At 48.5% G+C, this 57,671-nt stretch carries 56 protein-coding genes, 2 tRNA genes and 2 rRNA genes (1 of these 60 running past the window's edge); 19 read left to right on the top strand and 41 right to left on the bottom strand.

The genetic code is table 11. From position 1 onward, the window contains the following. From EDC45_RS09370 to EDC45_RS09265, 22 genes are all read right to left on the bottom strand, one after another. Nucleotides 1–796 carry the 5' portion of a histidine-type phosphatase gene (locus tag EDC45_RS09370; RefSeq protein WP_133545737.1) on the bottom strand. 494 nt of this gene lie to the left of the window's left edge, so only the first 796 of its 1,290 coding nucleotides appear in the window; its start codon is at nt 794–796; the stop codon falls past the left edge of the window. A 189-nt stretch (nt 797–985) separates the two neighbouring features. Continuing rightward, nucleotides 986–2,167 (bottom strand): murein hydrolase activator NlpD, encoded by a 1,182-nt coding sequence (gene nlpD / locus EDC45_RS09365; protein ID WP_133545735.1) that lies wholly within the window; start codon nt 2,165–2,167, stop codon nt 986–988. Between the two features lie 14 nt (nt 2,168–2,181). Beyond that, a complete protein-coding gene (locus tag EDC45_RS09360; RefSeq protein ID WP_133545733.1) occupies nt 2,182–2,370 on the bottom strand; it encodes a membrane lipoprotein lipid attachment site-containing protein in 189 nt (62 codons plus the stop codon). 9 nt (nt 2,371–2,379) lie between these two features. Next, nucleotides 2,380–2,955: a YqaA family protein gene (locus EDC45_RS09355; RefSeq protein ID WP_133545731.1), complete on the bottom strand. Its 576-nt coding sequence runs from the start codon at nt 2,953–2,955 to the stop codon at nt 2,380–2,382. Nucleotides 2,956–2,993: 38 nt separating this feature from the next. Continuing rightward, nucleotides 2,994–3,734 (bottom strand): 5'/3'-nucleotidase SurE, encoded by a 741-nt coding sequence (gene surE / locus EDC45_RS09350; protein ID WP_133545729.1) that lies wholly within the window; start codon nt 3,732–3,734, stop codon nt 2,994–2,996. Between the two features lie 12 nt (nt 3,735–3,746). Continuing rightward, nucleotides 3,747–4,793: a tRNA pseudouridine(13) synthase TruD gene (truD, locus tag EDC45_RS09345; RefSeq protein ID WP_133545727.1), complete on the bottom strand. Its 1,047-nt coding sequence runs from the start codon at nt 4,791–4,793 to the stop codon at nt 3,747–3,749. A 7-nt stretch (nt 4,794–4,800) separates the two neighbouring features. Further along, nucleotides 4,801–5,277, bottom strand: a complete 477-nt coding sequence (ispF, locus tag EDC45_RS09340) for a 2-C-methyl-D-erythritol 2,4-cyclodiphosphate synthase (RefSeq protein ID WP_133545725.1) — start codon at nt 5,275–5,277, stop codon at nt 4,801–4,803. Then, nucleotides 5,274–5,978, bottom strand: coding sequence for a 2-C-methyl-D-erythritol 4-phosphate cytidylyltransferase (gene ispD / locus EDC45_RS09335; RefSeq protein WP_133545723.1), 705 nt, complete (start codon nt 5,976–5,978; stop codon nt 5,274–5,276). The genes ispF and ispD overlap by 4 nt, the downstream gene beginning before the upstream one ends. After that, entirely contained in the window at nt 5,978–6,256 is a 279-nt protein-coding gene (ftsB, locus tag EDC45_RS09330) for a cell division protein FtsB (RefSeq protein WP_133545722.1), read from the bottom strand. Before ftsB ends, ispD begins: the two co-directional genes overlap by 1 nt. Nucleotides 6,257–6,424: 168 nt before the next feature. Continuing rightward, a complete protein-coding gene (locus tag EDC45_RS09325; protein WP_133545757.1) occupies nt 6,425–7,027 on the bottom strand; it encodes a cytochrome c3 family protein in 603 nt (200 codons plus the stop codon). An 11-nt stretch (nt 7,028–7,038) separates the two neighbouring features. After that, nucleotides 7,039–7,482, bottom strand: a complete 444-nt coding sequence (locus EDC45_RS09320; RefSeq protein WP_133545720.1) for a nitrate reductase cytochrome c-type subunit — start codon at nt 7,480–7,482, stop codon at nt 7,039–7,041. Nucleotides 7,483–7,503: 21 nt separating this feature from the next. Further along, the gene (gene napH, locus EDC45_RS09315) at nt 7,504–8,349 is read right to left on the bottom strand and encodes a quinol dehydrogenase ferredoxin subunit NapH (RefSeq protein ID WP_133545718.1); all 846 of its coding nucleotides are present in this window, start codon (nt 8,347–8,349) and stop codon (nt 7,504–7,506) included. Beyond that, nucleotides 8,346–9,101, bottom strand: a complete 756-nt coding sequence (gene napG, locus EDC45_RS09310; RefSeq protein ID WP_133545716.1) for a ferredoxin-type protein NapG — start codon at nt 9,099–9,101, stop codon at nt 8,346–8,348. Before napG ends, napH begins: the two co-directional genes overlap by 4 nt. A 90-nt stretch (nt 9,102–9,191) precedes the next feature. Then, on the bottom strand, nt 9,192–11,672 hold the full coding sequence (napA, locus tag EDC45_RS09305) for a nitrate reductase catalytic subunit NapA (RefSeq protein WP_133545714.1): 2,481 nt from the start codon (nt 11,670–11,672) through the stop codon (nt 9,192–9,194). A gap of 21 nt (nt 11,673–11,693) precedes the next feature. Further along, nucleotides 11,694–11,996: a chaperone NapD gene (locus EDC45_RS09300; RefSeq protein WP_133545712.1), complete on the bottom strand. Its 303-nt coding sequence runs from the start codon at nt 11,994–11,996 to the stop codon at nt 11,694–11,696. Between the two features lie 32 nt (nt 11,997–12,028). Next, a complete protein-coding gene (gene napF / locus EDC45_RS09295) occupies nt 12,029–12,559 on the bottom strand; it encodes a ferredoxin-type protein NapF (RefSeq protein ID WP_133545710.1) in 531 nt (176 codons plus the stop codon). Nucleotides 12,560–12,766: 207 nt separating this feature from the next. Further along, complete coding sequence (gene napF, locus EDC45_RS09290) at nt 12,767–13,291, bottom strand: ferredoxin-type protein NapF (protein ID WP_133545708.1); 525 nt, start codon at nt 13,289–13,291, stop codon at nt 12,767–12,769. A 32-nt stretch (nt 13,292–13,323) separates the two neighbouring features. Beyond that, on the bottom strand, nt 13,324–13,923 hold the full coding sequence (gene dmsD, locus EDC45_RS09285) for a Tat proofreading chaperone DmsD (protein WP_133545706.1): 600 nt from the start codon (nt 13,921–13,923) through the stop codon (nt 13,324–13,326). Nucleotides 13,924–13,996: 73 nt separating this feature from the next. Continuing rightward, entirely contained in the window at nt 13,997–14,821 is an 825-nt protein-coding gene (locus EDC45_RS09280) for a DmsC/YnfH family molybdoenzyme membrane anchor subunit (RefSeq protein WP_133545704.1), read from the bottom strand. A 1-nt stretch (nt 14,822) separates the two neighbouring features. Then, on the bottom strand, nt 14,823–15,443 hold the full coding sequence (locus EDC45_RS09275) for a DMSO/selenate family reductase complex B subunit (RefSeq protein ID WP_133545702.1): 621 nt from the start codon (nt 15,441–15,443) through the stop codon (nt 14,823–14,825). A gap of 10 nt (nt 15,444–15,453) precedes the next feature. Continuing rightward, nucleotides 15,454–17,883 carry a DMSO/selenate family reductase complex A subunit gene (locus EDC45_RS09270; RefSeq protein ID WP_133545700.1) on the bottom strand — a complete coding sequence of 810 codons (2,430 nt, stop codon included), beginning with the start codon at nt 17,881–17,883 and terminating at the stop codon, nt 15,454–15,456. Nucleotides 17,884–18,235: 352 nt separating this feature from the next. Then, on the bottom strand, nt 18,236–20,671 hold the full coding sequence (locus EDC45_RS09265) for a DmsA/YnfE/YnfF family dimethyl sulfoxide reductase (RefSeq protein ID WP_133545698.1): 2,436 nt from the start codon (nt 20,669–20,671) through the stop codon (nt 18,236–18,238). 276 nt (nt 20,672–20,947) lie between these two features. Between EDC45_RS09265 and narQ the strand changes: the two genes are divergently transcribed. Together narQ and EDC45_RS09255 are read left to right on the top strand one after the other, a co-directional pair. Then, nucleotides 20,948–22,651 (top strand): nitrate/nitrite two-component system sensor histidine kinase NarQ, encoded by a 1,704-nt coding sequence (gene narQ, locus EDC45_RS09260; protein WP_133545696.1) that lies wholly within the window; start codon nt 20,948–20,950, stop codon nt 22,649–22,651. 6 nt (nt 22,652–22,657) lie between these two features. Continuing rightward, entirely contained in the window at nt 22,658–23,215 is a 558-nt protein-coding gene (locus EDC45_RS09255) for a GNAT family N-acetyltransferase (protein WP_133545694.1), read from the top strand. Here the strand turns inward: EDC45_RS09255 and recX are convergent. Further along, nucleotides 23,212–23,670, bottom strand: a complete 459-nt coding sequence (gene recX, locus EDC45_RS09250; RefSeq protein WP_133545689.1) for a recombination regulator RecX — start codon at nt 23,668–23,670, stop codon at nt 23,212–23,214. The two genes, EDC45_RS09255 and recX, sit on opposite strands and share 4 nt — an antisense overlap. A gap of 126 nt (nt 23,671–23,796) precedes the next feature. Continuing rightward, nucleotides 23,797–24,864: a recombinase RecA gene (gene recA / locus EDC45_RS09245; RefSeq protein WP_133545687.1), complete on the bottom strand. Its 1,068-nt coding sequence runs from the start codon at nt 24,862–24,864 to the stop codon at nt 23,797–23,799. Between the two features lie 209 nt (nt 24,865–25,073). Here recA and mutS point away from each other — a divergent pair, with 209 nt between their 5' ends. Both mutS and EDC45_RS09235 read left to right on the top strand, forming a co-directional pair. Then, nucleotides 25,074–27,650, top strand: coding sequence for a DNA mismatch repair protein MutS (gene mutS, locus EDC45_RS09240; RefSeq protein ID WP_133545685.1), 2,577 nt, complete (start codon nt 25,074–25,076; stop codon nt 27,648–27,650). 351 nt (nt 27,651–28,001) lie between these two features. Then, a complete protein-coding gene (locus EDC45_RS09235; RefSeq protein WP_424960670.1) occupies nt 28,002–28,727 on the top strand; it encodes an MgtC/SapB family protein in 726 nt (241 codons plus the stop codon). A 54-nt stretch (nt 28,728–28,781) separates the two neighbouring features. On the opposite strand, the gene EDC45_RS09230 is transcribed toward EDC45_RS09235, so the two are convergent. Then, nucleotides 28,782–29,333, bottom strand: coding sequence for a TIGR00645 family protein (locus EDC45_RS09230; protein WP_133545683.1), 552 nt, complete (start codon nt 29,331–29,333; stop codon nt 28,782–28,784). A gap of 298 nt (nt 29,334–29,631) precedes the next feature. On the opposite strand from EDC45_RS09230, the gene EDC45_RS09225 reads away from it, so the two are divergent. Next, nucleotides 29,632–31,614: a YadA family autotransporter adhesin gene (locus EDC45_RS09225; RefSeq protein ID WP_133545681.1), complete on the top strand. Its 1,983-nt coding sequence runs from the start codon at nt 29,632–29,634 to the stop codon at nt 31,612–31,614. Nucleotides 31,615–31,781: 167 nt separating this feature from the next. Here the strand turns inward: EDC45_RS09225 and EDC45_RS09220 are convergent, their stop codons facing one another. Beyond that, nucleotides 31,782–33,392 (bottom strand): DNA recombination protein RmuC, encoded by a 1,611-nt coding sequence (locus EDC45_RS09220; RefSeq protein ID WP_133545679.1) that lies wholly within the window; start codon nt 33,390–33,392, stop codon nt 31,782–31,784. A 109-nt stretch (nt 33,393–33,501) separates the two neighbouring features. On the opposite strand from EDC45_RS09220, the gene EDC45_RS09215 reads away from it, so the two are divergent. The 9 genes from EDC45_RS09215 to nfuA all read left to right on the top strand — a co-directional run bounded on the left by EDC45_RS09215 (nt 33,502) and on the right by nfuA (nt 42,145). Continuing rightward, a complete protein-coding gene (locus EDC45_RS09215; RefSeq protein ID WP_133545677.1) occupies nt 33,502–34,053 on the top strand; it encodes a DNA topoisomerase family protein in 552 nt (183 codons plus the stop codon). Nucleotides 34,054–34,059: 6 nt separating this feature from the next. Beyond that, nucleotides 34,060–34,611 carry an L-threonylcarbamoyladenylate synthase type 1 TsaC gene (gene tsaC, locus EDC45_RS09210; protein WP_133545675.1) on the top strand — a complete coding sequence of 184 codons (552 nt, stop codon included), beginning with the start codon at nt 34,060–34,062 and terminating at the stop codon, nt 34,609–34,611. Nucleotides 34,612–34,617: 6 nt separating this feature from the next. After that, complete coding sequence (gene aroE, locus EDC45_RS09205) at nt 34,618–35,427, top strand: shikimate dehydrogenase (protein ID WP_133545673.1); 810 nt, start codon at nt 34,618–34,620, stop codon at nt 35,425–35,427. Nucleotides 35,428–35,637: 210 nt separating this feature from the next. Beyond that, nucleotides 35,638–36,540, top strand: a complete 903-nt coding sequence (locus EDC45_RS09200) for a glycyl-radical enzyme activating protein (protein WP_133545671.1) — start codon at nt 35,638–35,640, stop codon at nt 36,538–36,540. 5 nt (nt 36,541–36,545) lie between these two features. After that, nucleotides 36,546–38,978: a formate C-acetyltransferase/glycerol dehydratase family glycyl radical enzyme gene (locus EDC45_RS09195; RefSeq protein ID WP_133545669.1), complete on the top strand. Its 2,433-nt coding sequence runs from the start codon at nt 36,546–36,548 to the stop codon at nt 38,976–38,978. Next, nucleotides 38,953–39,783 carry a DeoR/GlpR family DNA-binding transcription regulator gene (locus EDC45_RS09190; protein ID WP_133545667.1) on the top strand — a complete coding sequence of 277 codons (831 nt, stop codon included), beginning with the start codon at nt 38,953–38,955 and terminating at the stop codon, nt 39,781–39,783. The genes EDC45_RS09195 and EDC45_RS09190 overlap by 26 nt, the downstream gene beginning before the upstream one ends. A gap of 25 nt (nt 39,784–39,808) precedes the next feature. Continuing rightward, complete coding sequence (fsa, locus tag EDC45_RS09185; protein WP_133545665.1) at nt 39,809–40,471, top strand: fructose-6-phosphate aldolase; 663 nt, start codon at nt 39,809–39,811, stop codon at nt 40,469–40,471. A 313-nt stretch (nt 40,472–40,784) separates the two neighbouring features. Next, entirely contained in the window at nt 40,785–41,471 is a 687-nt protein-coding gene (locus EDC45_RS09180) for an amidophosphoribosyltransferase (RefSeq protein ID WP_133545663.1), read from the top strand. Between the two features lie 92 nt (nt 41,472–41,563). Further along, entirely contained in the window at nt 41,564–42,145 is a 582-nt protein-coding gene (gene nfuA, locus EDC45_RS09175) for a Fe-S biogenesis protein NfuA (RefSeq protein ID WP_133545661.1), read from the top strand. Nucleotides 42,146–42,173: 28 nt separating this feature from the next. Here the strand turns inward: nfuA and EDC45_RS09170 are convergent, their stop codons facing one another. The 7 genes from EDC45_RS09170 to EDC45_RS09140 form a co-directional block, all read right to left on the bottom strand. Beyond that, on the bottom strand, nt 42,174–42,608 hold the full coding sequence (locus EDC45_RS09170; protein ID WP_133545659.1) for a SoxR reducing system RseC family protein: 435 nt from the start codon (nt 42,606–42,608) through the stop codon (nt 42,174–42,176). A gap of 8 nt (nt 42,609–42,616) precedes the next feature. After that, on the bottom strand, nt 42,617–43,570 hold the full coding sequence (gene rseB, locus EDC45_RS09165) for a sigma-E factor regulatory protein RseB (protein WP_133545657.1): 954 nt from the start codon (nt 43,568–43,570) through the stop codon (nt 42,617–42,619). A gap of 66 nt (nt 43,571–43,636) precedes the next feature. Beyond that, entirely contained in the window at nt 43,637–44,200 is a 564-nt protein-coding gene (locus EDC45_RS09160) for a sigma-E factor negative regulatory protein (RefSeq protein WP_133545655.1), read from the bottom strand. A 37-nt stretch (nt 44,201–44,237) separates the two neighbouring features. Continuing rightward, nucleotides 44,238–44,813, bottom strand: coding sequence for an RNA polymerase sigma factor RpoE (rpoE, locus tag EDC45_RS09155; protein WP_133545653.1), 576 nt, complete (start codon nt 44,811–44,813; stop codon nt 44,238–44,240). Between the two features lie 106 nt (nt 44,814–44,919). Next, nucleotides 44,920–45,168: an FAD assembly factor SdhE gene (locus EDC45_RS09150; RefSeq protein WP_133545651.1), complete on the bottom strand. Its 249-nt coding sequence runs from the start codon at nt 45,166–45,168 to the stop codon at nt 44,920–44,922. Nucleotides 45,169–45,226: 58 nt separating this feature from the next. Beyond that, entirely contained in the window at nt 45,227–45,619 is a 393-nt protein-coding gene (crcB, locus tag EDC45_RS09145; RefSeq protein ID WP_133545649.1) for a fluoride efflux transporter CrcB, read from the bottom strand. Nucleotides 45,620–45,632: 13 nt separating this feature from the next. Beyond that, complete coding sequence (locus EDC45_RS09140; protein ID WP_133545647.1) at nt 45,633–46,451, bottom strand: Cof-type HAD-IIB family hydrolase; 819 nt, start codon at nt 46,449–46,451, stop codon at nt 45,633–45,635. 362 nt (nt 46,452–46,813) lie between these two features. On the opposite strand from EDC45_RS09140, the gene ilvG reads away from it, so the two are divergent. The 4 genes from ilvG (at nt 46,814) to ilvA (ending at nt 52,260) form a co-directional block, all read left to right on the top strand. Then, nucleotides 46,814–48,466 carry an acetolactate synthase 2 catalytic subunit gene (ilvG, locus tag EDC45_RS09135; protein ID WP_133545644.1) on the top strand — a complete coding sequence of 551 codons (1,653 nt, stop codon included), beginning with the start codon at nt 46,814–46,816 and terminating at the stop codon, nt 48,464–48,466. A gap of 33 nt (nt 48,467–48,499) precedes the next feature. Continuing rightward, nucleotides 48,500–48,736: an acetolactate synthase 2 small subunit gene (ilvM, locus tag EDC45_RS09130; protein WP_133545642.1), complete on the top strand. Its 237-nt coding sequence runs from the start codon at nt 48,500–48,502 to the stop codon at nt 48,734–48,736. 79 nt (nt 48,737–48,815) lie between these two features. After that, a complete protein-coding gene (ilvD, locus tag EDC45_RS09125; RefSeq protein ID WP_133545640.1) occupies nt 48,816–50,651 on the top strand; it encodes a dihydroxy-acid dehydratase in 1,836 nt (611 codons plus the stop codon). Nucleotides 50,652–50,718: 67 nt separating this feature from the next. Beyond that, nucleotides 50,719–52,260: a threonine ammonia-lyase, biosynthetic gene (gene ilvA / locus EDC45_RS09120; protein WP_133545638.1), complete on the top strand. Its 1,542-nt coding sequence runs from the start codon at nt 50,719–50,721 to the stop codon at nt 52,258–52,260. Between the two features lie 52 nt (nt 52,261–52,312). Here the strand turns inward: ilvA and EDC45_RS09115 are convergent, their stop codons facing one another. From EDC45_RS09115 to EDC45_RS09100, 4 genes are all read right to left on the bottom strand, one after another. Beyond that, nucleotides 52,313–52,702 carry a RidA family protein gene (locus EDC45_RS09115; RefSeq protein ID WP_133545636.1) on the bottom strand — a complete coding sequence of 130 codons (390 nt, stop codon included), beginning with the start codon at nt 52,700–52,702 and terminating at the stop codon, nt 52,313–52,315. 167 nt (nt 52,703–52,869) lie between these two features. After that, nucleotides 52,870–53,421 (bottom strand): NADPH-dependent FMN reductase, encoded by a 552-nt coding sequence (locus EDC45_RS09110; protein ID WP_133545633.1) that lies wholly within the window; start codon nt 53,419–53,421, stop codon nt 52,870–52,872. Nucleotides 53,422–53,575: 154 nt separating this feature from the next. Beyond that, nucleotides 53,576–54,058, bottom strand: a complete 483-nt coding sequence (locus EDC45_RS09105; RefSeq protein ID WP_133545631.1) for a Dps family protein — start codon at nt 54,056–54,058, stop codon at nt 53,576–53,578. Nucleotides 54,059–54,303: 245 nt separating this feature from the next. Then, nucleotides 54,304–56,616: a Tex family protein gene (locus tag EDC45_RS09100; RefSeq protein WP_133545629.1), complete on the bottom strand. Its 2,313-nt coding sequence runs from the start codon at nt 56,614–56,616 to the stop codon at nt 54,304–54,306. Between the two features lie 119 nt (nt 56,617–56,735). On the opposite strand from EDC45_RS09100, the gene greB reads away from it, so the two are divergent. Beyond that, nucleotides 56,736–57,215: a transcription elongation factor GreB gene (gene greB, locus EDC45_RS09095; protein ID WP_133545627.1), complete on the top strand. Its 480-nt coding sequence runs from the start codon at nt 56,736–56,738 to the stop codon at nt 57,213–57,215. Between the two features lie 19 nt (nt 57,216–57,234). Here the strand turns inward: greB and EDC45_RS09090 are convergent. The 4 genes from EDC45_RS09090 to rrf (EDC45_RS09075) all read right to left on the bottom strand — a co-directional run. Then, a tRNA-Trp gene (locus EDC45_RS09090) sits at nt 57,235–57,310 on the bottom strand. Nucleotides 57,311–57,326: 16 nt separating this feature from the next. After that, nucleotides 57,327–57,403 (bottom strand) — tRNA-Asp (locus tag EDC45_RS09085). A 9-nt stretch (nt 57,404–57,412) separates the two neighbouring features. After that, nucleotides 57,413–57,528 (bottom strand): 5S ribosomal RNA (gene rrf / locus EDC45_RS09080). Nucleotides 57,529–57,576: 48 nt separating this feature from the next. Further along, nucleotides 57,577–57,671: ribosomal RNA gene (gene rrf, locus EDC45_RS09075) — 5S ribosomal RNA — on the bottom strand; the annotation flags it as partial.

The raw sequence follows: 57,671 nt of genomic DNA, 5'->3' as shown, positions 1-57,671 counted from the left end.
GTTTTTCCCCAAAGGAGGCTATATTGTCGTCCGGCTGCTCAAAATACTGCAGAATTAACGCATCGGTAATTCGGGTGGCTAATTTCAGGGTGCCGGATAAGGCCGGTTCCCGATATAATTGGAATTTTACTTCCGTGGCCTCGTCCGTATTCAAGGTACAGCTTTGCTTATCTCGGCATAAGGACGAATCTTTCATATCCGTTACCTTTTCCAGCAACTCATAAGAAGGGGCGAGTTTGCGGTTAATGCCCTCCAGTCCGTTATCTCCCAGCATCTGGTTGATCTCCGTTAAGGCCTGTTGGGTAAATTTATCGTTGACCTTGGTTAAACGCGGGAAAAAAACCGGATCCATTTTACTCGGCGCAAAACGATGAATAACGTTTAGGCCGCACGTAGGCGCCAGTCCCGCCTGAAAATACTCTGCCGTCGCCACGGTGCGCTGCATACTATTGGCATAGATCAGAATTTCATCTTTATTCAGGCAAGCCCCCTCTTTAAATAATCCCTGCTGTTCCAGCATCTTACGGAAATACTGGCCCTGCATCACCTCCAGTACGCCGCCGCGCGATGTTAATTCGCTGGATTTGGCCGACCATTGATGCCAGCTATGGGGCGTAATTTTACCCAACTCGCTGTCGTTACCGGACAGCGGCGCACGGATATTATGCCGACTTAAAACCACAAGTTCCTTTAACTCGTAGTCCGTGCTTTCCGTTTCGTTTACGGCAAAAGCGGAAGCGGCAACCCCGAAACCGAGTGCCAAACAGCATAATTTGGTTAAAGACTTAAACTGCATTCCTTTCTCCTTGATGTAATAATTAAGAGGCCCGCCCTTATATATGCGGAGATTCAGACTATCATTAAATTCACCGACAGAATGTGAATCTGCTCGCAAAATAAGATTTTCTTCTGCTTATTCAGTGCCGCCCAGCGACTCAACCGCACTGATAAAAAAGCCGATACGGTATTCGTATCGGCCCACAAATTAACGTTTCGGTAAATAACGCATAGGATCGACGGATTTACCACGGTAACGGATTTCAAAATGAAGTTTCACACTGTTGGTGCCGGAATTACCCATTTTGGCAATTTGCTGTCCCGCCCGCACTTCCTGCTGATCTCTGACGGAGATACTATCATTATGCGCATAGGCACTGAGAAAATCATCGTCATGTTTAATAATAATCAGGTTACCATAACCGCGTAAGGCGTTACCGGCATATACCACCCGCCCCGCCGCTGCGGCGTAAACCGCTTGGCCTTTAGAGCCGCCGATATCAATCCCTTTGTTACCGCCGTCAGAATTGGAAAAGCCCTGAACGATACGTCCCTCCGCCGGCCATTGCCAACGAATATTGGAAACCGCCGCAACCGGAACAGTGCCGGCTGCCGTACCTGCGGTTACCGCCCCGCCAACCGCACCGACGGCGGCCGGAGCCGATCCGGTACCCGCTTTAATCGGGCCGGTAATGGTACCGTCAGAACCGTAACGGGTTCCGTTCGGGCCATTGGTATAGGTTACCTCAGGCTGAGCAGCAGGTTGAGTCGGCTGAACTGTTGCGCTTTTCGCAGTTTGGGTTGCCGCAGGTAAAGGCGCCGGAGTCGTCGCCGGCATATTCTGCGCCGATCCCTGGGATACCTTAATCACCTGACCCACATGTAAATTATAAGGCTCGGACATATTATTTAAGGCGGCCAGCGCTTTTACGTCCATACCGGAAATATAGGCGATAAGGAACATAGTATCGCCTTTACGCACGGTGTAGGTTTCCCCTTTATAGAAACCCTTATCGATTTTGCTGTAATCCGGCGCATTGGTCTGCGGATTACGCGGAATTTCAAAATTCTGGTTAACCGAGCGGCTGCTTGTAACCGCTTTCTGCGCCACCTGTTGCTGTACAGGCTGTGCTGCTGTTTGTAGCTGCGGCTGAACCGGTGCGGAAACATTATGATTAGGCAGGCTCACCGTATTATTCATCCCCGCCGGCATACTGCTCTGTTGCACCTGAGGTTCCCAGCTACCGCCGCTTGCGGAAGGATTATCCACCGGCTGCATAATTCCCGGGGTCAAATTGCCGTCCGCACTTTCCACCGGCGCAGGGGCAGACGAACTACAGGCGGATAACACCGCCACAGTAACAGGCAATAACAAAAACGATTTTTTCATGCTTTATTTTCCTTTTATCTCATACTTTCCGGCATACTCTGCCATTTTACATCCGGCAGCCAATTACCGTCATCTATGGCACCGGTTCCTTCAACCGGTTGCATTATTCCGTCCGGCAGGTCGTTTTCACTTCTTGGCGGCGGTTCGGCGCTACAGGCGGATAACAGCAAGATAACCACCGATAAGAACACTGATTTCTTCATAGGCTCCTCTTATCTCAGGATAAAGTACGCAACAACAGCCAGAACCACTACTCCCCAGCCGATATATTCAATGGATTTGCGCAGTTTGGCGGCAAAACGCTCGCCGCCCCAAGCCGCCAATTTAGCCACCAACAGAAAACGGGCGGCACGGGAAATAAATGCAGTCAGTACGAAGGGCAGAAATGCCATTTGCATTACCCCGGCGGCAATGGTGAAAACCTTATAGGGAATCGGCGAAAAACCGGCCACAAACACCACTAATACGCCCCAGGCCTTAAACCATTCGATGGCCTGTTGCCAATGCGCCTGATAACCCAGCTTGAGGATATATATCTGTACCAGGTCAAAGGCATAGTAGCCGATGGCATAACCGATCATACCGCCCAGCGTAGAGGCAAGGGCGGTATATAATGCCAATCTGAGCGCGCGCTTCGGCGCCGACATCGACATCGGAATCAGCATTACATCCGGCGGAATCGGGAAAAATATCGCCTCGATAAAGCTGACGAAAGAAAGCCAGAAAGCGGCAAAACGATGTTTCGACCATTCCATCGTTTTGTCATACATTGCGCCGAATATTTTCACAATAAATTACCTTTTAGGTCTTGGTGCAAAAAGCGTAATTATTCACTTTCCAGCCAGCTTTGTAAAGCGCCCAGCGAGGCATGAGAAGTCATATCCGTCTGAATCGGGGTCAGCGCTACATAACCGTTTTCCACCGCATGGAAATCCGTTCCCGCCTCCTTATCTTCCGGCAGGCCCGAAGTACCAATCCAGTAAATATGCTCGCCGCGCGGATCCTGCTGTTTCACAACTTCCGCTGCCGAAGCGCGATACCCTAAGCGACAGACCTTCGTCCCTTTAATTTGTTCATAGGGAATATCCGGCACATTAATATTGATAATTTCCCGTCGCGCCAACAAGTTTCCATGTAAACGCGGGATCAGATCACAAACCACCTGCGCGGCGCTTTCGTAATAACGACGACCGTCCAAAGAAACCGCAATGGCGGGCAGCCCCAAATGGCGTCCTTCCAATGCGGCCGCCACCGTACCGGAATAAATAACATCGTCGCCCAAATTTGCCCCGGCGTTAATGCCCGATACCACTAAATCCACCTGGCCGGATAAAAAACCGTTCAAAGCCAAATGTACGCAGTCCGCCGGGGTACCGTTAATACAATAATCGCCGTTATCCAGTCGATAAGGGCGCAAAGGTTCTACTAGGGTCAGCGAACTGGAAGCCGCACTGCGGTTACGATCCGGCGCCACCACGGTAACATCGGCGAAACGGCGCAAGGCGCGAGCCAGAATGCGGATACCCTCCGCATGGATACCGTCATCATTACTTAATAAAATATGCATAGATTTTCCTGTTTATCCGTTACTGTCGGCGCCCTTAACCATCGGCGCCGCTTCTTTCGTTTGTACCAACTCTCTGATCAGCGCCGTGGCATAACTGCCGGCCGGCAAATAAAAATTCAGCCGCAATCCCTCCGCTTCAAACCGCCATTCCAGTTGCTGCGGACGTATTATTAAGGGACGGCGTGCCGGGCTGACGCCTTCTCTGGCCATTAACCTATTCAAAGCAGCATAGTCTTCCAGCATATCGCGCTCGAAAGCCGAGGTACAATTTTCCCCGCCCTCGCCGATTAACGGGCCGGTCAGTAATAGATCATGCTTATCCAAACGTTGCTGCAGCCCTTCCAGTTCTTCTTCCCGTTCAACGCGGAACCAACTGTGGCTTCCCGCAAGTTGTAAAATATCGCCGTGCAGAACCTGTTGCGCCACGCCCTCCTTGATTCGTTCGGACAACAGGCGATTAAATACTTCGCTACGGGCGGCGGAGAGGTAAAAGCGACGCTTATTCCGATCCTTCACCTTAATTTCGCCGGTCGCCCAACGCATCGCCTGAGTCAGATTATGTCCGTCGCGGCCGAAACGCTGCTCGGTGAAATAATTGGGAAAACCGATCCGCACCATGGTGTGCAGACGATTTTCCAAGTCCTCGCTGTAGGACAGGTTACGCAACAAAATCTGAAAGGCATTCCCCTCCAGGCTGCCGATCCGGATTTTGCGCTGATGCCGGGTTACTTCCAGAATTTCCACCCCGGCTAAACAGAATTGAGAAAAATCCGGCGTAGCTTTACCCGGCATCTGCAAACAAAACCATTGTTCCGTTATTCCTTTGCGATCCTTTAATCCCGCATAGCTCATGTTACGTGCGGGAATACCGGCAAAGGCCGCTAATTTTTCGCCGACAAATAAGGTATTACAGTCGGTTTTGCGTACCCGCAGGGCAACAAATTCACCTTCGCCGGACAGGGAATAACCCAGATTTTCAATTACCCAGAAATCGGCGCATTCCTGTTTCAATATCGCCTGTTGCTGCGGTTCCGATTGTAAATAAGCCAGTTGTTCCATATTACCGCTACGCCTTTATCAGCAAAACCACCGCTTCGGCGGCAATACCTTCGCCCCGACCGGTAAATCCCAGTTTTTCAGTGGTGGTGGCTTTTACGTTAATCTGCGCCATATCGCAATCTAAATCCTGTGCGATAAGACGCCGCATATCATCAATATAGGGACGCATTTTCGGTGCCTGGGCAATTAGGGTAAGATCCCCGTTACCGATACGATAACCCAGCTCTTTTACCCGGGCATAGGCGATACGCAGCAGTTCGCGGCTGTCCGCCCCTTTATAACGCATATCCGTATCGGGAAACAGTTTCCCGATATCACCTAAGGCCGCAGCGCCGAGCAGTGCATCTGTCAACGCATGCAGCGCCACATCGCCGTCGGAATGAGCCAGCAATCCTCGGGCGTAAGGAATGGTTACGCCGCCGATAATCATCGGGCCTTCACCGCCAAAAGCATGCACGTCAAAACCATGACCGATTCGAATCATAGGACTTCCTTCTGTCTTTTTGATAAATAAAATTCCGCCAGGTCTAAATCTTCCGGACGGGTAATTTTCAGATTATCGCCGCGGCCGGCCACCAGATGCGGACGATATCCTGCCAACTCCATTGCCGAGGCTTCATCGGTTACCTCAAGCCCTTGCAATGCCGCCTGTTCCAGAGCGCTGCGTAGCAGCCCGCCCGGAAAAAACTGCGGCGTCTGCGCCTGCCACAGGCGACTGCGATCTTCGGTACGCAGAATCTGCCCTTGACCGTCGGCTAATTTAATCGTATCCGTGGCGGGGATCGCCAAAATCGCGCCGTTATCATCTTTAATTCGACAGAGTTTATCCAAATCTGCATGGGTCAGGCAGGGCCGAGCGGCATCATGCACCATCACCCAGGCCTGCGCGTCATCAACTTTCTTCAGGCAGTTAAGCACCGTTTGCGCCCGGGTTCGGCCGCCTTCAACCACAAGAATACGAGGGTTGTCATGCAGCGGCAGACGGGATAAATAGGGATCCCCGCTAGCAATCCCCAAAATAACACTTTCAATTTGCGGATAGGCGAGCAATAGGTTCAGCGTGTGTTCCAGAACGGTTTTGCCATTCAAGCGTAAATACTGTTTCGGACGATCCGCCCGCATACGGCTACCTATACCGGCGGCGGGCACAACGGCGATGATTTTACGGGGAGAAACTGAGGCCATTATCTGTTTTCTTTTACAATACGGTAGAAAGTTTCATTCGGTTTAACCAGTTCATACTGCAAACGAGCCCGTTCCTGAATGGCCTCTACACCGTCTTTTAAATCCCGAATTTCTGCCGCAATCACCTGATTGCGCTGCGAAAGCTTGGTATTTTCTTCTTTACGGGCGGCAATTTCCGCCGCCGTATCCTTGTAGTCGAAATAACCGTTCTTACCGAACCAGAAGTCATATTGGAACAGTAATAGCACGGCCAGCAGTACGAATATCAGTAAACGCATTTCTCTGTCTTATCGGTTGGGGGCGGATAAGAATTATCCGCGCCTTTGCTCAAATGGATACGCCTTAGTTTAGGGGAAAACCGATGCTAAAAAAAGACCGCAATCTAAAAGAGCGGTCTTTTTTTCATAGTTTTTCGGCGATTCGGCGGTGCTTATTCTCCGCACCTGTTATTTATTTTCGCCCTTTGCATCCTGCTCGCGACTGAAACCGGAAGCCACTCCTTTCATATCAGGTAAATGGTGCGCAATCCCTTTATGGCAATCAATACAAGTTTTACCCTCTTGCTGAGCCAGAGTATGCATATCGGCGGCCACCCGTTTTTGCTGGGTAAAGTCCATATCGTCGAAATTATGACAATTACGGCATTCTTGCGAATCATTGGCTTTCATACGCGCCCATTCCCGCTGTGCCATTTCCAGACGATGCGCTTCAAATTTTTCTTTTGTATCCACTTTGCCGGTAACATAGGCATAAACTTCATTTGCAGCTTGGATTTTACGCGTCCATTTAGGTACGAATTCATGAGGTAGGTGGCAGTCGGAACAGGCCGCTTTTACCCCGCTACGGTTAGAATAATGTACGGTCTGGCGATATTCCGGCACCACATCGTTCATATGGCAGCTGGAACAGAATTCTTCCGTACTGGTAGCTTCCAGCCCCTGATTAACACCGCCCCAGAACAGAATACCGCCGATGGCGGAAACCAGAATCAGGGTACCTACCGCGATTTTACTCGGAGTGCGAAACCAACGCCAAAACGATTTGATCAATTTAAACATAATTACTCCTTGAAGCCTTTGGTCGCTTTAATGGTCTGGAATTTATTATCGATAATCGGATTTACGTCCGCCTGCTGCACATGGCACTGCAAGCAGAAATAACGCCGCGGCGATTCCGTTTCGTGGGCAACCCCGCTGCGATCTTTAAAGTGGCTTTCCGGAACTCGCGGTGCGCCAGTGGTCTGATAGAAATCCAAACCATGGCAGGCCAAACATTGATTCACATTCTTGCTCACCTGTAAACCGCGGATACTGTGCGGCACCAGCGGCGGCTGGTGCGGAAAAGTCGGCGCGATATTTCCCGTTTCTTTCGGCATATTATGGAAAGCCGGCGCAACGTTTTCCGCCGCATTCATAATACTGTCGCCGATCGTTGCCGGTTGCTCCTGCGCTACCGCCCACATGCTGCAAATTGCGCTCGCCATCAGCAATATTTTCTTTAACATAAGTCGCTCTCCCCATAAGGACTAAATTTTTGTTTTAAATATAAATACTTTTTCCGGACAAACATCGATACAGCGTCCGCAATTGATACAATCTTTCGAAACCACAAACAGGCTTTCATTCTGTTTTCCCTGTAGCGGCGCCCGCAGTACCTGAGGTTCGGGACAGACGTGATAACAGTCCATACAGTTATCGCACTTGGCTCGATCCGTTACTTTAATATGCAGTAATCCCTTGGCGCCGATCAGTGCGTAGCAAGCCCCCATCGGGCAAATATGGCCGCACCAACCGTGTTCGGTAACCAACAGATCGAACAGGAATACCGCCGCCACTAACCAAGCGGTAGCGCCGAATCCGTAAATCAGCGCTCGCCCCAAAGCCGCTACCGGATTGAGCCATTCCCATAACAACATACCGCTGACAGCGCTGCCGAGCAGAATTACCAGCAGAAGCATATAACGCAGGTTACGCGGCAGTTTCGCCGACTGGCGGATTCCCAACTTACGCCGCAGCCAGGCGGCGCAATCGGTAACCAGGTTGAGCGGGCAAACCCAGGCGCAGAATAATCTGCCGCCAAGTAAGGCATAAATAAACACGACCAATAAGGCACCGAGCAACACCTTAGCTTCCGGCAGGTAACCCGTCGCCAGACTTTCGGCACTGATTAGCGGATCACTGAAAGGAATCAGATCAAACAGCACACTGCCGCTGTAGTTGCCTTTCAGAATCCAGAAACCGAACCAGGGACCGCTCAAAAACATGGCAAGTACGGCAAATTGGCTTACCCGTCGCCAGAATAAAAAACGATTGGCATGAGCGAAGCCGAGTTTTTGACGGGCTTCCCGCCCCGCATATTTAACCGGATTCATTCTTCAGCCTCCGGTCTGCGCACAGGCATATCAATCATCTCCTGCGGAGCCAGCGAACGCCCCGCTTTTTCCTTTTCCACCCAGCCCAAACGATAATGTTTACCCAACATTCCCTTCGCCAACGATAGCGGCAATACCTTAATCGCCGCTTCTTCCAGTACGCAGGCCTGTTCGCATTTACCGCAGCCGGTACAGGCGTCGGAATGCACGGTGGGAATAAAACGGGCGTGTTTACCGGTACGTTCGTTACGTTGCAGTTCCAAGGTGATCGCTTTATCAATCAGCGGACAGACCCGATAACAAACATCACAACGCAGCCCTTCCCAGTTCAGGCAGGTTTCATGGTCGAGCAGAACCGCCAATCCCATACGCGCCTCGGCAATATCTTGCGCATCGCTATCCAAGGCACCGCTCGGGCAAGCCTTGGCACAGGGAATATCGGGACACATCTCGCAGGGTTTATCACGGGCGACAAAATAAGGCGTACCCGCTTCCGAGGAAGAGAGTAAAGAGGCCAGATGCAACATATCGTAAGGACAGGCCTGCACACATTGCCCGCAACGAATACAGGCGGCGGCAAATTGCTGCTCGTTCTGTAACGCAAAGGGCGGACGCAGGGCAACGCCCTCCCGTGCCAAACTCTGTTTCTGCTGCAATCCTAACAATAAGCCCAATCCGGCTAAACCGCCGGCGGTACGGGTTGCATCTTTCAGAAATCGGCGTCGCTGCGGACTCAATGTCGGTGTTTTCATATGCTTTGCTTCAGCCTCGCTACGGCGGCGGTGCGGTAAAAAATATTTGATATTTCGACCGCACTTTTAGCTCCCCGCTCGCTTATCCGCTTATACCGCCTTCTCGACTTTCACCGCACATTTCTTAAAGTCGGTTTCTTTCGAGATAGGGTCCGTTGCGTCCAAGGTAAGCTTATTCACCAGCTGGCCCGCATCGAAGAAAGTGGTGAATATCAGCCCCGCAGGCACCTTATTACGACCGCGCGTATCTAAATAAGAGATCATTTCACCGCGGCGGGAAATCACTTTGATTTTGTCGCCATGGCGTAAACCGCGTTTTTTCGCATCGTCCGGGTGCATCCAAACCAAGTTGTTCGGGAAGGAACGGTGCAGTTCAGGAACACGGCGGGTCATGGTTCCCGTATGCCAGTGTTCAAGTACGCGACCGGTGGACAACCACAGATCATATTCGTCGTCCGGCGCTTCTGCAGGCGGCTCGTAAGGTACCGCCAAAATAATCGCCTTGCCGTCCGGATAGCCGTAGAAACGTACGCCTTCGCCCGCTTTCACATAAGGATCGAAGCCTTCGCGGTAACGCCATAAAGTTTCTTTGTTATCCACTACCGGCCAGCGTAAACCGCGCGCCTGATGATAAACATCGAAATGGGCCAGATCGTGCCCATGTCCGCGTCCGAACCCGGCATATTCTTCAAACAGCCCTTTCTGAATATAAAAACCGAAGTGTTCCGCTTCGTCGTTTAAACGACCCTGCAGTTCTTCATTGGAGAATTTGTCCACCTGTCCGTTGCGGTACAGCACTTCATATAAGGTTTTACCCTTGTATTGCGGATTGTCCGCCAGAATTTGCGCCGGCCAAACTTCATCGGTGGTAAAGTATTTGGAAAATTCCACCAGCTGCCAGGTATCGGATTTCGATTCGCCCGGCGCTTTTACTTGCTGGCGCCAGAATTGAGTACGACGTTCGGCGTTACCATAGGCACCTTCTTTTTCCACCCACATTGCAGTCGGCAGAATTAAATCCGCCGCCAGAGCGGAAACCGACGGATAAGGATCGGAAACCACGATAAAGTTATCCGGATTGCGCCAGCCCGGGAAGGTTTCTTCATTTATGTTCGGGCCGCCCTGCATATTATTAGTACACATTTGCCACAATACCCGCATCTTGCCGTCTTTCAACGCACGGCTTTGTGCCACCGCATGGAAGCCGAGCTTATCGGATAATAATCCCGCCGGCAGCTTCCAGATTTTTTCCGCTTTGGCGCGATGCTCCGCATTGGTTACCACTAAGTCCGCCGGCAAGCGGTGAATAAAGGTACCCACTTCACGTGCGGTTCCGCAGGCGGACGGCTGGCCGGTGAGCGACATCGGGCCGCATCCCGGTAAGGAGATTTTGCCGGTCAGTAAGTGAATGTTATAGATTAAATGGTTGGCCCAAACACCGCGCGTATGCTGGTTGAAGCCCATGGTCCAGAAGGACACCACTTTTTTATTCGGATCCGCATACAGTTTGGCTAAGGCTTCCAGCTGATCTTTAGGAACGCCGGACATTTGATGGGCTTTATCCAGCGTATATTCCGCTACCAGCGCTTTCAGCTCGTCGAAGCTACTGTCGTACATTTTGCCGCTGTTCGGATTTTTCGCCGCTTTCTGTAACGGATGATCATCGCGCAAACCGTAACCTATATCGGTTTCTCCGCGTTTGAACTTCGTATGTTTATTGACGAAATCCCAGTTAATCGCATCGTTCTGAATCAGATAATTAATAATGTAGTTCAGAATCACCAGATCCGAATGCGGTTTAAAAACCATGCCGTTATCGGCCAGTTCGAAACTGCGATGTTCAAAGGTGGATAGCACCGCTACCTGCACATTCGGCGCGGACAGACGTCTGTCGGTAATGCGCGACCATAGGATCGGGTGCATTTCCGCCATATTGGAACCCCATAACACAAAAGCTTCCGCTTCTTCGATATCGTTATAGCAGCCCATAGGTTCGTCCATACCGAAGGTACGCATAAAGGCGACGGCGGCGGAAGCCATACAATGGCGGGCATTAGGATCGATATTATTGGAACGGAAACCTGCTTTCCAAAGTTTGGCCTTGGCATAGCCTTCGAAAATAGTTGTCTGACCGGAAGTGAACATTCCAACGCCGTTCGGTCCCAGCTCTTTCATTGCGGCCTTAAATTTATCCGCCATCAGACTAAAGGCTTGATCCCATTCGATTGGAGTAAATTCACCGTTTTTGTCGTATTTACCATTTTTCATTCGCAGCATCGGGCGGGTTACACGATCCGCACCGTACATAATTTTCGGCAGGAAATAACCTTTAATACAGTTTAGGCCGCGGTTAACATCCGCATCGGGATCGCCCTGAGTCGCCACCACACGTCCGTCTTTGGTACCGATCAGAACCGCACAGCCGGTGCCGCAGAAACGGCACACGCCCTTATCCCATTTTATCTCGTTTTCCTGCGCACCGACCTGTTTGACCGGAATCATAATCCCGGCGGCAGCGGCAGCGGCGGTTGCCGCATTGGCTTTCATAAAGTCGCGACGACTCAATTTCATAGCGTTCCCCCACTATCTGTCTTAATTTTTAGGTTCTTGTTCAGGGCGGGCTGATAATTCGTCCTGCTCGTGATACACCAGGGATACCGCAATCACGCCCTTAATATTTCGCGCCCGTTCCATATTTTCCAGCAGAATCTGCTGGTCATGCGATTGCATGACAACGACAAGCTTGCCTTTATCCGCATCCGCACCGGGTATTTCGGTTCCTTCGATGGCTAAAAGTGCGGTCTGAATTTCGTTAATTTTCTGGATGCGGCACTGTACTACCAGACCGCAAACATGCCAATCGGTCCTTGGCTGTTGATTGTTAATAGCAGTCATTTTTTTACCGTTTTATTATTCCGCTTCTCGCCTCAGAATGCTTCCTTATCCACGCCGCCCATTGCAATGGCATCGGCCGGACAGGTACCCAAACAGGCGCCGCAACCGGTACATAATTCCGGATCCAGGCGTACCTGAGCAACCCCTTTCAATACCGGAACGAATCTTATCGCCCGTTGCCCGCAACTATCCTCGCAACTTCGGCATTCGATATTGTGCCGTGCCAAGCAGGTCGGCCGAATTTGCGCCTTATATTGCCAAGGCGCTTCCTCCGTGGAGCGGAAAACAGGCTGCTCGCAGGCTTGTACGCATTTCATACAGAAGGTGCATTCGCCGCGAGCAAAGTCAACCTGCGGAAAACCGCCTTGCGCCCGAATGAGAATCTGTGTTTCGCAGAACCGAATACAGTTATCGCAGCGGGTACAGGCGGCAGTGAATAATGCCTCTTCCTGCGCCCAGGGCGGACGAATCGCTTGTTGCCTCTGCCCTTTCAGTTTTGGGGACTGTAAGGACTGTAAAAACTCACCGCGTAAGAATTGACGGCGCGCTACCCTATGCTCCATCGGATTCCTCGAAACACTCTGCTTTCATTACCGCATTATGAATAATCAATGGTCAATTAATAACTCCCCGAACGGGGTATTTGCCGACGCAAAAAGACGCTTATTTGCGCTAAATCAAAGAAAATCTCTGCACTGCTAAAAAATCCGCCCGAAAGAACCGCACTTATATAGCCCGGTGCAAATATAAAGAAAAGTAAGGAACCCCGATCAATCGGGCAAATGCAGGCTGATTGCCTGCATAAAACAATGGAATTTACATTCGCCGCAACCGTTGCAACTGTTATTATTCACCTCCAGCTGCGGGGAAATCGCCTGTTGCGGACAAGACTGAAGGCAAGCATCGCAATGCTGCCCTCGCCGCTGCAAGCAATCCGGCCCGAAACGGGGGCGTAATTGAGTATCTGCGCTGAAGGCCGGATGCAGCGCCCGTTCGCGACATACTTGCGCACATTTACCGCAATGGTCGCAAGGAGAAAAATCCGGTTCAAGCACCGCTTTGCCGTCGCGAATAAAAATTAATCCGTAGGGACAAACGGCGCTACATTCGCCGCAGCCGTTACAAGCGGCCATAAACAAATGTTCCGCACAGGCAAAGGGCGGGCGCGCAACCTTACGCCGCTCGACGGGAAGGCAGGATTTTTCCGCCGCCCCGAAGACACCGCGCAATAAACCGCGCCGGGAAATACGGTGATGGGAGAGATAGGCGTTGTAATAACCTTCGTTTTTTTGCATATTCTTCACCGTGTCGGAGATTACCGCCCGAACTAACGGTACAGTCGTACTTTTTCCACTTCGATGTTCAGACGGCGACGCCAATCGCTCAGCGTCTGTTCCGTTAATAATGCCAATCCCTGATAAAACGGGCAGTCCTGCTGCTGCGCCAATAATTGCAGATAACGTTCCGACCAGGTCAATAAGTGCCCACCCAGAAATTCCGCCAGTAATTGGGAATGGTTCTCCGCTAAATAGGCGGCGAACATCAGCATGAGTCCGATATGATCCTCAGGTTCCCGTTCATCGTACTGAAAACGGATTTGATGGCGCTGCATAAAGGCACGCAGTTCCAACAGAGAATCACCGAAAATCACCGACTCCGGATCAAGGTAGACCGAACCCCAAGGCGGCGCCGCCAATGAGTTGGGGCCGATAAACAAGCGTTGATACTGTTCGTCGAGATTTTCCGTAACCCTAAATTTTGCTTTGAGCAGCTCGGCATCTTTCACTTCGCCCCAATTCTGCGGCCATTGCTCCTGTTGCAGGAAATCCAGTAACGGGCGCAACTGCGGGCTTTCCGGCGGATAATAAAACAATGCGCCCAAAAAGCGGGCGGCAGCGGAAATACGAGCAAGTAGCTCCTCGTTCATAACTAAAAACTCCGTTAATTATGACCGCACTTTTAGCCTATCGCCAAAAGTGCGGTTGTTTTTTATGATTTTTTTAACCGGCCACTGCGGTTCCAACCGTCATATGTAACGCATAGAACAGGGTTCTGCCTAACATTTCGCCGCCCAACACCAATACTACCGCCAAAAGGGATAAGGCTAAATTAGTGCGACGCAACAACAAGGCGCCTAAAGCCAGACAAATCAGGCGCAGGGCAGTCAGTACGGCGAAATCCGGAACCAGTGCCGCCGCCTGCTGCACGGAAGAATGAATCCCGCTTAAACGGAAGCCTTGATAGACCGCCACAATCGCCGCCAGCAGAATTCCTAAGCTTAATAGCTTAGGTACCCAGGCATAACCCGCCTGTCCGCGGCAAAACAGGGCATAGCCGAGGGCGCTACCGCCGATAAGCAGGGTCAGATAAAAATTCCAGGCGGTAAAGGCGTTGTCCCAGGTCGGTACCGTATCGATACGATAGACGCCCTGCATCATCACCATAAATACCAAACCGCAAACCGCGCCTATAAGCAACCAGACTTTGCCGAGCAACGGCGGCATTTTATTTAAAATCGCCAACAGCCAGTAAAGACCGGCAACGGCAAAAAACAAGGCGCCGCTGGCAATCTCATTACTAAGCATGGATTCACCCACCCGGTTCAGTGAGTTAAAGGCACGTAACGGCGAACCAAGGTGCATTACCGAGGCGATAAAACCGATGGCCAATAAAGCCAGTAGCAAAAACATTCCGCGATGTACGGAGCGAGCTTGCTCCGCACTTTCGCTGCGCCATAATACCAGGCTCATCAGTAAAAATGCGCCGACCGCCGATTGGGCTAGCACCGTAAATACCACTAAAGGCAATTCATGTAATCCGTTCATCTTATACCTCTCTCGGATTTGCTAAGAAACCGCTGGTATCTCCGCTCGGGCGGCTGTTTTTATTCGGTTTCACCACCAGATTTGGTTGGGTATATTCCTGCGGCGGCAGCGGCGCTACTGCAGCAATATCACCATATTTGGCGCGCAGCTCTTCGATTGGAGCGAAGTCCAACGCACGCAGCGGGCAGGCCTCCACACAAATCGGTTTTTGCCCCGCTTTTACGCGTGAGTAGCAACCGTCGCATTTGGTCATATGTCCTTTTGCCGCATCATATTGCGGTGCATCGTACGGACAGGCCATATGGCAATAGCGACAGCCGATACAGGTATCTTCATTAACAATAACGAAACCGTCTTCGTTCTTGTGCATGGCACCGGTCGGACAAACCTTGGTACAAGCCGGATTATCGCAATGGTTGCAGGAAATAGACAGGTAATAGGCGAAGACGTTCTGATTCCAGCAGCCGTTCGCCTGCTGTTGCCATTCGCCTCCCGCATATTCGTAAATCCGCCGGAAATTCACATCGGTACCCAGATCTTTATAATCTTTACAGGCCAGTTCACAGGTCTTACAGCCGGTGCAACGTTCCGAGTCAAAATAAAAGCCGTATTGTTCGCTCATCCCTTACTCCTTAAACTTTTTCAACCTGAACTAAATTCGAATGCTGCGGGTTACCCTTCGCCAGCGGTGAAGGACGCTGGGTGGTAAGGACGTTGATGCAGCCGGCATGATCCACCTGATTATTATCCGGTGCATGCCAAGCCCCTTCGCCCAAAGCAATCACATTCGGAATAATACGCGGGGTTACCTTGGCATGAATCCGTACTTCGCCGCGATCGTTAAAGATACGGATAAGATCGCCGTCTTCAATGCCGCGCGCTCGTGCATCTACCGGGTTGATCCAGAGTTCCTGCGGGTTGGCCGCTTTTAATACGTCCACATTACCATAGGTGGAATGGGTGCGGGCCTTGTAATGGAAACCGGTCAACTGCAACGGATATTTTTCCATCAGCGGATCGCCATAATGCTCGAAGCTGTCCGCATGTACCGGCAGAGGATGGATAACCTCATCTTGTTTCAGATCCCAGGTTTTGGCAATTTCCGCCAGTCGGGAAGAATAGATTTCGATTTTACCCGTCGGCGTATCCAGCGGATTAGCCTCAGGATTATCACGGAAATCCTTATAGGCGATATAGAAACCTTTCGGGCTGACTTTTTTGAAGATGCCCTGCTGTCTGAATTCCTCAAAACTCGGTAATTCCGGTAATTTCTCGCGAGATTGAGCATAAATATGGCGCAACCATTCTTCCTGAGTGCGTCCTTCGGTAAACTGCTGTTTAACCCCCATTTTCTCTGCCAACGCCGTTAACATATCGTAGATATTGCGGCATTCGAAAGAAGGTTTGATGACCTGATCGGCGAAAATCACATAGGCCATATTGGCGACAAAAGCATCAAGACAGAAGTCCATCTGTTCCGAAGCGGTACAATCCGGCAGGAGAATATCGCTGTATTTTGCCGTCGGCGTCATATGGTTATCAATGGTGATGATCATTTCGCACTGTGTTTCGTCCTGTAAAATCTGGTGCGTACGATTAATATCGGAATGTTGATTAATCAGACAGTTACTGGCGTAATTCCAGATCACCTTAATTGGTGAAGTTAAACGTTCTACCCCGCGGATACCGTCCGTTGTCGCCGTCATTTCATGGGCGCGGAAAATCGCATCCGTCCACATAAACATCGGGATACTGGCTTTTACCGGGTTACTCAGGGTCGGCATACGTACAAAAGGTACCGAATAGGTACTTTCGCGCGCACCTGTGTTACCGCCGCTAATACCTACGTTGCCGGTTAAAATCGGCAGCATGGCAATGGCGCGAGAAATCAGTTCGCCGTTACTGCGACGCTGCGGTCCCCAGCCCTGGGAAATATATACCGGTTTGGTCTGGCCGATTTCACGCGCCAGTTTAATAATACGCTCTTGCGGAATCCCCGTGATTTTTTCCGCCCATTCCGGTGTTTTCGCAATACCGTCTTCGCCCTGACCTAAAATATAGGCTTTATAATGGCCGTTTTTCGGCGCATCGGCCGGCAGGGTTTTCTCGTCGTAACCCACACAGTATTTATCTAAGAAAGGCTGATCCACCATATTTTCGGTAATTAGCACATAGGCCAGAGCGGAACAAAGAGCCGCATCCGTACCCGGACGAATCGGAATCCATTCGTCTTCCCGTCCCGCACCTGTATCGGTATAACGCGGATCGATAATAATCATTCTGGCATTGGAACGTTCTCTGGCCTGCTCGATACAATAGGTCAGACCGCCGCCGCTCATGCGGGTTTCCGCCGGATTATTACCGAATAACACCACTAATTTGGTATTCTGAATATCCGCCATGCCGTTACCCATCGCCCAGCCGCCGCCATAGGTATAATCCAGACCCACGGCAATCTGTGCGGTACTGTAGTCGCCGTAGTGATTCAAATAACCGCCGATGCAGTTCATAAAGCGAGCCAACATGGTAGATGCCGGCGGCCAGGATTTGGTCATGGTGCCGCCCAACGTACCTGTACCGTAATTCAGATAAATACTTTCATTACCGTATGCGGCGATATTTTTACGCAGAGATTCGGCGATTTCGCTTAAGGCCTCATCCCAGCTGATGCGTTTAAATTTACCTTCGCCGCGTTTACCCACCCGTTTCATCGGGTATTTGAGGCGATCCGGGTTATACACTCGGCGTCGCATAGAACGTCCGCGCAAGCAGGCGCGAACCTGATGATCGAGATTATAAGTATCGCTGCCGGTATTGTCCGTTTCCACATACAGGATCTTATTATCCTTAACGTGCATTCTTAACGGACAGCGGCTGCCGCAGTTTACCGTACAGGCGCTCCACACCACTTTTTCGTCGCTTTCGGATACAGCCGGCATTGTTTCCGCCGCCATGGCGTTAAAAGGCAGGCTGATATCCGCCGCCGCAACCGCCGCACCCACTGAAGTGGCTTTTAAAAATTTTCTTCTATGTAAATTCGGATTAAAAATTGATTTATCCATATCTTTCCCCATGCTCTGTGAAAGTAAATTGAGCGGCCCTAATTAAGCGCTAAATCGAAGAGAATGTCCATGATACAAATCAATAAAATGCGATTTAAATCAAATAGTTAAATGGTAATGAGAATAATTTACATCACATAAAGGAAGATGGTTCGAAAAATCACCCTTATCTGTCGAAAAAGCAAACAAGCCCCTTTAATTCCGTTGTTAGCTTGAGGAGCGAGGAGATTTAGCCGCCCTCGCTATAAACTAAAAGTGCGGTGATTTTTTTCTTATTTTTTATTACTAGCGCCGAGCAAGCATAAGAAAAAGCGGTGATACCTCACCGCTTTTATAGGCAACCTCCGTGCCACTATAATTTTTCCACCTGAACCAAATTGGAATGCTGAGGATTCCCCTTTGCCAGCGGCGACGGGCGCTGAGTGGTAAGCACATTAATGGAGCCGGCGTGATCTACCCGATCCCCCCACATATTCGCCTTATGCCAGGCGCCCTGCCCCATGGCCAGTACCCCCGGCATAATACGCGGGGTAACCTTAACCGGCAGGCGGGTTTCGCCGATTTCATTAAATACCCGTACCATATCGCCGTCCTTCAGATGATAATTTTGGGCATCAATGGGATTCATCCACAGTTCCTGAGGACAGGCCGCTTGCAACCAGTCGATATTTGCATAACTGGAATGAGTACGGCCTTTATGGTGGAAGCCGATAAGCTGAAAAGGATAGCTGTCGCGTTTCGGATCATCAACGCCGTTAAAGCCGGCATGATAAATGGGCAGCGGATGAACAACCGATTGCTGATCCAGCTCCCAGCTGGCGGCAATTTGAGCTAAGCGTTCCGAATAAATCTCGATTTTTCCGGAGGGGGTTTTCAGCGGGTGATTTTCCGGATCCTCGCGGAATTCCTTATAGGCCACATAATGCCCTTGGGGATCTTTCATTTTATAGATGCCGGCCTTTTTCACTTCCTCGTATTCCGGCATAAAAGGATTTTTCTCCCGAGTTTGGGCATAAAGATATTGCAGCCATTCCTGCTGAGTACGCCCTTCGGTAAATTTATCGTAAATATCCCGCCCCAATCGTGCGGCGATATCGCTCGTAATATCATAAATGGAACGACGCTCAAACTTCGGTGTGGTCGCAGCTTGCGAGAAAATCAGATAGCCCATATTACCGGCATAATGATTCGGCGTAATATCCTCTTGTTCCGTGGTCATCAGATCCGGTAGCAAAATATCCGCATATTTAGCCGAATCGGTCATAAAGTTTTCGATTACCACGATCATTTCGCACTTACTTTCGTCCTGTAAAATGCGGTGGGTTCTATTAATGTCCGAATGCTGATTGGTAATGGTATTGCCCGCATAATTCCAGAGGAACTTGATCGGTACCTCCAGCTTATCCTTACCCTGAACCCCGTCTTTAAGTGCGGTCATTTCCGTACCCCGTTCAATGGCATCGGTCCACAGAAAAACCGGAATTTTGGTTTTCACCGGGTTATCCAATATCGGCAGCGGTTTAATAGGTGCGGTAAAAGTGCTTTCCCTGGCGCCGGAATTCCCGCCGTTAATCCCCACATTACCGGTTAAAATTGCCAGCATCGCCACCGCACGACAGGCCAACTCGCCGTTGGACTGGCGCTGAATCCCCCAACCCTGGGTAATACAGCAGGGTTTGGCTGAAGCGATTTCTCTAGCCAGACGGATAATGGTTTGTTCCGGAATAGCGGTAATCTGCGCCGCCCATGCCGGGGTTTTGGCGATGCCGTCCTCTCCCTGCCCTAAAATATAGGCCTTATAATGGGCATTCTTCGGCGCCGAAGGGGGCAAGGTTTTTTCATCATAACCGATACAATATTTATCCAGAAAAGCCTGATCCACCAAGTTTTCATTGATCATCACATAAGCCATGGCGGAAACCAATGCGGCGTCCGTCCCCGGTCGGATAGGAATCCACTCATCTTCGCGCCCTGCCGCCGTATCGGTATAACGAGGATCAATCACAATCATTTTCGCCCGAGAACGTTCTCTGGCCTGCTCCAGATGATAAGTAATCCCCGCGCCGCTCATTCGTGTTTCCGCCGGATTATTACCGAAATAAACCACCAGCTTTGAATTGGCGATATCGGAGGTGCTATTGCCCATATTGGACCCGTAAGTAAAGGGCATGGCCCGAGCAATTTGCGCCCGACTGTAAGTTCCGTACTGATTTAAAAATCCGCCGTAACAATTCATTAAACGGCTAAGGCAGGAATTAACCGCGGAAGAACGCGTCATGCTTCCGGCCGCAATACCGGAACAATAATTTAAATAAACCGCTTCATTACCATAATCTCTGACGATACGCTTTAAGTTATCCGCAATAGTATCCAAGGCTTCGTCCCAGCTGATACGCTTAAATTTACCCTCCCCGCGTTTGCCGATTCGCTTCATCGGATAATTAAGCCGATCGGGGTGATTCATTCTGCGTCGCATAGCTCGCCCGCGCAGGCAGGCGCGGATCTGATGATTACCATATTGATCGTCGCCGATATTATCCGTTTCCACCCGGTACACTTCATTATTCCGAACATGTAGGCGCAGCGGGCAACGACTGCCGCAGTTTACCGAACATACCGCCCAGACCTTTTTATTCTCCTTTACTTGCGCTACGCCTTCCGTTTCCTTCGGCGCCGCCATCGCATTAAAGGGTAAACTGATGTCCGCGGCCGCAACCGCCGCCCCCAGTGATGCGCTTTGCAAAAATTTTCTTCGATTCAATGTCGGATTGAAAACAGACTCACCCATATTATTCCCCGCTATTATTTACTGCTAAAATCGGGCAATATTAAATAACCGCACGGCTGAACTACCTATGATCTGGATCAGAAAATACCCTATCATTTGCAATAACGCGAATAAATATGATTGAAATCAATAAATAAGCGATAATAAGAATTATTTTTTACCAAGAAGATAAGGCGGCCAAAAAAATCTATCCCAAGATCTTTAAACACGTATAATAAGCGTGCGGATAAACGCTCTTACAGTGTTTAAACATCAATTTAGGCTATAGGATTTCCCGTGAAGGTTACACATTCCGTTTCAACCCGTATCGCCCATTATCTGTTTCTGATTATTGTTTTTTCCGGCATAATCACGGCTCTCAGTCTGGCGATTATGGCAAGTAATAAATCCGATGCGGAGCTGATCAATGTTTCCGGTTCCCTGCGTATGCAGGCATACCGACTGATTTATATGATGGAGCATGAGCCGCAAAAGGTGGATATGAGTCTGTCGCAATACCGGCTGTCCCTGCATTCCAATGCGCTGTTGAATATTTCCCGTCAGCGTTTTGCCCCGCAAGAACTGAAACAGGCCTATCATAACGTAATCCGGCGCTGGGGAAAGATGGAAGCCTATGCGCGCCAGAACAATCTGGCCGCCTATCGGAAAGAAGTAGGCAGCTATGTAACCCAGGTGGATAACTTCGTTTATATTCTGCAAAACTTCGCCGAGAAAAAACTGACCTTGGTAGTAATGGTTACTCTATTTTCCATGCTGTTAATTGTGGCAATGGTATCCTATGTTATCTGGTATACCCGCAGAAAAGTAGTGAATCCGCTGCACCAGCTGGTGCAGGCCAGTACGCAGATGCAAATGCGCCAGTTTAACCATATCCAATTGGATACGACCAATAACAATGAGCTGGGAACATTGGCCAAAGCCTTTACCCATATGTCCGCGGAGCTGTTTAAGTTTTATACCGGTCTGGAGCAGAAGGTCAACGAAAAAACCCAGAAGCTGAATCAAACCAACCGCGCCCTCAGCATTCTTTATCATTGTTCTCAGCAATTAAGCGTAACTGATATCAACCGTGCGCTGTTGCAAAAAATTCTGCATCATGTGATGGCCACGGAGCATCTGCGTGTAATCGAAATTATTATCGACCAGGCGGAACATTGGAATATCCGTTTAGGCGCAGAAGCGGAGAAGCTGAGCTGGCAAGAGCAAAACATCAGCATCGGCAGCGATAAACTCGGCGTATTACGCTGGCAGGCCGGACTGCCCTGCCCGGATACGCGCACCATGAGTAATATCGCCCAGTTGTTAGGTCGAGCCTTATATTTTCATCAGACTCAGCGCCAACAACAACAGCTGTTACTGATGGAAGAGCGTTCGATTATCGCGCGCGAATTGCATGATTCGCTCGCTCAGGTATTGTCTTTCCTGCGCATTCAGCTCACCCTGTTAAAACATAATTTGAATCTTGAAGACAAAAATGCAAAACAAAAAAGTCTGCAGATTATTCAAGATTTTGAGCAAGCGCTGAGTAACGGTTATATTCAGCTGCGTGAATTATTAACCACTTTCCGCTTGACGGTACAGGAAGCTAATTTACAATTAGCCTTGGAACAAGTGATTGATTCCTTACGTAATCAGACGGAAATTCCGATATGTTTACAATGTGCGCTACCTTCTCAGCTATTTAACCCGCAGCAACTGATACACGCACTGCAAATTATCCGCGAAGCGGTACTGAATGCCATTAAACATGCCGAGGCAAACTGCATTGAAGTTATTGCTCATGTCAATGAAGACGGCGAGAACGAATTATTGGTCAGAGATGACGGCATAGGTATTCCGAGTCTGGAAGAACCTGCCGGGCATTACGGCCTGAACATTATGCAAGAGCGCTGCCGGCAACTGAACGCCAGTCTCTGTATCAGTAACAGGGCAAGCGGCGGTACCGAAGTCAAAGTGATTTTACCCGATACCATAAATTAACTTTCTATGATCATCAGAAAAGCTACCGAACAAGATTACGCCTCTATTCTGGATATTTATAATCAGGCTATTCCCTGCCGCCGGATCACTGCGGATTTAACCCCGGTTACCCCGCAAAGCCGACGCCGCTGGTTCGATTTTCATCTTAGCGACGATAAATATCCCCTATGGGTAATCAATGAAGAAAAAAATGAAATTCAGCGCCCGGCGGATATTCTGGGCTGGGGCAGCTTCTCCCCGTTTTACCCGCGCGAAGCCTTTGATAATACGGCGGAAATCAGTATTTATCTGGATCCTAACGCCACCGGCAAGGGGCTGGGTTCGAAGCTGCTGCACTTTATGATCGAACAAATGGCGCCAAGAGAAATCCATACGCTGATGGCCTATGTGATCGAAGAAAACCAAGTCAGCCGCAGAATGTTCGAAAAACAGGGATTTTCACAATGGGGACGATATCCGCATATTGCCAATATGGGCGACAGCCTGCAAACCTTTCTGATGTATGGTTTTCAACAGGGAATCGAAAACCTGTGCGCCGCGACGGCTAAAGCGAAGCGGGATTAGTCGATAAAGTCGTCTCCGCCGCCGACCAAAGCGCTAAAATCCTGAGCTTCAAAACCGTGCGACAACATATAGCGCCAGATTTTCTGTTTGCTTTTCTGGTCTTTACAGCTTGAATATGCGGGAAATTTCTTACTTAATACCGACAATGCAAGCTGTTGCCAGTCTATATCCGATTCCTGCACCGCCTCGCTGATAATTTCGGCACGAACGCCTTTCAGCTGACGCAGCTCCTGTTTAATTCGATTAAGCCCGAATCCGCGCTGAGAACGGGCATATAAATAATTTTCACAAAAACGTTTATCGCACTGCCAACCCTTTTGCCGGCAATGGAGCAGGCATTGTTCTATTTCCTGCGGGTTAAAACCCTTTTCCTGCATTTTGCAGCGGATTTCATATTCGCTATATTCGCGGCGGGCGAGTAAATTCAAAACATAGCTCAGGGCAAGGGAGGACATGGATACTCCTTAACCGGCGCAAATCAAAAAAACGCCGGCAACTAAAATAGCAAAGGGATAAAAATATGAATGGATTAAACCCAAAGAAAAAGTGCGGTAAAAAAGACCGCACTTTTTTCAGACCTGTTATTCCGTTTCTTCTCCTGCTACGGATTGGCCATTCTCACTGGCATCAATATCAGCGAACAGGGCTTTATCCGGATTGGCCAACAGCTCAGTACGGATTTTTTCTTCCAGCTCCGCTGCCGCCTGAGGATTATCCGCCAACCATTTCATGGCATTGGCCTTACCCTGACCGATTTTTTCGTTCTGATAGGAATACCAGGCACCGGACTTATTCACCAGTTTATGTTTAACCCCGAGTTCGATCAGCTCACCGTTTTTAGAAATACCTTCGCCGTACAGAATCTGGAATTCCACCTGACGGAAAGGCGGCGCCAATTTATTCTTAACCACTTTCACCCGAGTTTCGTTACCGATGATTTCCTCACCGTCTTTCACCGCACCGATACGGCGGATATCCAGACGTACCGAAGCGTAAAATTTCAAAGCGTTACCGCCGGTGGTAGTTTCAGGATTACCGAACATAACGCCGATTTTCATACGAATCTGGTTAATAAACACCACCAAACAATTGGCGCTTTTAATCTGAGCGGTCAATTTACGCAATGCCTGCGACATTAAACGCGCCTGCAGCCCCATATGGGAATCGCCCATATCGCCTTCGATTTCCGCTTTCGGGGTTAAGGCCGCTACGGAGTCCACAATTACCACGTCAACCGCACCGGAACGAACCAAGGCATCGCAGATTTCCAACGCCTGCTCGCCGTTATCCGGCTGAGAAACCAAAAGTTCCTTAACATCCACCCCCAGCTTAGCCGCATAAATAGGATCCAGTGCGTGCTCGGCATCGATAAATGCGCAGACTTTCCCAGCTTTCTGCGCCTGAGCAATCACGGAAAGGGTCAGCGTGGTCTTACCGGAAGATTCCGGGCCGAAAATTTCAACTACACGTCCCATAGGTAAACCGCCGATCCCTAAGGCCACGTCCAGGCCGATAGAACCGGTGGATACGGACTCCACATCCAACGCCTGGGTTTCCCCCAGTTTCATAATCGCACCCTTACCGAACTGCTTTTCAATCTGCCCCAGTGCGGCCGCCAGCGCTTTTGATTTTTCTTCTTGCGTTGCCATATATTTCCTCAATCAATACCTAATACACATCAAACTTATGCCGTATAATACCTGTTATAATATACAGTATCAAGCGATAATTAATTTTTTCTGCGCTTTTCCGCCCTTTCCCCGCCGCAGTCAAAATAAATCGGCGCGGGAATTAGAAATCCGCATATAATTCAGTATAATAACAAACCGTATTTCCGTTCACTAAGCGAGTCATTTTCATGGAAAATTTTGACCAGCATACGCCGATGATGCGTCAGTATCTGGCCCTGAAAGCCGAAAATCCCGATATTCTGCTCTTTTATCGTATGGGGGATTTTTACGAGCTGTTTTACGATGACGCTAAAAAAGCGGCGGCCCTACTGGATATTTCCCTGACCAAACGCGGTCAGTCCGCCGGTCAGCCGATTCCGATGGCAGGGGTGCCTTACCATGCGGTGGAAGGCTATCTGGCGAAACTGGTACAACTGGGCGAATCGGTGGCGATTTGCGAACAAATCGGTGATCCCGCAACGGCCAAGGGCCCGGTGGAACGTAAGATCGTACGTATAGTTACGCCGGGAACCGTCAGCGACGAAGCCCTGTTACCGGAGCGCCAGGATAATCTGATTGCCGCCGTTTATCAGGACAAGGAAGGGTTCGGACTGGCCACGCTGGATATGACCTCCGGTCGCTTCCAATTGACCGAGCCGGCCTCGCCGGAAAACCTGCAAGCGGAACTACAGCGTATCGCTCCGGCCGAATTACTGTATTGCGAAGACTTCACCGATATGCGCCTGATTGAACAGGCCAAAGGTCTGCGCCGCCGCCCGATTTGGGAATTTGAACTGAAAACCGCCATCCAGCTACTCAATCGTCAGTTCGGTACCAAGGATTTACGCGCCTTCGGTGTGGAAAAATCCGTGCTGGGCCTTTGTGCCGCCGGTTGTCTGCTGCAATATGCACGGGAGACGCAGCGCAGCGCATTACCGCATATTCAAAGTATCAGTCTGCTCCAAAATAACGATACCGTTCAGCTGGACGCCGCTACCCGGCGTAATCTGGAACTGACCCAAAACCTCGCCGGCGGCACTGAAAACACCCTGGCCGCGATATTGGACAAATGTATGACCCCAATGGGCAGCCGCTTACTGAAGCGCTGGTTGCATCAACCGATTCGGGATATAGCCAAACTCACCGAACGGCAACGGATTATCGGCGATATTCTGCAGCAGGAGGCTATCCCTATGCTGCAGCCGCTACTGCAACAGTTGGGCGATATGGAACGCATTCTCGCCCGCGTCGCTCTGCGTACCGCCCGCCCGCGTGATCTGACCCGTTTACGTACCGCACTGGCGCAAATTCCCTACATTCGCGAAATTTTAAAAAGTTGTCCGAATCTGACCGCACTTTGCGCTCAAATCCAGGATTTCGAACAGCTATACCTACTGTTACAACAGGCGATTATCGAAAATCCGCCGCTGTTGATTCGCGACGGCGGCGTTATTGCGCCGGGTTACAACGCCGAATTGGATGAATGGCGTATGCTGTCCGACGGCGCCACTAAATATCTTGAAGATTTGGAAATCCGCGAACGGGAAGCAACAGGTATAGATACCCTAAAAGTCGGTTTCAATGCGGTACACGGCTATTATATTCAGATTAGTCAAGGGCAGGCGCACAAAGCCCCAATCCATTATGTGCGACGTCAGACGCTGAAAAACGCCGAACGCTATATTATCCCGGAACTGAAAACCTATGAGGATAAGGTACTGAAAGCCAAAGGCGCCTCTCTGGCGCTGGAAAAGCAGCTTTATGACGAAATCTTCGACCAGCTGCTGCCGCATTTGGGCGCATTACAGCTTGCCAGTATGAATTTAGCGGAACTGGACGTACTGACTAATTTGGCCGAACGGGCGGACAGTCTCAACTATGTGGCGCCACAATTTAGTGAAGAAATGGTTCTGAATATTGAAAACGGACGTCATCCCGTGGTTGAACAGGTTATTCGAGAACCCTTTATTGCCAATCCGGTAAAGCTTGATCAGCAACGCCATTTACTGATTATTACCGGCCCGAATATGGGCGGGAAAAGTACCTATATGCGCCAGACCGCACTTATCGCCCTAATGGCGCATATCGGCAGCTTCGTACCGGCGCAAAGCGCATTAATCGGCCCGATCGATCGTATTTTTACCCGCATCGGGGCCTCGGACGATCTGGCCTCCGGGCGTTCCACCTTTATGGTGGAAATGACCGAAATGGCCAATATTCTGCATCAGGCCACGACAAACAGTTTGGTCCTGATTGATGAAATCGGACGCGGCACCTCCACCTACGACGGGCTTTCCTTGGCCTGGGCCTGCGCCGAATGGTTGGCTAAAAAACTAGGTTCGCTGACATTGTTCGCCACCCATTATTTCGAACTAACCGTTCTGCCCGAACAACTGGCCGGCGGCGCCAATATTCATCTTGATGCCGTTGAACATAACGATAGTATCGCCTTTATGCATGCGGTACAGGAGGGCGCCGCCAGTAAAAGTTACGGATTGGCGGTAGCGGCACTGGCCGGCGTTCCGCAGCAGGTCATCAAACTGGCAAAACGAAAGCTGGCGCAACTGGAAAAGCTGTCGCAATATAACGGTGATAGTAAAATTCAGGATTTACGGATGCTGAATCAGAATCAGGGCGAACTCAACCTGCTTGAAGAGGAGGAAGGCAAAAGCGCGGTGATGGAGATGCTCGCCCAGCTCGATCCCGATGAGCTCAGTCCGAAACAGGCATTGGCATACTTATATCAGCTGAAGAAACTGATTTAGCACTAACACCTTGGCCCAAACGCCAAAAGCGAAAATCTTTCTTCTGCATTGGAAAAGCGTACTAAGCTCAAGGAGATGGATAGGGGTACGCACCGAACGCGGTCGACTATCAGTTACAACTGAGCTTTGCCGTAAAAAAACCGAAGAAAACAACCGCACTTTCGCCCGAACCAATCCATAGCGAAGATTGTTTAAAGATCCGCCCCTTTTATATAAAGGGGGCCCACTGTCAGGGCTTCGCCGCTTAATTTGCAACCCTCCCGGAAAGGTTATAGAATAAACTGCCGCATAAAAATCGAATCCCGATTAACCCTTTATCATTCCAATAATACCAATACTATGAATATTCAACTGGAAAACCTGTACACCATGCTGATGTCCTTTATTTCTTCACCGCAGTTTATGATTTTGATAAAAATTTCAATTGCGATGTTCCTCGGCGCGATTATCGGTTTGGAGCGGGAATTGAAACATAAGCCGGTGGGCGTAAAAACCTGTGTGATTATCGCTATTACCACCTGTATTCTAACCATCGTATCCATTCAGTCGGCGGAATATTATGCCGAGGTATCGCAGAATATCCGTACCGATCCGATGCGTTTGGCGGCACAGGTAATCAGCGGCATCGGTTTTCTCGGCGCTGGGGTAATCCTGCGTAAGAGTAACGATGCGATTTCCGGTCTGACTACGGCGGCTATAATCTGGGCGGCAGCGGGTATCGGTATCGCAACCGGCGCCGGCTTCTTCTTTGATGCCATTATTGCGACCCTGATGATTTTAGTGGCGATCCGTTTAAGCCCTATTGTTCTGAAACTGGCCCATAACAAAAAGCAGGAAAAAGACACGGAAGCCACCTTCAGTATTCATTTAAACTCGCCGGAAGCAATCAGCCGAGTGATGCGCCTGTTCACCGAACAAGAATATAAAATTGATGATATGGCCATTAAGGATTTACATAACGGAGAAGTGAAATTAATCGCCAGTTGCGATATTGAGGAACATTATCTGTTGCAGGATTTCTATCTACGCTTAAAAGCGATTCCGCAGGTTATAGCGGTAGACGTGGAAAACCGTTAAGCCGGCATCGCCGAAAGAAGAAGGAAAACCCCTGCAGCGGCAGGGGTTTTATTCTTAATGAACTTTATGACTGGTGCTGTACAAAATTTTATCGGTATAAGCCATAGCCACGGCGGAAACCAGAAAACCGAGATGCAGGAACAATTGCCACATCATGGTTTTTTCCGCCATATTTTCCGCATTAACGAAAGTTTGCAACATATGAATGGAAGAAATGCTGATAATCGACATGGACAGTTTCACTTTCAATACCGACGCATTCACATGATTGAGCCATTCCGGCTCATCGGGATGGCCTTTGGTATTTAATTTCGATACGAAAATCTCATAACCGCCAATAATCACCATCACCAGTAAATTGGCAATCATCACCACATCGATCAGATTTAATACCGCCAACATCACCGCATTACTGTCCAACTTATTTAAGTCGGTCAGTAAGCTCCACAAAGACTTCATAAATTTATAGGCGTAAATCCCCTGTACAACGATTAAGCCGAGATAAATGGGCAGCTGCAGCCAACGGCTGGTAAAGATCAGCTTTCCGAAAAATCCTCGCTGTTTCCCCGAACCCAAGGAGGGGGTGGCAGAAGTTGTTTGCTCCATAGTAGTTTTCCTGAAAACACTCCGTTTGAAAAATGGTGAAAATTACCTTTTTTCATAAGGAAATTCAATTAATTTTTTAACATAAAAACAACAATTAGATCACAGAAAAGCCACTTACGACCACTCTTTTTAAAGATGGCAAGGTTATCCTTACAAACAGAGCCGTTGATTTATAAAATATTTTCTCTGAATTTGTAAAATTAATTGACGAATAAAATATTTTTCAATTAATCTAGCACCCCCAAAAATCTTAAGGATTTTGTACCCTCATATAAAAATACGAACAAAGGAAATAAAAATGAAATCTTTCTCTCTAAAGCGCTGCAGATATCTGTTCGGCGCTTTTTTTATTACCTCGGGTTATTTACATGCCGCCGGAACCGATTATCTGGAAATCAACAGTTCGGGAGATAAAACCACCACGGCTTCCGCCCCGGATTCAATCGCCTTGGGGCAGGGCGCAAAAGTTACCGAACCTCAGGCAAAAAACGCCGCGGCTATCGGCACCAACAGTTCGGTAAACATCTATCAGTCGGCTTATGATGCGGCCGGTAAAAGCAAGAAATCAAGATATAGCGGAGAAAGCAGCCTAGCACTGGGAGATTCGGCGCAAGTAATGGGGTCTCAAAGTATTGCCGCAGGCTATAAGGCAAAGGCAACCGGCTGGACGACCACCGCGGTTGGCGCCAATACCGCAGCGGAAGGCGACGGTTCTGTAGCCATAGGTAATGAAGCGAAAACCCAGGCCGGAATTTCTTACGGTTATCCGAGTAGCGGCGGTGCCGTCGCCATCGGACAAAAAGCCACGGCAACCTCCCAAGGCTCCATTGCAATAGGCAATGAATCTCTGACCACCGCTTGGAGAACCATTGCCATCGGTAATCAAGCAGCGGCAAAAGGCGAATCCGACACGGCAATGGGGAATCAGGCCATCGCCGACGGTTGGGGCGCAACGGCACTGGGTACTATTGCGAAAGCTTACGGCTTAAACGCAACGGCGGTGGGTAACGATGCCTATGCCAAAGGTACCTATGCCACCGCATTCGGTACCAATTCCCATGCGGAATCGGGCGCCTATGCCTTAGCTATCGGCGCTAATGCCGTTGCCAAAGGTAATCGCTCCACCGCAGTAGGCGGCAACGTCTATGCCGGCGGCAGATATTCGGTAGCTATAGGTTACAATAATAATGTGCACCAAACGGTGGTAAACGCTTCCGGCGATTATGCGATGTCTTTCGGTACGGATACCACTGCCGCAGGCAATAACTCATTGGCATTCGGTACCCGTACCATAGCGAATGCAACTGCCGCTATCGCCATGGGTCAAACCGCAACGGCTTCAGCGGAAAATAGCGTTGCTCTGGGTAAATCCGCGGCGGCTGCGGTTAAAGACGGCGTAGCGTTAGGCGCCTATTCGAAAGCCGATCGAGAAGCTTTAACTTCGGTCAGTACCTCTGCGAACGCCGATGCGGCGGACAACACCGTATATGCGGGCAATAATGCTTCAGACAGTGCGAAAAATGCAATATTAGCCACTACCGAAAATATGCGCGCGGCGGTATCCGTGGGCGGGGAGGTCGACGGAACCACTTATACCAGACAGATCACCAATGTGGCCGCCGGTTCCAACGATTCCGATGCGGTTAACGTTGCCCAACTGAAATCCGTGATCGGTTCGGTGAATGAAATTAAAGACGGCGGGCTGACCTTTGCCGGCGATGTAGGCACCACCGCTCAACAAAAATCAGGTTCCACCCTTCATATAAAAGGCGATGAGAATATTAAGACCAGCGCCGAAGGCAACAATGTCGCCGTTAGCTTAAATAAAGAGATTAAGGTGGATTCCGTTACGGCGGGAGATACGCAAATAAATAATCAGGGCATCAGTATTAATCAGGGTGCCGCCGGAAATCCCGTCAGCCTGAGTAAAAACGGCTTAAATAACGGTAATAACCGTATTACCAACGTTGCTGCCGGTATTCATGAAAATGATGCGGTGAATGTCGGACAGCTGCGCGGGCTGAATAATAAAGTGGAACGGAACCGTAAACGCAGCGATGCGGGAATCTCTTCCGTGGCGGCCATGAGCAATATTCCGCAAGTTATGCTGCCGGGTAAATCCGGGCTGGGAGTCGGCGTCGGTACCAAAAATAACCAAAGTGCGGTTGCCCTCGGTTATTCTCAGGCCAGCGATAACGGTAAGCATATAATTAAACTATCCACTGCCTATGACTCGCAGCACAACTTCACCGGCGGTGCCGGCTATATGTACCAATGGTAAAACTTATATTTTAGACGTTTAATCTAAGGTAAGGGCGCAAAATGCGCCCTTTATATTAACGCCGATAAGCTTGTCTTCGCCTGCAGAGTGCTTTGGCGCATAATATTCGGAGCATTGACGACCTGCGCCCAAAAACTCTGCCGAAAATCACCGCACTTTTAGCGCTTCTACTCTTTCTGCTCGGGAGCGCGAGCGATTATCAGTCGCTGCGTATCCAGATCCCCGTGCAGTAATTCTACATTCGGCATAGTTTTATTCGCTTTTGCCGATAAGCTTTTGAAGCGCTCCGCTTTACCTATAAGCCCCTGATTACCGGCCAAGGCGGTTACCGTATTATTATAATGACCGTTCAACGTCGCTAGCGTATTCCCCAATTTGGACAGGCGATCCGCCACCAAGCAAATTTGATTGTAAATCTCTCCGGCTTTAGCGCTGATTTCCTGCGCTTCGGCATTACCCCGTTCAATCCGCCACAAATTGGCTACGGTGCGTAAAATCGGCATTAGAGTGGTATGAGAAACCAGAATCACGTTTTTCTCATAGCCATAGTCAAATAAGCGGCTATCCGCTTTCATCGCCTCAATATAGGCAGGTTCCAACGCAATAAACATAAGCACGAAATTCGGGCTGCGCATTCCGATTAGGTTGCTGTAGTCTTTACGGGAAAGCCCGTCAATATGATTACGAAGCGCACGAATATGCTCGCGCAGAAATTCGGCGCGTCCCTGTTCGTCTTCGCAATTAACCGCTTGCTCATAGGCGTTAAGCGACATCTTACTGTCAATAATCAAATGCTTATTATCGGGCAGATACAGAATAAAATCCGGGTAATTGGCCTTGCCCTGCTGATCTTTAAAATGCGCCTGTGCGGCATAATGCTCGCCTTGCAGTAATCCGGCCGATTGTAATGCCCGCTCCAGTTGAATTTCGCCCCAGTTGCCAAGGGTTTTCTTTTCACCTTTTAAAGCGGAAGTCAGATTATCCGCCTGCTGCGACATTGCCAAACCGATTTCCAGTACTTTTTTAATCTCCGCTTCCAAGCCGGCATTTCCCTTCAGCGCTTCCGAATGGATTTCATTCACCCGTTTCTGAAAGCCCTCAATCTGTTCCCGGAAAGGTTTTAGTAAGGTATCCAGTTCGGCCTGATTAGAACGGCTGAAACTGCGGCTTTTTTCTTCCAAAATCCGGTTGGCCAGATTCTGAAATTCAACCGTCAGTTGTTGCTTACTTTGCAATAAGTTCTGCTGCTGTTGGTTAAAATATTTTTCCTGCTCTGCCGAAGCGGTTTTCAGCTCCGCCAGTTCCTGTGTCAGCGCCGTGATTTTACGGTTTAAATCGGCTAACTCCTGATCCTTAAGCTGTACGCCGTTGTGATAATATTCCAACTGTTGCTTTAAATGCTCCGATTGAGCGGACATTACGCCGAAACGTTCCTGCAGAACGATAACCTGATTAGCCGCCCCTTCGTGGCGTTGCTGCTCTTCATTTAATTCCCTTTGCAGATAGCCGATCTTCTCATCTCGTTCGCTCAAACGAAGCTGCAAACCTTCCGCTAGGGTCTGCATTTTCACCAAGTGCTGCTCCGTTTGATTATGCTGTAGATTCAGGCTGTCGAATTTTTCCGCCAAACGGTTAAAATCCAGAATATTTTTATTTAACTCCCTTTGTAATTCCGCCGCATCCCGTCTGCGGCGCAGCAACATCAGTAATAAAATCAGCCCCGTCAGCATAAAAAGAAGGGTGCTCAAAACCAAAGGGTGAAGTAATGTTTGCCACATAAATTTTCCTTATTAAGGAGAAAGGGTTAATATTTGAAGGCGAATCCGGTTGTCTAGTATAAACGAAAAAGCGTAAAATCCTTACCACAGGTTGAACAGAGTGATAAAAATGAGCAAACCCCTTTTTCAGTACACCAAACAGGAAGAGAGCTGCCCGCAATGCGGTTCGCCGTTGCAAATCAAACAAGGGAAAAAAGGCCCTTTTTTCGGCTGCAGCGCCTATCCGCACTGTGATTTTATCAAACCGCTGCACAACCAAAACGAAAGCGGTATTATCCGGCTGCTGGAACAGCATTGCCCCGAATGTGATCATCCCTTGGCGCTGAAGCAGGGTCAATTCGGTATCTTTATCGGCTGTTCCGCTTATCCGGACTGTCGTTTTATCGTCCATGAGCGGGAAGATAACGCAACGGAAGGAGAAGCCGTTATCTGCCCGGCCTGTGCTAAAAGCGAAATGGTGGCAAGGCGCGGCCGTCAGGGAAAATATTTTTATGCCTGCCGGCGTTTTCCGCACTGTAAATTTACCTTACCAAGCCAACCTTATGCGCAAGATTGCCCCTACTGCGGCTACCGCGTAGCCATGTTGAAAAAACAAAAGGAAACAAGGCGCATCTGGCAATGCGCAAATAAATCCTGCCGCCGTCTATTTGAAACCGAATAAGAAAACATGAATATTAACCAACTTGTGGAACTGTTGCACCAAGGGCGGGTGATCGCTTATCCGACCGAAGCCGTATTCGGTCTGGGCTGTGATCCGAACAACCAAAGTGCGGTGGAAAAATTATTAGTTTTAAAACAAAGAGCGCCGCAAAAAGGGCTGATTCTGGTTGCGCCCGATATCCGTTTTCTGCGCCCCTTTATCGATGAACGGCCGCTGCAGGAAATCCATTGGCAGCGTCTCCAGCAAGAATATGCTCACCCCACTACCTGGGTAATGCCAGCCAAAACCTCAACCCCGAAATTGCTTACCGGTAGTTTTGATACTATCGCCGTACGCCTGTGTACACATCCGGCAGTACGTTTATTATGTGAAAGCAGCGGAACCGCACTAACCTCCACCAGCGCCAACTTAAGCGGCCGCCCGCCCTGCAAAAGCGCAGCGGAAGTTTATCGCCAGTTCGGCCCGAATTTTCCGGTATTGGATATGCCCCTGGGAACTGCGGATAAGCCTTCGGAAATCCGAGATATTTTTAGCTGCAAAGTGTTCAGACAAGGATAAAAAAACATGGATACATACGCCGTCTGGGGCAACCCCATCGCACAAAGCAAATCCCCCCAAATTCACGCCGTCTTTGCCGCGCAAACGGGACAGGCAATGAAATATGAGGCAATACTCGGTGATCCGCAACAATTTGAGCAACAGCTACGAGCTTTTTTTGCTGCCGGCGCCAAAGGCTGTAATATTACCGCACCTTTTAAGCAGCGGGCCTATTTATTGGCGGATTGCCACAGTGAGCGGGCCATAACCGCACAGGCCTGCAACACGCTGAAAAAACTGGATGACGGGCGCTTATATGCAGATAATACCGACGGTGCCGGTCTGGTCAGCGACTTAAATCGCCTGGGCTGGCTTAAACCCGAACAATCGTTGCTGATTTTAGGGGCGGGCGGTGCGACCAAAGGGGTATTACTCCCCCTATTGCAAGCTCGGCAAAATATTCTGATTGCCAACCGCACATTAAGCAAAGCCCGGGAATTGGCGGATAAATTTGCCCCTTACGGCAATATTCAAGCATTGGAATTGGTGCGGATTCCCCCTCAAAAATTCGATTTGATTATTAATGCGACATCTTCCGGGTTGCAAGGAAAAATCCCGGATATTGCTCCCGAAATTCTGCTTCGGGCGGGTGCCGTCTATGATATGCAATACGCCAAACATACAGATACGCCGTTTATAGCGCATTGTAAAGGGTTGGGCGTTACCAAGCTCTGCGACGGCTTCGGAATGCTGGTAAATCAGGCGGCTCATTCTTTTAATTTATGGCGCGGCGTCATGCCGCAAACGGAAATGCTGCTGGCTGAAGGGAAGCTTTGATCCCGCCCGAACCCCTTTCTTCTCCCCTTTAATTTTCCGCTAAAACTTGATCGGCACCCTCGGAAGATCGGTGCCGGACAATCAACTTATCCCTCTCACAAAGGTCATTATTCTCCCTAGTTGCGATCAAGATCAAAATCTTCACAACTAGAGGTTGAGGTTTTGAATGAAGAAAATTATACTTTCATTCAAAATTAACGAGGTTGTTATATGATTTTCAATATTCAGCGCTACTCAACCCATGACGGACCCGGCATCCGCAGTGTAATCTTTTTTAAAGGCTGTTCGCTGTCCTGTCGCTGGTGCCAAAATCCGGAAAGCGAATCCCGTAACTATGAACTTTTATTTGATGATCGCCTCTGCCTACAGGATTGCCGGCTATGTACGAATAACTTCCCTCATATTTTTTATAAAGAAAATAACAATCTTCGCATCAACAGAGATATAATTTCGAACGAAGAATATATAGCATTAAAAAACTTTTGTCCGAGTACGGCACTCAGCCTATGTGGAGAAGAAAAATCGCCGGATCAGATTATGCGGGAAATTCATAAGGACAGGGCTTTTTATCTGCGTAGCGGCGGCGGAGTTACGCTCTCCGGCGGCGAACCCTTTATGCAACCGGAACTGGCTCTTGAACTGCTGCGCAGATGTCGTGAAGTGGGTTATCATACGGCGGTGGAAACCTGTTTGCATACTTCCTGGAAGCAAATATCCCCCGCCTTACCCTACCTTAATTTAATTCTGGCGGATTTAAAACATACCGAGGCGGATATTTTCCGGCAATGGACCGGCGGTTCGTTAAAACGCATTCTGGATAACTATCGCCGTCTGTCTGCCGAGAGCGAAGCGGACATCATTGTGCGCATCCCTTTGATTCCCCAATTTAACGCCGACAAAGCAACCATAACCACTATGGTGGATTTTGTTGCACATGAAACCAAAGCGAAAGAAATTCATTTCCTGCCCTATCACAAGCTGGGTATGAATAAATACAAACTGCTGAACATAGCCTATCTCGCACCGCAAACGCCTTTAGAGGATATTGAACTGCTGGCTTTCGCCCAACAATATGCGCAACAACAACATCTCACCCCTATCTTAGGAGGATAACAGCCATGAGAACATTAGATCTAACCACTGTTACGGCACGTATTCAGGCCCATAAGAACGAGCTGATTCATATTATTAAACCCGATATTTGCGTAGAACGGGCGCAACATTATACCGAAAGCTATCAGCGCCATTTGGCGCAACCGACGGTAATACGTCGCGCGCTGGCGCTGGAAAACCATTTAAAACAAAAAACCGTCTGGATTAAAAACGATGAATTAATTGTGGGAAATCAGGCTAAAACGCCAAAAGCCGCGCCGATTTTTCCGGAATATACGGTCGGTTGGATCGAACAAGAAATCGATATTCTGGGCGAACGCCCGGGAGCGGGCTTCAACGTTAGCGCTCAGGATAAAGAAGTACTACACCGGGTTTGCCCTTGGTGGCACGGCCAAACCGTGGTGGATAAATGCTTCGCCTTATTTAGCGAAGAACACAAATCCCTGCTGGAAACCGTGATGATTAAAGCGGAAGGCAATATGAACTCGGGAGATGCACATTTGGCGGTAAACTTTCCGTTAATTCTGGAAAATGGGCTGGACGGTTTAATTGCTAAGGTTGAGGCGCGCCAATCAAGTGTGAAATTGACCGAACTGGAAGGGTTCTATCAAAATCAATTCTTAACCGCAGTAATTATCGCATTAAAAGCGATGAGCGCCTATATTGAACGCTATGCGCTACTGGCGCGGGAAATGGCACGACATGAAAAACGCGACTGGCGGCGGTTGGAACTGCTGCAAATTGCGGAAAACTGCGAACTTATCGCTCACCGTCCGCCGCAAACCTTCTGGCAGGCCTTACAGCTTACCTACTTTGTTATGCTGGTTCTACAAATCGAGTCTAACGGCCATTCGGTTTCTTTCGGTCGTCTGGATCAATATTTATATCCCTGGTATGAACGGGAGGTGCTGAAAGACAAAACCTTGGAACGGGAAAAAGCCATTGAATTACTGCATAGTTGCTGGCTGAAACTGCTGGAAATCAACAAAATTCGTTCCGGCTCTCATTCCAAAACTTCCGCCGGCAGTCCTATGTATCAGAATGTAACCATCGGCGGCCAAAAACTGGTTAACGGCGAAGCGCAAGATGCGGTAAACGAATTGTCTTATACCATTCTCGAATCCTGCGGTCGTCTGCGTTCCACCCAACCCAATCTGAGCGTACGCTATCACAGCGGTATTGATAATGAATTTATGCAAGCCTGTGTTCAGGTGATCAGTTGCGGGTTCGGTATGCCGGCATTTAATAATGATGAAATCGTGATTCCCGAATTTATTAAGCTGGGGGTAAGCCGAGAAGATGCCTATGACTACTCCGCCATTGGCTGTATTGAAACCGCCGTACCGGGTAAATGGGGGTATCGCTGTACGGGAATGAGCTTTATTAATTTCCCGCGTGTGGTTCTGGCCGCCTTAAACGGCGGTAAAGATGCAACCAGCGGGCTTATATTCCTGCCGGCACAAAAATCCCTTTCCCAAGGTAACTTTAATAACTTTGACGAAGTTATGACGCAATGGCGCGAGCAGATTGCATACTATACGCGGAAATCCATCGAAATTGAATATATCATCGATACCATGTTGGAGCATAATGTCCAGGATATTATCTGTTCGGCACTGGTGGACGATTGCATCGAAAAAGGCAAAACCCTGAAAGAAGGCGGCGCGAAATATGACTGGGTTTCCGGTTTACAGGTAGGTATCGCCAATACCGGTAACAGTCTTGCTGCGGTGAAAAAACTGGTTTTCGAGCAGGGAAACATCGGGCAGCAGGAACTGGCCGAAGCGTTGGAAAATAACTTCAGCGGTAGCCAGGGTGAAATCCTACGTCAGCGCCTGCTTAATGCAGCCCCGAAATACGGTAATGACGACGATGAGGTGGATTTGCTGTTAGTACAAGCCTATGAAGCCTATATCGAAGCCCTTGCTCAATACCGCAACCCGCGCTACGGCAGAGGCCCGATCGGCGGTGATTACTATGCCGGTACCTCATCTATTTCCGCCAACGTCCCTTTCGGCGCACAAACTGCGGCGACACCGGACGGGCGTAAAGCCTGGAGCGCTCTGGCGGAAGGCTGCAGCCCTTCTTCCGGTACCGATATATTGGGGCCGACGGCAGTATTTAACTCGGTCGGTAAACTACCGACGGGGAAAATTCTCGGCGGCGTACTGCTGAATCAAAAACTCAACCCTCAAGCCTTGGCGAATGAACGGGATCGACAAAAATTGATCCTGATGTTGCGTACCTTCTTTGATGTCCACAAGGGTTGGCATATTCAATATAATGTGGTTTCGAAGCAGACCCTGCTGGCGGCAAAAGCCGATCCGGATCAATATCGCGACCTTGTGGTACGGGTGGCGGGTTATTCAGCCTTTTTTACCGCACTTTCACCTGAAACTCAGGACGATATTATTGCAAGAACGGAACATTCCCTCTAGTTTTTATGATACATTGGTCGGTAAATATTTACCGACCAATAAGGCAAAGGCGATGAACCGGCTGAACGAACGACAACAAAATATTATTTTACAGGTTTTTAAAAAAGGACAAATCAAGGTCAGCGAACTGGCACAAATGAATCAGGTTTCCGAGGTAACCATCCGTCAGGATTTGACACTGTTGGAAGAAAATCATTATCTGAAAAGAACCCACGGCTATGCGGTAGCAATGGACAGCGATGATATCGCAACTCGGATCAGTATTAATTTTGCCTTGAAACAAAAACTGGCCACCTTCGCCGCTTCTCTGGTCAATCATGGAGATTACGTTTTTATTGAAGGGGGCAGCACCAATTCGCTGTTAGCCAAATATATCGCCTACAATAAAGCGGTTACCATTATTACCCCGAGCTGTTATATCGCCCGTATGTTAAAAGACAGTCCGGTCAAAATATTTCTGCTCGGCGGCGAATACCAAAAAGACAGCGATTATGTGGTCGGCCGCAACGCCTGTCGTTCGGTGCTGAATATGGAAATGGATAAAACCTTTATCGGTATCGACGGATTCGATGAAGACGGTATCAGCGGTAAAAACCGCAAACGGGCGGAGCTGGTTAATACCCTGCTTGAACGCAATCTCGAACATTATATTATTACCGATTCCAGTAAATGCGGCCGCAGTTTCCCGCATCATTATTCTTGCCCTTATCCGCTAGCCGGGTTTATTACCGATTCAGGCATTGCACCGGAATACGTTCATCTGCTTAACAAGATGAATATTCCGTTACATAAAGTTGAAATTTAATCTCATCACACAACAGGAGTATATTGTGGAACTCTTTCTCGATACGGCCAATCTTGCCGATGTAGAACGTCTGGCAAAAATTTTACCGATTCACGGCGTTACGACCAATCCCAGCATTATCGCTAAAGAAAAACGCCCGCTTTTAAGCGCACTTTCCGAGCTGCAACAGATTATAGGCAAAGATAAATTACTGTTCGCACAAACCATTGCCCATGATACCCAGGGAATGATTAAAGAAGCGCAGTACCTGCGGGAACATATTGATAATCTTATCGTAAAAATTCCGGTTACCGCCGAAGGCTTAAGTGCAATCAAAGCCTTAACCCAACAGGGTATTCCCACTTTAGGTACGGCGGTTTACGGCGCCGGACAGGGATTTTTGGCCGCACTGGCCGGTGCAAAATATATTGCCCCTTATGTCAACCGGATTGATGCTCAGGGTGGCGACGGCATCTGCGCAGTACGGGAATTAAATACATTACTGCGCCTGCATAAGCCGGAAACCAAAGTTTGCGCCGCAAGCTTCCGCACCCCGCGTCAGGTTCTGGATTGTATGCTTGCCGGCGCGGGTTCCGTTACCGTTGGCCCCGATGTTATTGAATTATTTATTCAAGATCCCGCCGTATTTGCCGCTATAGATAAATTTGATCAGGATTGGTTTCGGGCCTTTAATAAAAACAGTCTGTAATTAGGGATTCTTCCCGGGGAGCCTTGAGGCTCCTTTTTTCTTGCAAATTTACGAATATCCCCTGCAAAGTGCGGTCAAAAAACCAAGAGTTTTTCCGTATGCTCATCGATGGCAACCTATTTCGATTAAATTTACTTCTCCTGCCCCCTATGGGGCGGTTTAGCTATCTAGGCTATTTTTATTTTTTGTATCATTCCCACTGAAACTCCGATCTCGAACGCAACAATTCCCGCAATATAACCGCCTTTTTCCACCCTTTGATTAAGATTCGCTCAATACTGACAACCCCCTGAAGGAAAAGATAAAATCCCAAATGAACTGGTTAAGATTATGCTGCGTACAATGCCGAAACCCTCTCTTCCTGCCTCGCCAAGGGCTGTGCAGCCGCTGTGATAAGCTGATTGTACGCACACCCTATTGTTCCATGTGCGGAAGCCTGTTAACTCAAAATGCCAAGCGTTGCGGCATATGTTTGCAACGGACACCGGACTGGGATCAAATGGTTATCGTCGGGCGCTACCAAGAACCTTTATCTTCGCTGATTCACCGCTTCAAATTTCAAAATCAGTTCTGGCTGGATCGTACTTTAGCCCGTTTACTCCTGCTCGCAGTTTATCAAGCCAGAAGAGAACAGGGATTATTATTGCCGGAGCTGCTGATTCCCGTTCCGCTACATCGCCTAAGGCAATGGCGACGGGGTTATAATCAAGCAGCTTTAATTGCAGCTTATTTATCCCGTTGGCTCTCTTTGCCCTGTCGTAACGATTTGCTCTATCGTATTAAACATACAACTTCCCAGCTTGGGCTCAGTGCGGCAATGCGGCGCAAAAATCTACAGAATGCCTTTTCCGCTTCCCCACAATTATGTCATTGCGGCTACACTTCCGTGGCCTTGATCGATGATGTGATCACCACCGGCACGACCTTAAACACATTGGCAAAATTACTGCGCGCACAGGGCATATCCCATATTCAAGTGTGGGGGCTGGCACGTGCATAAAAATTTGCATAACGCCCGATCTAAGCGTATCATTCCCGACTATGTTACTCGGCTATATTGCCGTGATTCAAATTTAATCACCAGGGGATCATATGCAAATTAGTATTTCCGATGCCGCTCAGGCACATTTTCGTAAATTATTGGATCAGCAGGAAGAAGGCACCAATATTCGTATTTTTGTAGTCAATCCCGGTACGCCAAGTGCGGAATGCGGCGTTTCTTACTGCCCGGCCAATGCGGTAGAAGCAACGGATACAGAAATGAAATATGCAACCTTCTCCGCCTTTGTGGACGAAGTCAGCCTACCTTTCCTGGAGGACGCTGAAATTGATTATGTTACCGAAGAGCTGGGAGCTCAGCTGACCTTAAAGGCGCCTAATGCCAAAATGCGTAAAGTCGCAGAGGACGCACCTTTAATCGAGCGCGTGGATTATGTGATTCAAACTCAGATTAACCCGCAACTGGCCAGCCACGGCGGTCGTATCACCCTGATTGAAATCACTGATGAAGGCTATGCCATTTTGCAATTCGGCGGCGGTTGTAACGGATGTTCTATGGTAGATGTAACCTTGAAAGAAGGCGTGGAAAAACAGTTGGTGGAAATGTTCCCGAATGAGCTGAAGGGGGCAAAGGACGTTACCGAACACCAACGCGGCGAACATTCTTATTACTAAGGGAAAATTTTCGCTCTTTTCCGCTGTCTCAGCTCAATACTTTTAACAAAATCGGCGCATATGCCGATTTTTTATTTAATCGCGCCGCATAAACCTTTAGGCCTAAAAAAGAAAGAGCGGTCATCGCGAAGATAAACAGCGCATTCAGAAGCTCTTGCGCAAATAAATATTCTCCGATGAGGGCGCTAACCAGCAAAGTAACTAAGGGCAGAAGATATACTAATGATACGGAAAGCAACAGGGAACGTTCCGGTAATCCGATTTGCACCTGCTGGCCCGCCTGCAACGGCGTAATGGTTGCTATATTAAAAATATGTTCGCCTTTTCCGCCGCCCAATTCGGAAAGTGCGGCATTACCGCACTCACTTTTTGCCGCACAACTTCCGCATGCGCTTTTACTCTGACATTTTACCCTTGCTACGCCGGATTTATAATCAATAACGACCGCGTTTTCTATCAGCATATACCAACCTATTTATTAAAAATAATATCCTTAATAATACGCTTCGCCGTACTTAAGGGAAGTTGACCGATCAAGGTTACTTCTTTGTTATTTATCGTTTCACTGTAAATGGTATAGGAACCTTGTTTCCACACATTTTCCTGCATATTCGGCAACAGTTCATCGGAAACATACAGTGTAAAGAAAAACAAACCATCGGAGTATAGGCTGCTTTCGATCCGGTCGTTATTATCGCTTTCCACATTGCGATTAATCAGCTTAAACCCTTCCGGTACCCAGCCGGCCCGCCAGCCTAAAGGCTGATTGGAATCTCCGCGGATACTTAACATCGGAGCGGGGCGACGTATATTATTCAGATAATCGCTTAAGGGATTAAGCTCCTCTCCGACGTACAATGTTACAACTCGAAAACGTTCCAGTAAATTACCGTCGCGATCCAACATATCACTGCCCAACAAAAGGTGATTTTCTTCGTCCACAAATACCACATACTGATAACGGAAATTATCTTTCGGTAAAATTCGAATCGCCTGAACCACGCGATCTGCAATACGATTGCGTCCGAGATCGACAAAATCATAATAACGGGCCAGTTGATTAAAATCCGTCGCCATCACATTGGGTAAATGATCGACGATTTGTTTTCCCTGAATGGTGAAGGATTGATAGTTAGGATGAAAATAGCTGATTAGATCATCTCGTAAAATAATTTCTTGTTTTGTCCCTTCCAGATTCAGCAACTGAGCGTAAGACTTACCCTTAAGATTGACGTGCTGATAACGCAAGGTATCCGCACTAGTGGGATTAAACTGCACGAATGTGTACTCGTAGCTCAACTGATCCTTGGCTCGGCTCATTTCGTTCAAGCGTTGCAACGGCGATAAAGCGGTCTGAGCGAAAACAGCTGAACTAAATATCAGTATGGCGGGAAAAACAATGAAATTTCTGAATATGCTTGACATGAATATCTCGGCGGCAATAAAAGGATTCACCACCCGGTCGGTGGTGAATCTTATATAGGATAAATATTATTTATGTTGATTCTGCGCCGAATCGGCATAAACCCTGCGCTGCAGTTCGTAACTTTGCAACATGGCGCCGATACGTTTATTTTTCTGCTCTATTTTTTCTGCCGTAACCGCATCTTTCAAAGGCGCATTATAACTGACTTCCTGCACATTATTAGTGAACGGCAATGTTTGTAATACCGGCGTATCCGCACTGTTCTGCGAATTAGCGGACAAATTCAACGACTGGAAGCCAATAACCGAGGCCAGACATACACCGGCGGCAACTGCAACCTGTAATGCGGGTGCAAACCATTTTTTAACCTTTTGGATAAAGAGCGGACGCTGTACTTCCTCCGGCATCGGCTGAGAAACCAATAACTGCTCTTCCTGCCCGATAAGAGTTTCCATTTTAGCGGTAAAATCGGCGCCCAAAAAAACCGGACTTTCATCACGCATCAGGCTGCGGATTGCATGATAATTCGACCAAGTACGCTGTAATTCAGCATTCTGGCACAATTGCGCGGTCAATTTTTCATTAACCTGTTCACCATCCACATATGCCGAAAGTAACTCTTTTTGCATAGGATTCTCCAACTCTCTTATCTCTCTATCTTTGGGATCAACGTTGAATTAGCGGCTGAATTTTGCTCTCGATAATTTCTCTGGCCCGAAAAATGCGGGAACGTACCGTTCCCACAGGGCAATTCATTATTTCGGCAATATCTTCGTAACTTAATCCTTCCATTTCCCGTAAGGTTATTGCGGTTTTCAATTCTTCCTGTAAACCATCTATGGTTTCAAAAACAATTCGTTTTAATTCTGCGGATAACATTTCATTTTCAGGGGTATCCACATCACGCAAATGAGTACCTACATCATAACTTTCGGCATCTTCCGCTAAAATATCCTCATTGGGAGGACGTCGCCCCTGTGCGGTTAAGTAATTTTTTGCGGTATTTACCGCTATTCTGTAAAGCCATGTGTAGAAAGCGCTGTCGCCCCGGAAAGAATCCATGGAGCGGTATGCTTTGATAAAGGATTCTTGCGCAACATCGGGAATATCGTTGCGTGGCACATAACGCGTTAATAATCCGGCAACTTTATTCTGATAACGAGAAACCAACAAATTAAAGGCTTTTTTATCCCCCTGCTGTACTCTTTCTACCAAAGCCTGATCTGTTAGCTGTTCAGCCATATAACCTCTTGTTTATGACAAGCCCTAATATTTTAAAGACAGCAAGCAAGCTTATTTCTGCTTAGTTAGAGCCTGATCCCCGGAGAAAGTTCAAAAAATTATCAAATTAATTTTGTAAGCTGTTCTGAATATAGGCGACCATTTGTCGTAATGCGGCATCCGGCGCCTCAGCTCCGTTAAAAAACCATGAGAACAACTGTAGGTCGGAACATGCCAGTAGACGCACGAAGGTTTCCTGTTGCGCCGCATTCAAGCGCTCAAAATGCTGCTGATAAAAGGGCATAATGATTTTATCCAGCTCCAGCATTCCTCGCCGACAATCCCATTCAAGACGTAATTTATTATATTCTTTCATGTTATCTCTTAATTTTATTGATTGAACACAGTAACAAAACAAGCTCAGCCCATGCGGTTTAGCTCAGCCAACGTACCCATAATGCGCCGAACCAGGTAAACAACAATCCGCCGCACAAATGCAGGAAAAGAACCCCGAATCCTTCCGTCCAACGCTGCCGGAAAAAAAACTCCGTTACCTCGGCGGACAATGCGGAAAAGGTGGTAAGACTGCCGAGAAAACCGGTGATCAGAAACAAACGCCATTGCGGATCGAGCTGAGGAAACTGCCAAATCAACGCCATCAGCATACCGATAATAAAACAGCCCAGATAATTTGCCGCCAGCGTTCCGAAAGAAAACCAGCTAAACAGCGGATTAAGCCATAGACCCAATCCCCAACGTAATAACGCCCCCAATACGGCGCCGCTACTAATTAATAAGGCCGAATGAAAAAGGCCTGTGTTTCCCATTTATTAAACCCGATTAATAAATACCGAATATCGCCCGCAAATAAGCGGCTACAGATTCGCATTTATGCGATCCGATCCGTTCCAACTGCGGCAGGGCCGCCAATAAGCGAGGATCCGCATTTTCCATGATACAGCCTTTACCGACTTCACTCAGCATACCCACATCATTCATGCCGTCCCCAAAGGCAATGCAATCTTCCAGACCGTAATCATAATCTCGGATAATATGTGCAAGTGCGGTGGCTTTAGAAACATTTTTATTCATTACTTCCAGACAAATCGGCGTGGAATAGGTAATGGAAGTACGATCGCCGAATTTTTCATATAACCGACCTTCCAACTCCACCAAATCTTGCGGTGTTTTGCCGATAAAAAATATTTTCTCCGTTTGCTCACCGTGATGACGGGAAAAATCCACCACCTGATAACTAAAACCGGAATCTTTATGATATTTATGCAGCTGCGGAATATCCGTATTGATAAACCAATGGTTCCCCTGATAAGTATTCAGGCAGACACGTTTCGGATCAAAATCCATCTGCATAATGTCGAACGCCATAGCTTCCGGCAATAGGTTGGCGTACAGTAACTCACCTTGTCGGTTATGCACCTGAGCGCCGTTTGAGGTAATCATCAGAGCATTTTCAATTTCCATTTTAGCGAGGGTAGAAGCCACATCGGTATAACCCCGCCCGGTGGCAAGAATAATATTTACTCCTTTGCGGGCAAGTTTTTGTAAGGTTTTCACCGTAAATTCGCCGACCACATGATCAGCGTTCAATAATGTTCCGTCCATATCCGAAGCCACGGCGCGGAAAGGCAGTTGTTGCATAATATTTCTCAAATCCAATTAACAAAAAATTGCGCCTATAATAACAAAACTCATTGAAAATGACCGCTCTTTTTCCCGATTTGCAGATAAAACGTAAAAAATGATTTTAATTCCGTATAAATTGTGTTATCAATAATAAGCATACACAACATAACGCATTAAATTACAAACCTATGGTAAAACAACTGACTCTGAGCATTATTATCAACCTCGCGGTGATTATTATCACGGCGGGGCGAGCGGTTGTAAATGCGGGCTGATCGAATAAATAATTAAGGTTCCGAAAATACAAACCCTCGCCGTTACGGCGGGGGTTTTCTTTTTTCGGCATAACATAAAATAACAAACTTACAGGTGGAAAAATGAATGGGGCAAAACTTGTTACCGAATGCTTAAAAGCACAGGGCGTAGATATTGTTTTCGGCTATCCCGGCGGCGCCATTATGCCGGTTTACGATGCGCTTTACGATTGCGGCATCGAGCACTTACTCTGCCGTAATGAACAGGGCGCCGCTATGGCGGCCATAGGTTATGCCCGGGCGAGCGGAAAAACCGGCGTCTGTATTGCGACCTCGGGACCGGGTGCAACCAATCTTATCACCGGCCTGGGCGATGCCTTAATGGATTCCGTTCCCATCGTGGCGATTACCGGTCAGGTGGCAAGTGGATTAATAGGTACCGATGCCTTTCAGGAAGCGGATGTATTGGGTCTTTCCCTCGCCTGTACTAAACACAGTTTTATCGTACAAAGCATAGAAGAACTTCCGGATATATTTGCCAAAGCCTTCCAAATCGCCCGCAGTGGCCGCCCCGGCCCGGTATTGATCGACATACCGAAAGATATTCAATTTGCTTCCGCCGCTGTACCGGTCCCTCTTTATTCTCCCTCGCAACCTAATGCCCAAAACCCTGTCGCCCTTGAACAGGCGGCAGCGCTGCTGAAAGCGGCAAAACGCCCGGTACTTTATGTGGGCGGCGGCGTCGGTATGGCGCAGGCGGTCGAAGCCTTACGCCGTTTTCTTGATATAACCCGTATACCGAGCGTTTCTACCTTAAAAGGACTGGGCAGTATTCCCGCCGACAATCCTTATTATATGGGAATGATTGGTATGCATGGTACCAAAGCGGCGAATTATGCCGTGCAGGAAGCCGATCTGCTGTTGGTATTCGGCGCCCGTTTTGATGATCGCGTTACCGGTAAACTGGACAGCTTCGCTCCCCATGCCAAAGTGATTCATGCGGATATCGACAATGCCGAACTGAACAAACTGCGTAAGGCGGATATCTCGCTACAGGGAGATTTAATTCAGGCCGTTCGCGCCCTCAGCCTGGCACTGGAAATTGAACCTTGGCGGCAAAAGGTAAAAAATCTGAAACAGGAGTTTGATTTCCGTTACGGCGAAAATCGCGCTGGGGAAAATATTAATCCTCACTGGCTGCTAAACCACCTCTCATGCCGGAAAGGAGAAAATGCCATTGTAGTAACAGATGTAGGCCAACATCAGATGTGGTCGGCACAGCATATGCGCCATAGCGCGCCGGAAAATTACATTACTTCCGCTGCCTTCGGAACTATGGGATTCGGTTTACCGGCGGCGATAGGCGCACAAAAGGCACGTCCGCAAGACGAGGTAATTCTGATTTCCGGCGACGGTTCGATTATGATGAATATTCAGGAGCTGGGAACCATCAAACGCGCCGGTACACCGCTTAAAATAGTACTTATCGATAACCAGCGCTTGGGCATGGTACGGCAGTGGCAATCCTTGTTTTTCCGCGCCCGCCACAGCAACACTATTTTGGATGATAATCCGGATTTCGTTACCCTGGCATCCGCCTTCGGTATTAAAGGCGAACGTATTGAATCCGGCGGTGAAGTCAATGCTGCGCTGGAGCGTTTACTTAGCAGCCGGGAAGCCTATTTGCTACACGTCTGTATTCATGAAAACGAAAACGTCTGGCCCTTGGTACCACCCGGCGCCTGTAATTCAGATATGCTTGAAGAAATGCCCTAAGCCTCGGCTCTCGTTAATCCCTCGGAGAAAACTATGCAAAACAATCTACTCAGCCTCAGCGCCAATTATCGTCCGGAAACCCTGGAACGGATTTTACGCGTAATACGCCACCGCGGCTTCGGCCTTCTCGCACTGGAAATGCAAACCGCAGACAATAAGATCCACTTGAATATGCAGGTCAGCAGCCAACGTCCCTTGCATTTGTTAGTCAATCAGCTGGTGAAGTTGTATGATGTGGAGCAGGTGGACGTAAAAACTGAAAAATCTTAAAACAGCTCGGAAGAATTAACCCTTACAAAAACAATTGAAATATTGACCGCACTTTAGATGCTTAAAACTTGGAGAGATTATGGCTAAACTACGTTCGGCGACCAGTACTCAGGGTCGCAATATGGCAGGCGCCCGCGCCTTATGGCGGGCAACGGGAATGAAAGAACAGGATTTCGGCAAACCTATTATCGCAGTGGTGAATTCCTTTACCCAGTTTGTGCCGGGACATGTACATTTACGTAATATCGGCAAACTGGTGGCGGACCAAATCGAAGCCTGCGGCGGGGTAGCAAAAGAATTCAACACCATTGCGGTAGATGACGGTATCGCCATGGGACACGGTGGAATGCTGTACTCCCTGCCGTCGCGCGACCTAATCGCCGACTCGGTGGAATATATGGTTAATGCCCATTGTGCCGATGCCATGGTATGTATTTCCAACTGCGACAAAATTACCCCCGGAATGCTAATGGCGGCGTTGCGCCTTAATATCCCTACCGTATTTGTTTCCGGCGGCCCGATGGAAGCGGGCAAAACCAAATTATCCGATAAAATTATCAAACTGGATTTAGTGGATGCCATGATACAAAGCGCGGATAAAAACGTTTCCGATTCGGATGTGGAAAATATCGAGCGCTCCGCCTGCCCGACTTGCGGTTCCTGCTCCGGTATGTTCACCGCCAATTCAATGAACTGCCTGACGGAAGCGCTCGGCTTAAGCCTGCCCGGCAACGGTTCCTGTCTGGCCACCCATGCGGATCGCAAACAGCTGTTTCTGGATGCGGGAAAACAAATTGTAGAACTCTGCAAAGCCTATTATGAGCGTGAAGATACCAGTGTTTTACCTCGTTCCATCGCCACTAAAGCGGCCTTTGAAAATGCGATGAGTCTGGATATTGCCATGGGCGGCTCCACCAATACGGTACTGCACCTACTTGCCGCCGCTCAGGAAGCGGAGGTAGATTTCACCATGGCGGATATCGATCGCCTCTCGCGTCATGTACCCTGCCTGAGTAAAGTTGCGCCAAATACGGCAAAATACCATATGGAAGACGTACACCGCGCCGGCGGTATTATGGCTATTTTAGGCGAGTTGAATCGGGCCGGTTTATTGCATGGAGAAACCCGTACCCTACTGAGAATCAGTCTGGCAGAACAAATCGAAAAATACGATATTATGACCAGCCAAGATCAGGAGGTACATAAATTTTTCCGCGCCGGTCCCGCCGGTATTCGTACCACTGAAGCCTTCTCGCAGGATTGCCGCTGGGATAGCCTGGATACCGATCGCCAAAACGGTTGTATTCGCGACAAGGCGCACGCTTATAGCCAAGACGGCGGACTGGCGATGTTAAGCGGTAACCTAGCGGAAAACGGCTGTATCGTTAAAACCGCCGGAGTAGACGAATCTATCCTAAAATTCACCGGCGAAGCCATTGTATTCGAAAGTCAGGAAGATGCGGTGGAAGGCATTTTGGGCGGTAAAGTACGTGCCGGTCATGTGGTGGTAATACGTTACGAAGGGCCGAAAGGCGGGCCGGGAATGCAGGAAATGCTGTATCCGACCAGCTATCTGAAATCCATGGGGCTGGGCAAAGCTTGCGCTCTGCTCACCGACGGCCGTTTTTCCGGCGGTACCTCAGGTTTATCCATCGGCCATTGTTCGCCGGAAGCTGCCGCAGGCGGTACCATAGGCTTGGTTAAAGACGGCGATACCATCGCGATTGATATCCCGCAACGAAAAATCGAATTATGCGTAGCCCCCGAAGAACTGGCGCAACGTCGCGCACAGCAAGATGCCAAAGGCTGGCAACCGGTCGATCGTCGCCGCGAAGTGTCTTTTGCACTGAAAGTTTTCGGTCATTTTGCGACCTCTGCGGACAAAGGTGCGGTACGCGACAAATCAAAACTTTAGCTCGACTTAAACCAAAAGTGCGGTAAAAACGACCGCACTTTTTATCCCTTATTATCGGTAACTCAATATGCTAAACACATTCACAACAAATTCACCGGACGCAACGGACTATTTAAAAGCGATTATCAGCTCTAAAGTTTACGAACTGGCTCAGGTTACGCCGCTACAGGCAATGCCGAAACTTTCGGAACGACTGGACAATAACGTCCTGATCAAGCGGGAAGACCGCCAGCCTGTACATAGTTTTAAACTGCGCGGTGCCTATGCCATGCTCGCCGCCTTGAGCCCGCAGCAAAAAGCCGCCGGGGTTATCGCCGCCTCCGCCGGTAATCATGCTCAGGGGGTTGCTTTGTCGGCCAAAACACTGGGCTTAAAAGCCCTGATCGTGATGCCGCAGAATACCCCAAGCATTAAAGTGGATGCGGTACGCAGCTTCGGCGGTGAAGTATTGTTGCACGGCACCAACTTCGACGAAGCGAAAACCAAAGCCATCGAATTGTCGCAAAGCAAACATATGACCTTTATTCCCCCCTTTGATCACCCGATGGTAATCGCCGGACAAGGTTCGCTGGCCATGGAATTGTTACAGCAGAACGCCTATATCGATCGGATTTTCGTACCTGTGGGCGGCGGCGGATTAATCGCCGGCATTGCGGTATTAATTAAACAGCTGATGCCGGAAACTAAGGTAATCGGCGTTGAATCCCGAGATTCCGCCTGTCTGTATCATGCGTTGAAAGCCGGCCACCCGGTCAGCCTGGAACGGGTCGGTCTGTTTGCCGACGGTGTTGCGGTAAAACGTATCGGCGACGAAACTTTCCGCCTCTGTCAGCAATATGTCGATGATGTGGTATTGGTGGACGGTGATGAAATCTGTGCGGCGATGAAGGATATTTTTGAAAACGTACGTGCCGTTGCCGAACCCTCCGGCGCATTATCATTGGCGGGACTGAAAAAATATGTGAAAGAACATCAGATCAGAAACGAAACCCTGGTCAATGTTCTATCGGGCGCCAATCTCAATTTCCATACCCTACGTTACGTTTCCGAACGCTGCGAAATCGGGGAGAAACATGAAGCCTTATTCGCCGTTACCATTCCGGAAAAACGCGGTAGCTTTCTAACCTTCTGCCGGATTCTGGGGCAAAATGCGGTAACCGAATTTAACTATCGGTATGTCGATGAAGAGCAGGCCTGTATTTTTGTCGGGATACGCATCAGCGGTGAACAGGAAAAGCTGAGCATTCAAAATCAGCTGATTCAGGGCGGCTATAACGTACGGGATCTGTCCGAAGACGATATCGCTAAAACCCATATCCGTTATATGATCGGCGGTCGCGCACCGAGCCATCTGCCGGAACGCTTATACAGTTTCGAATTCCCCGAACAAAAAGGCGCGCTGCTAAAATTCCTGGAAACCCTGGGCACGACCAACGCCAATATTTCCCTGTTCCATTATCGTGCTCACGGCGCCGATTACGGTGATGTGCTGGCGGCATTTCAAATTGAAGAAAAAGACGGTGCCGCTTTCGAACAATATCTGGATAAACTGGGTTATGCCTATCAGGACGTTAGCACCAGTCCTGCTTACCGTTATTTTCTAGGCTAAAAAAATCGCCCGCCAACATTAAGTGGCGGGCGGTTAATACTTTGGCTTCAGCTTATTTTCTGACTGCAATGGCTTCAATTTCTAAACCGACGTCTTTCGGCAAACGTGCCACTTCCACACAAGAACGGGCCGGGAAACTCGGGTGGTTATTTTGCTTAAAGAAACGTTCATACTCGGCATTTACCGCAGCAAAATCATTTAAATCCTTCACAAAAACCGTAGTTTTAACAATATCCGCCACAGTCAAACCCGCCTGCTCGATAATCGCTTTAACGTTTTCCAGAGATTGGCGTGCCTGCGCAACGATATCCGCCGGAACTTCACCGTTTGCCGGATTCACCGGAATCTGACCGGAAGTCAGTACCAGATTACCTAAATCCACCGCCTGCACATAAGGTCCGATAGCCGCCGGGGCTTGTTCGGTATGAATGATTTTTGTCATGCTGTTTTCCTTTTTTAGGTTAAAAAAATACTGTCGCCGTATTATCCCACGGCAAGCTCAACCAGCGATATCATACCCTTATCGACAAAAATTTACAAAAAAACAACCGCTCTTTTACAGAGCGGTTGTCATATTCACAGCAATCTTATTTTGCTTAACAACGGAGATCAAAATTTAGCCACAAATTCGGCATAACCCGTAATAAACTGCTGTAATGTCTGGCTGACGGCCTCAATCAGAATATTCCCCTGCTCATCAAACAACCCGTTAAAAATTGATCCCAAGGCCGGGCTTTGCGCATAAACAGGCATATTGATAAAGGAACCGGAAGCAATAGTTCGCAGTTGATCCGCAACCCGGATACCGCCCGCCATAGAAGCGCCGACAGTAACAATACCGGCCGGTTTACCGATCCATTTACTCTGTCCCATCGGACGTGAAACCACATCAATGGCATTTTTCAGCATTGCCGGAATCGCCGCATTATGCTCCGGACTAACGAATAATACACCGTCAGCATTTTCAATTTGTTTGCGGATACGCTCGTAGGCCGCCGGACTGTTTTCATCTAAATCCCGATCATATAAAGGTAAATCGGCAATTTCCACCGGGTTCAACCGAATACTTGCCGGCGCCATTTTTTGTAAATGGGAAGCAACCAGTTTACTGATCGAAGTCTTGCTACCGCTGCCGATTAATAATGCGATTTGTTTTGTCATAATTATTATTCCTAGTTAATAAACGAACTGGGGCTATTGTAGAAAATTTCCCGTTATAAGAAAATACGGCGATTTATTGAAAAACTATTTCCTAACAGGAAAAAATAGCCATAAAAAAATGCGGTGAAACACACCGCACTTTTAATTCACCTTATTACTGATGGCAGCTTTCGCAAGCGGCACTCAACATCCAGATGATTTTTTCCTGGGAGGAAATATAATCGCTGAGTAGCGAAACGGAACCCTCATCTTCCGCTTCAGCCGCGACAGCAAGGATTTCACGCTGCTGTGCCAATAGGGTTTTAAATCCTTCCAGAGCGCCCTGCAAACAATCCTGAGCAGAACTTGCGCCTACATGCTCTTTAATACGGGAAACCTGCAGGTATTGGCTGAAGGCGTGTGCAGGAGTATAACCCAGGGTTAAAATACGTTCTGCGATCTCATCTACTTTTTCCACCAGATCATTATAGTATTCTTCAAACTTTTCATGCAGAGAGAAGAAATGAACGCCTTTAATATTCCAATGGTAACCACGCATATTCATATAAAATACCTGATACGAGGCCAACAGTTTATTCAATTCCGCCGCAACATTTTCCGATGCAACTTTATCCAAACCGATATTATTTACTGACATAATAGACTCCTTATATTTTGTTGTACTCTGTGTTATCGAGGTCTATTGTAGGGAATCCTTGCACAAAAATAAAATTGTCAGCACTGATACATTTAATAGAAATTAGCAATCAAAATAAAATCTTTAATAAAGAATAATTATCAAATAATCTGAACTAAAAAAGTAAAAAAAGACCGCACATTAATTTTAAAAAAAGAAAATGCGGTCTTTAACCGATTAACAGAATGCCAACAGCAATGGAAAGCTTATTTTTTCCAATTTTTTAAGGCATCGGCAAAGGCATTCCCCATAGTGCTATTCTCACGCCGCCGCCCGCTGTTATGCGTCGCAAAAGAGCGTTCTTTCGGCATTGCAGAGCGGTCGGATTTTTCATCTTTTTTCGCAGCATTCTCATTTAGGCGCATACTCAACGCAATACGTTTACGCGCGATATCCACCTCCAGCACTTTTACCTTAACAATATCGCCGGTTTTTACCACCTGATGGGGATCCTGTACAAACTTATCCGCCAACAACGAAATATGCACCAACCCGTCCTGATGCACCCCGATATCCACAAAGGCGCCGAAATTGGTTACATTCGTTACCGTCCCTTCCAGAATCATACCGCTTTTTAAATCTTCGATACTTTCCACCCCGTCCATAAAGGTCGCAGTTTTAAACTCGCCGCGCGGATCACGCCCCGGTTTTTCCAATTCTTTAAAAATATCTCGTACCGTAGGTAAGCCGAACTGCTGATCCGTAAACTGCTGAGCTTCAAGTTGGCGAATAACCGCAGCATTGCCCATCAGCTCAAGAATAGACTGCTGGGTCGCCTGAAGAATTTTTTCTACCACGGGGTAGGCCTCTGGATGCACGCCGGACGCATCCAGCGGATTTTCGCCCTGGGCAATACGCATAAAACCGGCGCACTGCTCAAAAGCTTTCGGCCCTAAACGCGGTACCTTCATTAACTGCATACGACTTTCAAAGCGCCCATTGGCATCACGGTAATCCACAATATTCTGCGCCAAGGTTTTCGTCATACCCGCAACCCGGGCCAACAATGGTGCGGAAGCCATATTTAAATCAACCCCGACCGCATTTACACAGTCTTCAACCACGGCATCCAGTTTACGCGCCAGCTGAGTTTGGTTCACATCATGCTGATACTGACCGACACCTATGGCTTTCGGATCGATTTTTACCAGCTCCGCCAAAGGATCCTGCAAACGGCGAGCAATGGAAACCGCACCGCGCAAAGATACATCAAGCTCGGGAAATTCTGCCGCCGCCAATTCGGAAGCGGAATATACCGATGCTCCCGCTTCGCTGACAACAACGGTTTGCGCCTTCCAATCCTTAAAGCGCTGCATCACATCTTTGGCAAACCGCTCAGTTTCCCGAGAAGCGGTGCCGTTACCTATAGCAATAAGCTCAACACCGTATTTTTTCCCCAAGGTATATAAGCTCAGTGCCGCCCGCTCCGATTGCCCCGTATGCGGATAAATCGTATCCGTACTCAATAATTTACCGGTATTATCAACCACGGCGACCTTAACCCCGGTACGCAATCCCGGGTCTAATCCCATTGTATTTTTCGCTCCTGCCGGCGCAGCCATAAGCAAGGCATTCAGATTACGTGCAAATACATCGATGGCTTCCTCTTCCGCTTTTTCACGTAATGCGCCCATCAGCTCCGTTTCAAGGTGCAACGCTACTTTAATTTTCCAGGTCCAGGCGATAACCTGCTCACGCCATTTATCCGCCGCCTGATGATTAAACTCAATGCCCAGATGACGACGAATTATCTCTTCACAGTAGCTGTGCCGGATATTTTCTTCGGCTTCGGGATCGGCGTTTAAAGTTAATTGTAAAATACCCTCGTTACGCCCGCGAAACATTGCTAAAGCACGATGAGAAGGTACCGCATGCAAGGCTTCGCTATAATCAAAATAATCTTGGAATTTATTGCCTTCGATTTCCTTACCCGCAATCACTTTCGAACTGATAAAAGCATTCTTCTGCAAATAAGCGCGTACCTTGGCCAAAAGTTCGGCATCTTCGGCAAAACGTTCCATCAGAATATAACGGGCGCCGTCCAATGCGGCTTTGGTATCTTCAATCCCCTTATCTTGAGCGATATAGTCTGCCGCCGCCTGCTCGGGTTCCCGACCGGGCTCATTCCACAATAAGTCGGCCAATGGTTGTAACCCCGCCTCTATGGCGATTTGCCCTTTGGTACGACGCTTAGGCTTATAAGGGAGATACAAATCTTCCAGCTCGGTTTTACTTTGTGTGGACAAAATTTTAGCCCGTAGCTCATCGCTCAGTTTCCCCTGTTCTGAAATTGAATTCAGAATGGTTTGACGGCGCTCTTCCAGTTCGCGCAAATAGGTCAAACGGGTTTCAAAATGACGTAGCTGCCCGTCGTCCAAACCACCGGTGGCTTCTTTACGATAACGAGCGATAAAAGGAATTGTGTTGCCGTCATCCAATAATTGAATGGCCGCCATAATTTGTTGTGCCTGTACGCCGAGTTCGGCTGCGATAATCAGGCTGAGTTGTTGATTTAACATAGATATTTTCTGTACTTCGTTGCATGAAAAATTCAGCATAGCATACTGTTTTTAGCTTGCGGGCTCAAATATTTCTTGAACTTAGCGTATAATCCGACAAAACATTAACGGAAAAAACCATGGCAAAATCAAACTATATCACTCGTAACGGCTGGAATGCTTTAGATCGGGAACTGAAATACCTTTGGAAAGAAGAACGCCCTAAAGTTACTCAGGCGGTATCGGAAGCCGCAGCACTAGGTGATCGCAGCGAAAATGCAGAATATATTTACGGCAAACGACGTCTGCGCGAAATTGATCGGCGCATACGTTTTCTGACAAAGCGTCTGGAGGTACTACAAATCGTGGATTATCATCCGCGTCAGGAAGGAAAAGTATTTTTCGGTGCATGGATCGAACTGGAAACGGAAACCGCCGAAGTAAAAAACTATCGAATTGTCGGATGCGATGAATTTGATCCCAGCAAAAATTGGATCTCCATCGATTCACCGGTAGCACGTGCTTTAATCGGAAAAGAAAGGGACGATGAAATAAAAGTAGATACCCCATCAGGGAAAATATCTTTCTATATCAATAAAATATGGTATGAAAAAGAATAAGATAATAACTAGAAACTGATGGCAGGGGCGGAGAGGCTCGAACTCCCAACACCCGGTTTTGGAGACCGGTGCTCTACCAATTGAACTACGCCCCTATTGATAGAAAATAAATGGCGGAATGGACGGGACTCGAACCCGCGACCCCCTGCGTGACAGGCAGGTATTCTAACCAGCTGAACTACCACTCCGAAATGGGTGATTGGCAGTGACCTACTCTCACATGGGGAAGCCCCACACTACCATCGGCGTAACAGCATTTCACTTCTGAGTTCGGCATGGGATCAGGTGGAACTACTGCACTATTGCTGCCAAAAATTTTTATTTAGTTAGCATACTGAAAAACAATATACTAAGTAAATAAACCTGGCGGTGACCTACTCTCACATGGGGAAGCCCCACACTACCATCGGCGTTACGGCGTTTCACTTCTGAGTTCGGCATGGGGTCAGGTGGGAC

Source organism: Mesocricetibacter intestinalis (genome assembly GCF_004363295.1).
Classification (GTDB): Bacteria; Pseudomonadota; Gammaproteobacteria; order Enterobacterales; family Pasteurellaceae; genus Mesocricetibacter; species Mesocricetibacter intestinalis.
Note: the sequence above shows the minus strand (reverse complement) of the source record. Positions and strands in the feature narration are given on the sequence as shown.

Coding starts and splice junctions, on each gene's coding strand:
- nlpD (WP_133545735.1), bottom strand. CDS start 2,167: ATGAAAAAATCGTTTTTGTTATTGCCTGTTACTGTGGCGGTGTTATCC.
- EDC45_RS09360 (WP_133545733.1), bottom strand. CDS start 2,370: ATGAAGAAATCAGTGTTCTTATCGGTGGTTATCTTGCTGTTATCCGCC.
- surE (WP_133545729.1), bottom strand. CDS start 3,734: ATGCATATTTTATTAAGTAATGATGACGGTATCCATGCGGAGGGTATC.
- truD (WP_133545727.1), bottom strand. CDS start 4,793: ATGGAACAACTGGCTTATTTACAATCGGAACCGCAGCAACAGGCGATA.
- ispF (WP_133545725.1), bottom strand. CDS start 5,277: ATGATTCGAATCGGTCATGGTTTTGACGTGCATGCTTTTGGCGGTGAA.
- ispD (WP_133545723.1), bottom strand. CDS start 5,978: ATGGCCTCAGTTTCTCCCCGTAAAATCATCGCCGTTGTGCCCGCCGCC.
- ftsB (WP_133545722.1), bottom strand. CDS start 6,256: ATGCGTTTACTGATATTCGTACTGCTGGCCGTGCTATTACTGTTCCAA.
- EDC45_RS09320 (WP_133545720.1), bottom strand. CDS start 7,482: ATGTTAAAGAAAATATTGCTGATGGCGAGCGCAATTTGCAGCATGTGG.
- napH (WP_133545718.1), bottom strand. CDS start 8,349: ATGAATCCGGTTAAATATGCGGGGCGGGAAGCCCGTCAAAAACTCGGC.
- napG (WP_133545716.1), bottom strand. CDS start 9,101: ATGAAAACACCGACATTGAGTCCGCAGCGACGCCGATTTCTGAAAGAT.
- napA (WP_133545714.1), bottom strand. CDS start 11,672: ATGAAATTGAGTCGTCGCGACTTTATGAAAGCCAATGCGGCAACCGCC.
- EDC45_RS09300 (WP_133545712.1), bottom strand. CDS start 11,996: ATGACTGCTATTAACAATCAACAGCCAAGGACCGATTGGCATGTTTGC.
- napF (WP_133545710.1), bottom strand. CDS start 12,559: ATGGAGCATAGGGTAGCGCGCCGTCAATTCTTACGCGGTGAGTTTTTA.
- napF (WP_133545708.1), bottom strand. CDS start 13,291: ATGCAAAAAAACGAAGGTTATTACAACGCCTATCTCTCCCATCACCGT.
- dmsD (WP_133545706.1), bottom strand. CDS start 13,923: ATGAACGAGGAGCTACTTGCTCGTATTTCCGCTGCCGCCCGCTTTTTG.
- EDC45_RS09280 (WP_133545704.1), bottom strand. CDS start 14,821: ATGAACGGATTACATGAATTGCCTTTAGTGGTATTTACGGTGCTAGCC.
- EDC45_RS09275 (WP_133545702.1), bottom strand. CDS start 15,443: ATGAGCGAACAATACGGCTTTTATTTTGACTCGGAACGTTGCACCGGC.
- EDC45_RS09270 (WP_133545700.1), bottom strand. CDS start 17,883: ATGGATAAATCAATTTTTAATCCGAATTTACATAGAAGAAAATTTTTA.
- EDC45_RS09265 (WP_133545698.1), bottom strand. CDS start 20,671: ATGGGTGAGTCTGTTTTCAATCCGACATTGAATCGAAGAAAATTTTTG.
- EDC45_RS09255 (WP_133545694.1), top strand. CDS start 22,658: ATGATCATCAGAAAAGCTACCGAACAAGATTACGCCTCTATTCTGGAT.
- recX (WP_133545689.1), bottom strand. CDS start 23,670: ATGTCCTCCCTTGCCCTGAGCTATGTTTTGAATTTACTCGCCCGCCGC.
- recA (WP_133545687.1), bottom strand. CDS start 24,864: ATGGCAACGCAAGAAGAAAAATCAAAAGCGCTGGCGGCCGCACTGGGG.
- mutS (WP_133545685.1), top strand. CDS start 25,074: ATGGAAAATTTTGACCAGCATACGCCGATGATGCGTCAGTATCTGGCC.
- EDC45_RS09230 (WP_133545683.1), bottom strand. CDS start 29,333: ATGGAGCAAACAACTTCTGCCACCCCCTCCTTGGGTTCGGGGAAACAG.
- EDC45_RS09225 (WP_133545681.1), top strand. CDS start 29,632: ATGAAATCTTTCTCTCTAAAGCGCTGCAGATATCTGTTCGGCGCTTTT.
- EDC45_RS09220 (WP_133545679.1), bottom strand. CDS start 33,392: ATGTGGCAAACATTACTTCACCCTTTGGTTTTGAGCACCCTTCTTTTT.
- EDC45_RS09215 (WP_133545677.1), top strand. CDS start 33,502: ATGAGCAAACCCCTTTTTCAGTACACCAAACAGGAAGAGAGCTGCCCG.
- tsaC (WP_133545675.1), top strand. CDS start 34,060: ATGAATATTAACCAACTTGTGGAACTGTTGCACCAAGGGCGGGTGATC.
- aroE (WP_133545673.1), top strand. CDS start 34,618: ATGGATACATACGCCGTCTGGGGCAACCCCATCGCACAAAGCAAATCC.
- EDC45_RS09200 (WP_133545671.1), top strand. CDS start 35,638: ATGATTTTCAATATTCAGCGCTACTCAACCCATGACGGACCCGGCATC.
- EDC45_RS09195 (WP_133545669.1), top strand. CDS start 36,546: ATGAGAACATTAGATCTAACCACTGTTACGGCACGTATTCAGGCCCAT.
- EDC45_RS09180 (WP_133545663.1), top strand. CDS start 40,785: ATGAACTGGTTAAGATTATGCTGCGTACAATGCCGAAACCCTCTCTTC.
- nfuA (WP_133545661.1), top strand. CDS start 41,564: ATGCAAATTAGTATTTCCGATGCCGCTCAGGCACATTTTCGTAAATTA.
- EDC45_RS09170 (WP_133545659.1), bottom strand. CDS start 42,608: ATGCTGATAGAAAACGCGGTCGTTATTGATTATAAATCCGGCGTAGCA.
- rseB (WP_133545657.1), bottom strand. CDS start 43,570: ATGTCAAGCATATTCAGAAATTTCATTGTTTTTCCCGCCATACTGATA.
- EDC45_RS09160 (WP_133545655.1), bottom strand. CDS start 44,200: ATGCAAAAAGAGTTACTTTCGGCATATGTGGATGGTGAACAGGTTAAT.
- rpoE (WP_133545653.1), bottom strand. CDS start 44,813: ATGGCTGAACAGCTAACAGATCAGGCTTTGGTAGAAAGAGTACAGCAG.
- EDC45_RS09150 (WP_133545651.1), bottom strand. CDS start 45,168: ATGAAAGAATATAATAAATTACGTCTTGAATGGGATTGTCGGCGAGGA.
- crcB (WP_133545649.1), bottom strand. CDS start 45,619: ATGGGAAACACAGGCCTTTTTCATTCGGCCTTATTAATTAGTAGCGGC.
- EDC45_RS09140 (WP_133545647.1), bottom strand. CDS start 46,451: ATGCAACAACTGCCTTTCCGCGCCGTGGCTTCGGATATGGACGGAACA.
- ilvG (WP_133545644.1), top strand. CDS start 46,814: ATGAATGGGGCAAAACTTGTTACCGAATGCTTAAAAGCACAGGGCGTA.
- ilvM (WP_133545642.1), top strand. CDS start 48,500: ATGCAAAACAATCTACTCAGCCTCAGCGCCAATTATCGTCCGGAAACC.
- ilvD (WP_133545640.1), top strand. CDS start 48,816: ATGGCTAAACTACGTTCGGCGACCAGTACTCAGGGTCGCAATATGGCA.
- ilvA (WP_133545638.1), top strand. CDS start 50,719: ATGCTAAACACATTCACAACAAATTCACCGGACGCAACGGACTATTTA.
- EDC45_RS09115 (WP_133545636.1), bottom strand. CDS start 52,702: ATGACAAAAATCATTCATACCGAACAAGCCCCGGCGGCTATCGGACCT.
- EDC45_RS09110 (WP_133545633.1), bottom strand. CDS start 53,421: ATGACAAAACAAATCGCATTATTAATCGGCAGCGGTAGCAAGACTTCG.
- EDC45_RS09105 (WP_133545631.1), bottom strand. CDS start 54,058: ATGTCAGTAAATAATATCGGTTTGGATAAAGTTGCATCGGAAAATGTT.
- EDC45_RS09100 (WP_133545629.1), bottom strand. CDS start 56,616: ATGTTAAATCAACAACTCAGCCTGATTATCGCAGCCGAACTCGGCGTA.
- greB (WP_133545627.1), top strand. CDS start 56,736: ATGGCAAAATCAAACTATATCACTCGTAACGGCTGGAATGCTTTAGAT.